A 46,566-nucleotide genomic window follows, 5' to 3' on the forward strand; every position below is an offset into this window, starting at 1 on the left:
CGAGGCACTTCGATGCGCAGCGGCCCGTCCTCGGTGATCACGGTCTTGCCGCTCTTGCCGTTGCGCTGGTTGGTCGCGGACTCGGGCTTGGACGCGCCGCTCGCGTAGCCCAGGTGATGACCCAGCTCGGCACCCAGCGCTCGCTCGATCAGCGCCTTCTTGAACGCCATCGACGCAGCGTTCACCTGCTCACCGGTCATCGGCCCGCTCACAAACTGCTCAAGCAGTTCCTTGGGAATCGTCGGCAATGCCGCCGACTTCGCCGCAATCGCGGCGTTCTTCATCCTCGTCTTGCTTATCGGCATAGATGCTCCTGGGGGGTCATGCTATGCCTTGAACACGAAATTAATGACAGGCTCTGGATCGCGCGCAAGCGCAGCGATCAGCCGCTGCTGTCGCCAGCCAGCTCCTGCAGCCGCGACGGATCGATGATGCTGACTTGGCGCTGCCGGACGTCCAGCACGCCGCGCTCGTGCAGCCGCGAGAAGCTGCGGCTGACCGTTTCCAGCTTCAGGCCGAGATAGGTCCCTATCTCTTCGCGCGTCATGCGCAGGACCAGCGATGCGGCCGAGTAGCCGCGGTTGCCGAGCCGCCGTGCCAAGTTCAGCAGGAAGGCGGCCAAGCGCCGGTCGGCATGCACGTTGGACAGCAGCAGCATCACCGCGTGGTGACGCACGATCTCGCGGCTCAGGATGCGGTGGAACTCGCTCTGCAGTTCTGGGAACTGCTGTGCCAGACGCTCCAGAGCCGGGTAGGGGACGACGCACACCTGCGAGTCCTCCAGCGCCAGCGCGTCGCAGGCGTGCACGCCGTCGCCGATGCCATCCAGCCCGAGCAGCTCGCCGGACATCTGGAAGCCGGTGATTTGGTCGCGTCCGTCCGGCGACGACACCCGGGTCTTGAAGAAGCCGCTTCGCACCGCGTACAGCGACTCGAAGCGGCCGCCCTGGCGGAACAGCGCCTCGCCGCGGCACAGTGAGAGCCGGGTCGCAACCAGCGTGTCGGGTTGCCACGACGGCGGCGCGTTGGACGGCGGGGTCAGGCACAGGTCGCGCAACACGCAGTGCGCGCAAGCCGTTGATGGCGCGGTGGGAAGTGCAGCAGCAGGTGGACGGTCCATGGCAAGGCAGGCGGCGAGGGTGCGCCATTGTTCGGCCCGACCCCCGCCACCGCCTTGCGATGGATCAACGGCGGCGGGCCGCTAGCCGCAACTGCCCAGGTGGCCGCAGGCGGTGCAGAACAGGCAGCCGTCGCGGTGGATCAGCGCGGCATTGCCGCATTCGGGGCAGGGCGCGCCGTGCCGGGCGGTCGGCGCCGCCGCGCTGGCCGCAGCCGCTGGCACTTGAAGGATGCCCATGCGGTGGACCGGATGGCCGTCCTCGTCCAGCACGCCGAGCTGCGTGTAGCGGTGCAGGATCAGCCGAGCCATGTACGCCACCGTCGACGGCCAAGTCTGCTGTCGCTGCCGGTCCGGCGCGGTGCCGGGCACGAAGGCCATGAAGTGCCCGAGCGGCTCGGCATAGTTCAGGAGCTTGCGCAGCTTCATGCCGATCCAGGCCGGGTCGAGCACCCGCATGTCCAGCGACAGCAGGCGGGCCAGCCCGTCCATCGCCCGCGGGTAGTTGCCCGACAGCCCCACGCTGCAGGGCCGGGTGGTCGTCGCGCCGTGCCCCTCGGGCACCACCACCTCCTTCAGCGTCATCGTGAACTGCTCGTCGCTCGCCGGGTTATGGATGTCGACCGACCAGGCCAGCGTGCCGTTCGGACCCGTCTGCGGTTCGCCTGCGCTGAATAGCGAGTCCATCACCGGCGTCGCCGCCGCGCCGTCCGTCGCCGACCACAGGCCGAGCTGTTCGCAGCGCCAGCGGATCACCGCGGCGGTGGCCGCGACGACGCCGGGGAAGCGGCGCGGCGCGCCGTCCGGCGGGAACGGCATGTCGAACGCGCGTTCTTCCTGCACGGTGGCCAATTGATCGAGCTTCAGGCGCACCCAGGCTGCATCGCGCGCCCGCAGGTCCATCGACAGCGTCTTGGCGAGCGCGCCCAGCCCGCGCGGTTGCTCAGCTCCGTTGACCCAGACCTCGAACGGCGCCAGGCGGGCGGACGCCTCGTCCACCGGCAGGTCGCCGACGAACAGCGCGAACTCGCCGTGCGGGTGGCGCACCATGTAGCACCAGGCCTGGTTGCCCGCTGGCAGCGGCGGCCGCCCCGGCCAACGCAACGACGCGAGCACGGCCGGGCGGGTGCGCTCGAGCGCCAGGCGCCGGTTCACCGCGTCGACCTCGACCGGCAGCGGCGGCGCCTCGACGCTCAGCACCGAACCGAGCACCGCGTTCGGGCGGTAGGTGGCCAGCCCCTTCAGGCCGGCCCGCCAGGCCTGCAGGTACAAGTCCTGGAAGTCGGCGTAGGGGTAGTCCGCCGGCACGTTCACCGTCTTCGAGATCGACGTGTCGATGCACGGTGCCACGGCGGCCACCATCTGCGCATGTGCCGAGGCCGAGATGTCCAGCGCGGTGACGAAGGCCGGCGTCAGCGGTGCATCGTCGCCCTTCAGATGGCGGTACAGCCGCCAGGCGTGGTCCTGCACGGCATGCGCGACGACGCTGCCGTCGGCCATCCGCTTCTTGCGCGTATAGGTCCACGAGAAGGCCGGTTCGATGCCGTTGCTGGCGTTGTCCGCGAAGGCCAGGCTGATGGTACCGGTCGGTGCGATCGACAGCAGGTGCGAGTTGCGTAGGCCCCCGGCGCGGATGCGTTCCTTCAGCGCCGCCGGCAGGCGTGACGCGAAACTTCCGCCGCCGAGGAACAGGTCGCCATTGAAGAGCGGGAACGGCCCGCGCTCCGCGGCCAGGTCGCAGGAGGCCGAGTAGGCCGCGTCGCGCATCACCTCGGCGATGCGGCGCGCGGCCGCGCGCGCGTCTGCGCTGTCGTAGCGCAGGTTCAGCATCACCAGCGCGTCGCCCAGGCCGGTGAAGCCGAGGCCGATGCGGCGCTTGCCTGCGGCCTCGTCGGCCTGCTGCGGCAGCGGCCAGTGGCTCAGGTCGAGCACGTTGTCGAGCATGCGCACCGCGACGCGGGCCTGCTCGGCGAAGCCGGCCTCGTCGAAGCGCGCGGCGGCGCTGAACGGATCGGCAATGAAGCGCGTCAGGTCGATCGAGCCGAGGCAGCAGCAGCCATACGGCGGCAGCGGCTGTTCAGCGCACGGGTTGGTGGCGGCAATGTGTTCGCAGTAGGCCAGGTTGTTGTCGGCGTTCATGCGGTCGAGGAACAGCACGCCGGGCTCGGCATGGTCGTAGGTCGACTGCATGACCTGCTCCCACAGCGCGCGCGCCGGCAGGCTGCGGTAGACCCACAGCCCGTCGCCGCGCAGGTGGGCGCCTTCGCGCAGCCGCTGCGGGCCCGGCTCGGCGCGGTGCACCAGGTCGATCGCGGCGTCGCGCTGCACCGCCTCCATGAACGCATCGGTCAGGCCGACAGAGAGGTTGAAGTTGCTGAGGTCGCCCTTGTCCTTCGCGTGGATGAACTCCTCGATGTCCGGGTGGTCGCAGCGCAGCACGCCCATCTGCGCACCCCGCCGCGCGCCGGCCGATTCGACCGTCTCGCAGGAGCGGTCGAACACCCGCAGGTATGACACCGGCCCAGAGGCGCTGGAGCGCGTGCTGGCGACCCACGCGCCACGCGGGCGGATGCGAGAGAAGTCGTAGCCGACGCCGCCGCCGCGGCGCATCGTTTCGGCCGCCTCGGTGAGCGCGGTGTAGATGCCTGGGTGGCCCTCGTCGTCGGTCGCGATCGAATCCCCGACCGGCTGCACGAAGCAGTTGATCAGCGTGGCCGCCATCTCGGTGCCGGCGGCCGAGTTGATGCGGCCGGCGGGCACGAAGCCATGGCGTTGCGCATCGAGAAAGCGCTGTTCCCAGTGCAGCCTCGCCTCCGGCGCCTCCGCCTGCGCCAGCGCGCGTGCGACGCGCCGGCGCACGTCGTCGATGCTGCGCTCGTCGCCCTTGGCGTACTTCTCGAGCAGGATTTCTTCGCTGATCGGCTGGGGCGGCAGCAGGTGGAGGGCGGTGTCGGCGGCGAGCGTGTCGGTGGTCATGGGCGGTCTGGTGATGAAGTCGTGCATGACGGTAGCGGCGTGTTCCGGGTAAGGCTTTGACCCGCGTCAGCGAGCGGTCGAACTCCGGCCAGCAGCAGCCAGGCGCCGCAGCGCACGGACCAGGTCGTCATGGCCGCCGCCCACAGGGCGGCAGCGACCGGTAGCAGGGTCGTGCCGGCCACCGGCCACAGCGATACAGCCACGCGCGCGACGGCGGCGGCCTGCAGCAGCAGGAACAGGCCGAGCGTCACGCTGTCCGCCGCCAGCGACCGACCGCCGTGGGTGGCGGTGATGCGCGTGACCATCGCGATCAGCAGACTGCCGGCGTGCCCCATGGCCAGCGCATGCAGCGCGGCCCGTGCGGTGCTCGCGGGCAGGCCGGGCAGGTGGGCGGCGGCACCGAGTGCCAGCGCGACGGCCAGCCAGGTGAAGCCGGTGAGCAGCATCGCCACCAACCGGCTGGGCAGGCCATGCCGCCGCCACCAGCGCCAGGCGGTGACGGCCAGCCAGGCCGCGACCACCGCTTCGGCGACGGCGACGCTGTCGGCCAGCCACGGCGCCGCCGGCCGCCACGCAGCGACGAGGGCATCGCCGCACCAGGTGACCACCGCGGCGGTGGCCAGCCAGCCGCCCGGCCTGCGAGGAAAGAACGGCAGCATCCGGTGCGATGCGGCGGTGAGCACCGGCAGCACGAAGCCGCCCAGCGCGAGCGGCGGGGCCGCGTCCAGCGCGGCGGCATGGCCGGTCGCCAGCGCGACGGCGGCGAGCGCCATCGCGGCGGCGCCGACGCTGCACGCGGCCACGATCGCGGCGGCATGCGCCTTGTCGGCCGCCCGGCTGGCGCACAGCAGCGACGCGAGGCGCAGGCACAGGCTCGACCAGCCCGCGGCGACCGAGGCCATCCCGGCGGCCGCGAAGGTCGCCTCCAGCGGCATGCCGGCCAGCACGACGACCCAGCCGGCCACCATCGCGGCGACCGGCGCGAGCAGCCGCCGCGCCGGGAGCGCCGGCACCTGCAGCCAGCGCGGACCGGCTGTGAACAGGAAGCCGGCGATGTAGAGCGGCAGGAAGCCGAGCGTCATCAGCAGCCCGTGGGCATGGCGCGGGGCCACCGCCCAGTGCGACGCGATGCCCGGCGGCCCCGCCAGCAGCGCCAGCCACCCGAGCGAGGCGACCGCCAGCAGCAGGCCTGCGGCCGCGAAGCATAGCCGGTGCGGAGCGTCCAGCAGGCGCCGCACCGCGGTGCTCAATCGGTTGTGGCGGGGACTGCGGGTGCGATCGCGGGGGTGACAGCGGCGGGTGCGGGCGTCAGCAGCCGCTCCATCAGATCGTGCACGCTGCGGATCTCGCTGCCGAACGGCAGCCGTCCGACGCCGCGGAAGAACAGGCCCTTGCGCACGTCGCCGCGTAGCGCGGCGGCGAGCTGCGTGTCGATGCAGAACTGGCCCCAGTCGGCCAGCCCGTCGCGCAGGCCGCACTGGGCCAGGCAGTCGAAGGCCAGCGTGCAGCGCGGCTTGACCTGCGCGTTCTCCTTCAGCCGCGGCTCGGCCTTCAGGTAGTTGCGCAGCCACGGCGTCGCAACCGCGCGGGCCGGCAGGCCGGCCACGCTGGTGAACTCGACCAGGTCCTCGTCGCGTGCCTCGGCCAGCACGCGCTTGAAGCCCGCATGGGCATCGCCTTCGGTCGTGACGGCGAACGGCGTGCCCAGCTGCACCGCGGCCGCGCCGAGCGACTGCAGTCGCGCGATGTCGGCGAAGCTGCGCACGCCGCCGGCCGCGATCAGCGGGATCTCCTTCTCGACGCCGTGCTCGCGCAGAAACCCCAGCACCTGCGGGATCACGTTGTCGAAGTCGAAGCGCGGGTCGTGCAGGTCGCTGATGCGCGCCGCGCCGAGGTGCCCGCCGGCCAGGCCCGGGTGCTCCAGCACGATGGCGTCGGGCAGGCGCTGCTTGCGCTCCCACTTGCGCAGCAGCAGCTGCACGCCGCGGGCGTCCGACAGGATCGGCACCAGCAGCGTGCGGGGATGCTCGCGCGCCAGCTCCGGCAAGTCCAGCGGCAGGCCGGCTCCGACGACCACTGCGTCGATGCCGCACTGCAGCGCGCAGGTCACCGAGGCCGCGTACTGGCCGACGGCGCGCATCACGTTGATCGCGAGCAGCCCGCGTCCGTTCGCGCGTGCGCGCGCCGCGTGGATCTCGCGGTCCAGCGCCACCAGGTTGGCTTCGTTGATGGCCGCTTTCGCCGCGGCGGTCGCCCACGCGGTGCCGATCGGCAGGTTGTGCGTGCGCTCCATCAGGTCCGGGTGCAGGCGCCGCAGGTCGACCGACGAGATCGTGCCGAGCGCGCCCAGGCTCGCCACCGTGCCCGCCAGGCGATGCGCGGAGATGCCCACGCCCATGCCGCCCTGGACAATCGGCAGCAGCGAGCGGCCGCCAAGGCGCAGCGGCGCAAGGCCACAGCGTGCGAGGGAGTCTTGCAGTGTGTCGGCGGGGGCGATGGAAGGGTGCATGGCGATCGGGAGGGTGAGGGGTCGACGATAGCCAGCGCCGGTGAAGCGGGGCTTGATGGGTGTCAAGGACGGGGCACTGGCGCGCGTGGCTTGACGGAGCTCAAGTCGTGCAGGCGGTGGCGGTGTTCCGCCTGGGCGGCGTCTGAACCAGGGCCTGTTGACACTACGCGAGCGACAGTACCCCGAGCGGGCTCTTGGTGATCGCGACCGACACGATGTAGCCGAAGCACAGCAGCGCCGCGATCCACGCGGCGGCGCGCCAACGCCACGGCAACCCCGGGCGCAGCGCGACGACGCCCAGCCCGATGTAGAGCACGAGGCCGGCCACCTTGGCGGCCAGCCAGGGCGCCGAGCCGGGGTGGATGCGCAGCATCCACGCGAGCGTCAACGCCGACAGCAGCAGCACCGAATCGATTAGGTGCGGCAGCGAGCGCGCGGGGCGGCCGCGCACCCAGCCGGCGCCGGCCAGCGCGGCGATGCCCCGCACGAAGAAGCCGGCGAACGACAGCGCCACGGCGCCCTGGTGGATCAGCTTGACGGTGGAGTAGTCCATGGGGTCAACCGGCACGGCCATCGAGCCGTGCGCGAACGAGGAACGGCGCGTAGTGAAACACGAACAGCCCGAACCCCGCCGACCACAGCGCGGCCGAGGCCAGCACTGCCGCCAGCGTCCACGCCGGCCAGGCCCACGGCAGCAACACGCGCAGCAGCGCGGCGCCCAGCACCAGCAGGTAGCAGGCGACGTCGATGCGGTCGGCGCGCAGCGGCCGGCCGGTGTGGCCGCGGCTGGTGCGGGTCATCATGCCGATCACCAGGCCGCCGAGGGCGCCGGCGGTCAGCGCATGGGTCGCGAGCGACGGGCTGGTCCAGCCGAGCGCGGAGCAGGCGCGCAGCGCCAGGTGCAGCGGTATCCACGCATACGCGGCGTGCAGCACCCACACCAGCGGGATGCGCAGCGTCTTCCACGGCCGCCACAGCGCCCAGCGCAGCGCATGGGCCAGCGCGCCGAGAAGCGCGACCCCCACCAGCACGAGCGGCGGCAGCGGCAGCAGGTCGACCACCAGCAGCGCCAGCACCGCGCCCAGCGCGACGCGCTCGACGCGTGGCTCGCGCTGCGCGCCGGCACCCGGCACGCCGTTGTTGGTGAACATCGGCACCACCCGGCCGGCCATCACCGCCATGATGAACAGCATCGAGTCGAGTGCGACCTGCAGGCTGCCGAGCGCCGGCCGGTCCAGCAGGCCGAGCTGCGACAGGTGCATCGAGAAGTTCGCCGCGCCCAGCAGCAGGAGCAGGCCGACGAAGAAGTAGTTGCGCCGGTTGCGCGCGGCATGGAACGGAACGGCCAACGCGATGGCCGCGGCCGGCGCGAACGCGCTGTCCACCAGCGCGGCGGTCCAGCCGAACGGCGTCAGCACCAGCACGCGCCCAGCCACCCACAGCAGGGCCAGCGCGGCCAGGCCGCCGCCGGTCGGGGTCGGCCGGTCCGCCCAGTTGCGGCCGGCGGTGAACAGGAAGCCCACCACCACCGCCAGCGCGAAGCCGAACAGCATCTCGTGCGCATGCCACACCGGCCCCGACAGGTAGGGGCGCGGCAACCAGCCGGCGAACTGCAGCGCCCATAGTCCGATCGACAGCGACGCGAAGCCGCCGGCCAGCAGGTAGAACGGCCGGAAGCCGAGCGCCCAAAGCGCGAAGCTGCGCGGGTCGACGCGGGCGGTGCGGGGATCTTCGAGGGGAATCAGCGGCATCGTGGCCTCCGATGCAAGGGGCGGTGCCAGGCCAGTGCCGAACCGGCCAGGGTCACCATGAACAGCGCGAGCGCGGCGGCATTCAGGGCCGTGCCGACGCTGCGCCAGGAAGGATCGACCAGGCTGCCCGGCAGGCGCAGCAGCAACGAGCCGTGCAACAGGGCCAGCGGCAGGTAGAACCACGGGCCGAAGCGCAGTTTCACCCGCGCGACCGCCGGCAGGATCACCGGCGCGTGACCCATCACCATGCTGAAGATGAACCCCAGCCCGAGTGCATGCAGCGCCCAGTCGCGGCCCGGGCAACCCCAGGCGACGCCGATCCATGCCACGCCGGCCACCGCGAGCCACACGTAGCCGGCCAGCAGACTCACCGCCATGTAGCGGGCCAAGCCATGTGCATGCCAGGTGCGGCGGGCGATGTCGAAGCGCAGCAGCCACAGCGCCAATGCGACCAGCGTGCCGCCGTACAGCACACCGGCTTCGAACGGCCGGCGGCCGGTCAGGGCCGCCGCGGCCAGCAGGCTCATCAGCAGGGCCACCAGCACGGCCTGCGCTGCCGGGCGGTGGCGCATCAGCCGGGCCATCTCGAGGCGCTCGGCCGCGACGGTCAGCACGATGAAGGCGAACCACCACGGCAGCGTCGCCTCGGTGGGCTGGCCGAGCGCGAACAACAGGTTGCCGACCAGCCACGCCACGGCCGCGGGCAGCAGCAGCGCCGAATGCACGGCCCACTGGCGTGCCGACACCGCGGTGCTGGCGCCGACGAACACCGCGGCCGCGGCCACGCCCAGCCAGCCGCCCACGGTGTCCAGCCCGGCCAGCAGCGCGAGGCTGCCCAGCCCCGAGGCCCACGGCGCGAGGAAGGCCCAGCCTTGCTTCAGCGCGACCGCACGCTCGACCGCGATCGTGGTGCCGAGCAGGCCCGACAGCATCAGCGCGGCATGCTGGCCGAGCGCCAGCGCCCCGAGGCCTTCCGGCAGCCAGGCCACCTGCAGCCAACCGGCGCGCAGCAGCCCGGCGGCCACCGCGGCCACCAGCGACACCGCGACCAGCAGCGCCAGGCCCAGCCGGGCGAGACCCGAAGCCCGCGCGTTCACGGCTGCAGGAAGCGGCGGGCCCGCTCGCTCATCCGGTCCGGTGTCCATGCCGGTTCCCAGCACACCTCGACCGCGATCGCATAGCCGGGCGGCAGCACGCGGTCGAGTTCGTTCTCGACGTCTTCGACGATCAGGTCGATCACCGGGCAGGCCGGCGACGTCATCGTCATCCGCACCCGCGCGCCGGCGTCGTCCACCTGCAGCCGGTAGACCAGGCCCAGGTCGGTGATCGACAGCGCGAGCTCGGGGTCTACGACCCGCGCCAGCGCAGCCTGCAACGGCTCGCGCAGCGCCTCGGGGCCGTCGAAGTCGATGGGGGCGGCGTTCATGCGAACCTCGCCTGCAGCGAGGCGGGCGGCGACCGCACGAACAACACCTCGGCGAGCGCCGGCGCGTTGCGGACCAGGTCGGCCAGGGTGCTGCGGTCGAGCGCGGCGTAGAAGGCCTCAAGCGCGTCGTGCAGCACGCCCCGCAGCGCGCAGACCCGCGCGATGCGGCAGGCGTCGGGCTGTTGGCCGAAACAGTCGCCGGGGCGGGTCTGGGCCTCGGTCGCCCGCACCACCGTGCCGACGACGATCTCGGCGGCCGGCCGACCCAACGCGATGCCGCCGCCGCGTCCTCGCACGGTGCTCAGCCAGCCGTGCTGGCCGAGGAACCAGACCACCTTGGTCAGGTGGTGGGCGGAGATGCCGAACGAGCCGGCGATCTCGCGGATCGTGACCTGCCGGCCCGGCTTCGCTGCGAGGTAGATCAGCACGCGCAGGCTGTAGTCGGTGAAGCCGCTGAGCCTCATGGCCGCACCGCCCGCGGGGACGGCGCTGCCGCCGCGTCGGCGGCCGGGCGGCGCAGCAGCCGCCACGCATACACCGCCAGCAGCAGCGCGCCGCCGGCGAACACCACGTCGCCGGGCACGCGCAGCCACACCAGAGTTTCCATCACCTTCGAATGCACGACGGCCGGCGAGCGCGCGAACCACATGCCCTGGTCGACGCTGGCCCAGGCCTGCCAGATGCCGGCCGGCAGCAGCGATAGGAACACCATCATTGCGAGGCCCGCATTCATGCCCCACCACGCCGGTGCCAGCAGGCGGTCGGCATGCAGGTGCCGCGCATACAGCCCGCGCAGGCAAAATAGCATCAGCCCGATGCCGAGCATGCCGTAGACGCCGAACAGCGCCGCATGCCCGTGGGCGGCCGTCATGTTCAGGCCCTGCACGTAGTACAGCGAGGCCGGGGGGTTGATCGCGAAGCCGAGCACGCCGGCGCCGACCGTGTTCCAGAACCCGACCGCGACGAAGCACATGATCGGCCAGCGGTAGGCCGCCAGCCACGGCGCGCGCTGCGAACGGCGCCAAGTCTGCAGGGCCTCCAGACCGAGCATCGCGAGCGGCACGACTTCGAGCGCGGAGAACACCGCGCCGACGGCGATCACCGAGGTCGGCGTGCCGGTGAAGTACAGGTGGTGCAGCGTGCCCAGGATGCCGCCGAACAGGAACACGATGGTCTCGGCGACGATCGCTCGGTTGGCGCTCGCGGCGCAGACCAGGCCCAGCCGCGTGAAGATCAGCGCGACCACCGCGGTGGCGAAGACCTCGAAGAAGCCTTCGACCCACAGGTGCACCAGCCACCAGCGCCAGTACTCGACCATCGAGTAGTGGGTGTGCTGGCCCCACATCAGCGAACTGGAATAGAAACCGCCGATGCAGGCCGCCGACAGGAACACCATCGCGATCAGGCCACGGGTCTCCGACGGCTTCTTCAGCGCCGGCCACAGCGCGCGGCCGAGCAGCAGCAGCCAGAACAGCAGGCCGACGAACAGCAGCAGCTGCCACACGCGGCCCATGCTGGTGAATTCGAGACCCTGGTTGCCGATCCAGAAGCTGAAGTCCACGCCGCGGTGCTGCAGCGTGCCGAGCCAGCCGGTGGCGGTGGAGCCGACCACGATGGTGATCAGCGCCCAGAACAGCACGTCGACGCCGAGCTTCTGGAAGCGCGGTTCGGCGCCGGACAGCAGCGGGGCGATGTACAGGCCGGTGGCCAGCCAGGCGGTGGCGATCCAGAAGATGCCGACCTGCGTGTGCACGGTGCGGCTCACGACATACGGCAGCACCTCCGCCAGCGGAAGGCCGAAGAACGCATCGCCCTCGACCGCGTAGTGGGCTGTGATAGCGCCCATGCCGATCTGCAGCAGCAGCAGGCCCACCACCGCGAAGAAGTACTTGCGGGTCGCCTTCATCGACGGGGTGGCCACCACTTGCAGGAAGGGGTCGGCGGCCGGAGGGAGCGGATCGGCCTCGCGCTCGCGGCTACCGTGGAACCAGACCATCGCGGCGATGCCGGCGATCAGCAGCACGATGCTCGCCATCGACCACATGGCCGCGGTGCCGGTCAGCGTGTTGCCCACCAGCGGCTCGTGCGGCCAGTTGCTGGTGTACGACAGGGCGGTCTCGCCGGGGCGGTCAGTGGCCGCGGCCCACGAGCTCCAGAAGAAGAAGGCCGTCAGCGCCTGGCGGTCGGCGGCGTCGGGAACGCTGCCGGCGCGCATCGCGTACTGGTTGCGCAGCCCGGCCAGTGCCGGGTCGCTGCCGAACAGGCTGTCGTAGTGGCTCGCGACGCGCCGGATCGCCAGCGCGCGGTCGTTCGACACCTTCAGCACACCGCTCGTCTCGTCGTAGCCGTTGTGCCGCATCTCCTCGCGCAAGGTGACGGCGATCGCGGCGCGGTCCGCGCTCGACAGCGTCGGTTGAGCCTGCGCGTGCTGGTCGAGGCGAAGCGCCTGCAGCGCCGACGCCTCGCGGTGCAGCCAGTCGGCCGACCAGTCGGGCGCCACGTAGGCGCCATGGCCCCAGACCGTGCCTTGCTGCTGGCCGCCCGAGGCGAGCCAGACCTGCTGGCCGGCCTGGATCTGCGCGCCGGTGAACAGCGTGCGGCCGTCGGCGTCGACCACCGATGCGGGAATGGGGGGGGCCGCCAGGTGGATCTGGTAGCCGAGGAAGCCGAGCGCGCCGAAGGACAGCACGAAGATCAGTGCCAGCCAGCGCCACAGGCGATGCGAGGGGTTCATGGAATGCTCCTTGGGGAAACCTGGGGAGGGATCAGGCCGCGCCGCCGCAGCCGCCGCAGCAGCCGCCGGCGGCATGGCGGTCCGGCAGGGCCTGCCGGGTGATGCGCACGCGCCAGAGGTCGGGGCCCGCCTGCACGTACTCCCAGCTGAAGGCGCCGGGCATCTCGGCGTGGAACTGGTGCTGCAGCGGCTGCGGGTCGTGATCGTTCACCAGCTGCATCGACCTGCCGACCGGCAGCTTCCTGAAGGTCGAGAAGATCAGCGCGTGGCGTTCGTGCCGCGGGATCGGGCGGACGTCGATGACGGCAAGGGACGGGACGGAAACCTGGGACGAGGACATGCGGGAATCTCCTGGCGTGGATGCGTTGCATCAATAGATGCATTGCAGATGCATCTATCGTAGGAGGACGACCTCGGCAAGGTCTTGACGCAAGTCAATGCTGCATTGACGACGCGGCCGCCGTCGCCTTCCTTGACCGAACACAAACCCCCGCCGGCGACGCGCCCCTACTGTCATGCCGTCCCGATGGAGGGACGCATCCGTACCGGATCACAGCATGACCAACATCCTCAAGACAGCGACGGCCGCCGCACTGCTGGCCTGCACCCTGGGCCTCGCGCACGCCGCGGGCACGGCGCAGAAAGCGGTGCCGAAAACCGGCGACTTCGGCCCGCCCCAGGGCGCGCCCATCCACGCGGTGCTGACCAGCCCGCCGAACGTGCCGCCGCCGATCCATCGCAGCACGCCCGCCAAGGTCATCGTCGAGCTCGAGGTGATAGAGAAGGAGATGCAGATCTCCGAAGGCGTGTCGTACACGTTCTGGACCTTCGGCGGCACCGTGCCAGGCAGCTTCATCCGCGTGCGCCAGGGCGACACGGTGGAGTTCCACCTGAAGAACCACCCGGGCAGCAAGATGCCGCACAACATCGACCTGCACGGCGTCACCGGCCCCGGCGGCGGAGCCGCGTCGAGCTTTACCGCGCCGGGCCATGCGTCGCAGTTCACGTTCAAGGCGCTCAACGAAGGCATCTACGTCTACCACTGCGCGACCGCGCCGGTCGGCATGCACGTGGCCAACGGCATGTACGGCCTGATCCTGGTCGAGCCGCCGCAGGGGATGCCACCGGTGGACCACGAGTACTACGTGATGCAGGGCGACTTCTACACCGGCGGCAAGTACCGCGAGAAGGGACTGCAGCCGTTCGACATGGAGAAGGCCATCGACGAGCGGCCGACCTACGTGCTGTTCAACGGTGCCGAAGGCGCGCTGACCGGCGACAAGGCAATCACCGCGAAGACCGGCGAGACGGTGCGGCTGTTCGTCGGCAACGGCGGGCCGAACCTGGTGTCCAGCTTCCATGTCATCGGCGCCATCTTCGACGAGGTGCGCTACGAGGGCGGCAGCAACGTGCAGAAGAACGTGCAGACCACGCTGATCCCGGCCGGCGGCGCGGCGGTGGTGAAGTTCACGACCCGCGTGCCCGGCAGTTACGTGCTGGTCGATCATTCGATCTTCCGCGCGTTCAACAAGGGTGCGCTGGCGATCCTGAAGGTCAGCGGGCCGGAGGACAAGTCGCTGTACTCCGGAAAGGAACTCGACTCGGTGTACCTGGGCGATCGCTCGCAGCCGAACATGAACGCGGTCGCCACCGCGACGCGGGCAGCCGCCGCCGGCACCTTGACGCTGCAGGACCAGGTGCGTGCCGGCGAGTCGCTGTTTGCCGGGACCTGCTCGGTGTGCCACCAGGCGAACGGTGCCGGCCTGCCGGGCGTGTTTCCGCCGCTGGCACGGTCCGACTACCTCGCGTCCGACCCGGCGCGCGCGATCGGCATTGTGCTGCACGGGCTGACCGGCAAGCTGAAGGTGAATGGCGGCGACTACGACTCGGTGATGCCGTCGATGGTGCAGCTCAACGACGACGAGGTCGCCAACATCCTCACCTACGTACTCAACAGCTGGGACAACCCGGGCGGGCGCATCCTGACCGACGACGTGAAGCGGGTGCGCGCCGCCAAGCCGGTGGCGGCGACGGTCGCCGAGCACTGACGTGGGCACGACGGCCTGGATCGCCGCCTGCGCCTGCTGCATCGCGCTGCCGTGCGCGGCGCAGACGGCGGCGTATGTCGACATTCCTGCCGGCACGCTCGCGAGCGTGCTGGCACGCGATGCACAGCAGCAGCAGCAAGCCATCGCCGCCTTCGCGATGCGCGCGACGCCGGTGACGGTGGGCGAGTTGCAGCGCTTCGTCGTCGCGCAGCCGCAGTGGCAGCGCGGGCGCGTAGCCACGGTCTTCGCCGATGCCGACTACCTGAGCGGCTGGCGCGACCCGGTCACGCCCGGCGACGGCTTGCGAGCCGACCAGCCGGCCACCGGGCTCAGCTGGTTCGCCGCCCAGGCCTTCTGCGAGGGCGAGGGCGGCAGCCTGCCCAGCTGGCCCGAGTGGGAGTACGTGGCGGCGGCCGACGAGACCCGTGTCGATGCGCGCGCCGACCCCGCGTGGCGCGCGCGCATCCTGGCGTGGTATTCGCGGCCGGCGACGCAGGCGCTGCCGGCCGTCGGCGGCCCGCCCAATACGTATGGCGTGCGCGACCTGCACGGCTTGGTGTGGGAGTGGGTGGACGACTTCAACGCGCTGCTGGTGAACCCCGACAGCCGCTCCGCCGACGACCCCGACAAGCTGCAATTCTGCGGCGCCGGCGCCATCGACCTGCAGCAGCGGGAGAACTACGCGGTGCTGATGCGCGTGGCCCTGCTGTCATCCCTCGACGCCTCGAACAGCACGCGCAGCCTCGGCTTTCGCTGCGTGCGTCCGCAGGCCCCCGTTCTGAAGGAGAAATACTGATGTTGAGAAGAACCTTGCTGGCCACGCTGCTGGCCTGTGCCGCCTCGGCGGGCGCCGCACCTCGTTGGCCGGGTGATTCCGTCTACCAGCTCGACCTGCCGCTGACTGACCAGGACGGCCGGGACATCGCGCTCGATGGCGGCCAGGGCCACCCGATGCTGGTCACAATGTTCTACACCTCGTGCCAGTTCGTCTGCCCGATGCTGGTCGACGCGCTGCGCGACACGCAGGCGGCACTGGCCCCGGCTGAGCGCGAACGCATCGGCGTGCTGATGGTGAGCTTCGACCCGGAACGCGACACCGTGCAAGTGCTCCGGCGCACGGCCGACGAACGGGGACTCGATCGCGCGCACTGGACGCTGGCCCGCACCGATGCGGCAGGCGCGCGCAAGCTGGCCGCGCTGCTGGGCATCCGTTTTCGCGCGCTGCCCGACGGCGACTACAACCACACCAGCCTGCTGGTGCTGCTGGATGCGCGCGGACGCGTCGCGGGGCGCACCACGCGTCTGGGCAACGCCGATCCGGCCTTCGTGCGGCGGATCCAGGCGCAATTGCGCTGGGACGGGCGCTGAGGCGTGCACTGAAGCCTGGCGCTCAGCGTGCGGTGGTGGCGCCGGCTTCGGCCTGCGCCGCCTGCTCCGCCTTCGGCACCTGCTGCCCCGGCGTGTCGGTCGGTGCCTCGCCAGGCGGGATGTGCGGCAGCCGGTGCGCGATGCCCTTGTGGCAATCGATGCAGGTCTTGTCCTTGTTGGCCAGGTGGGTCGAGTGCATGGCCTGAGCGCGCACGCTCTGGCGCGTGAAGTCCATCGAGTCGTAGTTGTGGCAGTTACGGCATTCCAGCGAATCATTGGCCTTGAAACGGGCCCATTCGTGGCGTGCCAGCTCCAGCCGCTTGGCCTGAAATTTCTCCGGCGTGTCGATGGTGCCGAACACTTTGCCCCAGACCTCCTTCGACGCCTGCATCTTGCGGGCGATCTTGTGGGTCCACTCGTGCGGCACGTGGCAGTTCGAGCACACCGCGCGCACGCCGGAGCGGTTGGTGTAGTGGATGGTGCTCTTCAGCTCGGCGAACACGTTGTCGCGCATCTCGTGGCAGCCGGTGCAGAAGGCCTCAGTGTTGGTGGCCTCCATCGCGGTGTTGAAGGCGCCCCAGAACGTCACGCCGGCGATGAAGCCGGCCAGCAGCAGGACGCCCAGGCTGTAGTGCACGCTCGGGCGGGCGAGGATGGTCCAAAAGCGGATCAGCAGGTAGCGCACGTCGGGCCTCCGGTCAGCGTTGGGGGGAGGAGGCGGCGGCCTTGCGCAGCACCGTGTCTACGTCCTCGAATGTGTTTGTCACCAGCGCACGCACCGGCTCCTGCGCCACGTGGCACTGCTGGCAGAAATAGCGGCGCGTTGAGATCTGCGCCAGCACCTTGCCGTTGCGGTCGATGTAGTGCGTGACGCTCACCGGCACCGCCTGGCTGAATTCGCTGCGAGCGCGGGCGTGGCAGTCCAGGCACTTGTTGAAGTTGCGGTCGACCTGGTAGCCGTCGACCCGATGCGGGATGATCGGCGGCTGCATGTCGTAGTTGCGCATGCGGCGCTGATCATCGTTGACCGCATTGGCCAGCCGCGGCGGCACCGCGTTGTCGAGGATCGGGATCGGGCCGCGCATCGCGTCCTGCAGCAGCGGCGGGGCCGCGGCGGCCGCCGCGCACGCCAGCGCGCAAGCCAGGGCGCATGACCGCGCCAGCATTCGAAGTGCATTCATAGGTTCTCCCTGCGCCTCACACTGCGGCGACCTTCGCGATGCGCACTGCGCACTTCTTGAAATCGGTCTGGAATGAGATCGGGTCGGTGGCGTCCAGCGTGACCTTGTTGATCAGCTGGCTGGCATCGAACCACGGCACGAACACCAGCCCGCGCGGCGGCTTGTTGCGCCCGCGCGTCTCGACCCGCGTGCGCATCGCGCCGCGGCGCGATGCGACCTCGATCTCGTCGCCGCGCCGCACGCCCAGCGCCTTCGCGTCGTCCGGGTGCATGTAGCAGACGGCGTTCGGCACCGCGCGGTGCAGCTCGGGCACTCGGCGCGTCATCGAGCCCGAGTGCCAGTGCTCCAGCACGCGGCCGGTCGACAGCCAGAACGGGAAGTCCTTGTCGGGCACCTCCGGGGGCGGCTCGTACGGCAACGCGTAGATCACCGCCTTGCCGTCCGCGTTGCCGTAGAACTGCCAGTCGCTGCCCGGCTTCACGTAGGGGTCCGAGCCTTCCTTGTAGCGCCAGCGCGTCTCCTTGCCGTCGACCACCGGCCAGCGCAGCCCGCGCACCTGGTGGTAGCGGTCGAATGGCGCCAGGTCGTGGCCGTGGCCCCGACCGAAGGTCGCGTACTCCTCGAAAAGTCCCTTCTGCGGATAGAATCCGAAGGCCTTCGCCTCGTCGTTCGCGTAGCCGGCCTCCACCTGCGACGCCGGGAATGCATTCACCTGGCCGTTCTCGAACAGCACCTGGAACAATGTCTTGCCGCGGTACTCAGGCTTCTTCGCGATCAGCTCGGCCGGCCAGACTTCCTCGATCTTGAAGCGCTTGGAGAACTCCATCAGCTGCCACAGGTCGGACTTCGCTTCACCCGGTGCGCTGACGAGCTGGTGCCAGAAGTGCGTGCGGCGCTCGGCATTGCCGTAGGCGCCTTCCTTCTCGACCCACATGGCCGCCGGCAGGATCAGGTCGGCCGCCAGGCCGGTGACGGTCGGGTAGGCATCGGACACGACGATGAAGTTGTCCGGGTTGCGGTAGCCTGGAAAGCCTTCCTGCGTCAGGTTCGCGCCCGCCTGCATGTTGTTGTTGACCATCACCCAGTAGGCGTTGAGCTTGCCGTCCTTGAGCATGCGGTTCTGCAGCACGGCGTGGTACCCCGGCACGTCGGGGATCGTGCCGTCGGGCAGCTTCCAGATTTCTTCGGCGTGCGCGCGGTGCTTCGGGTTGGTGACCACCATGTCGGCCGGCAACCGGTTCGCGAAGGTTCCCACCTCGCGCGCGGTGCCGCAGGCCGACGGCTGGCCGGTCAGCGAGAACGGGCTGTTGCCCGGCGTCGCGATCTTGCCGGTGAGCAGGTGGATGTTGTAGACCATGTTGTTGGCCCAGACCCCGCGGGTGTGCTGGTTGAAGCCCATGGTCCAGAACGACATCACCTTCACCTTCGGATCGGCGTACAGCTCGGCCAGCGCCTGCAGCCGGTTCTTCGGCACGCCGCTCAACGTCGAGGTGTAGTCCAAGTCATAGGTCGCGACGAACTTCGCGAACTCGTCGAAGCTCATCGGCTTCGAGCCGCCGGCGGCGCCCGCGTTCTTCGCGGCCTTCTGCAGCGGGTGCTCGGGCCGCAGGCCGTAGCCGATGTCGGCGTTGCCCAGCCTGAAGGTGGTGTGCTTCTCGACGAACGAGCGGTTCACGCGGCCGGTCGAGATGATGTGGTGCGCGATGAAGTTGAGGATCGCCAGGTCGGTCTGCGGCGTGAAGGTGAGCTCGAGGTCGGCCAACTCGTACGAGCGATGCTCGAAGGTCGACAGCACCGCCACCTTGACGTCCGTGCCGCTCAGGCGCCGGTCGGTCACGCGCGTCCACAGGATGGGGTGCATCTCGGCCATGTTCGAGCCCCACAGCACGAACGCGTCGGCGGCCTCGATGTCGTCGTAGCAGCCCATCGGCTCGTCGGCGCCGAAGGTGCGCATGAAGCCCACCGCCGCCGATGCCATGCAGTGGCGCGCGTTCGGGTCGAGGTTGTTGCTGCGGAAGCCGGCCTTCATCAGCTTCAGCGCTGCATAGCCTTCCCAGACCGTCCACTGGCCGGAGCCGAACATGCCGACGGCGGTGGGGCCCTTGTCCTTCAGCACACGCTTGAACTGCGAGGCCATCTCGTCGAAGGCCCGGTCCCACGAGACGTGCTGGAACTCGCCGTCCTTCGCGTACTTGCCGTCCTTCATGCGCATCAGCGGGCGCGTCAGGCGGTCCTCGCCGTACATGATCTTGGACAGGAAGTAGCCCTTGACACAGTTCAGGCCCTTGTTGACCTCGGCCTCGATGTCGCCGTGCGTCGCGACGACGCGGTTGTCCTTGACCGCGACGGTGACGCCGCAGCCGGTGCCGCAGAAGCGGCACGGGGCCTTGGACCATTTCAGCTCAGCGTTGTTCGTCGGGGTGGCCGTCAGGCCGGGCAATGGCAGGCCGGCGACCGCAGCGGCGCTAGCCGCCGCCGTCTGCCGGATGAAGTCCCTGCGGGCGATCGGCATCGGAAATCTCCTCATTCATCGAATCCAAGGTGTCGGCATGCTGGTAGACCAGCGCTGCCGACAGGACGCCGTCGGTGCGCTGGATCTGCTGCACCAGCGCGACCATCTGCGCGGCGCCGTCGGCTTCCAGCGTGACGACCAGCTTGCCGTTGTCGCCCACTGCGTGGACGATGGCACCGGGCAGGGCCGACAGCGTGACGGCCAACAGGGCGGCGCGGCTCGGTGTCGAGTAGACGACGAGGCTTGCAATATGAAGTTCTGCGGTGTGCATCTCAGCTACCGGGCGGGCCGGCGAACATTTGGTAGATCCACACGATGAAGCCGTAGCCCCCGACGATGCCGACAGCGAGAACCGGAGCGATGACCACGAGCGAGAGCAGCAGCACGGTGCGCTCCTGCCTCTTACTCGGAGCGGCCGGCAAATCAGGCATGCTGTTCCCCCTCCGGCCAGTAGATTCCTGACCGTTTCTGACCATGTGTGTACTGGCGCGGGCTCGACGTGTCAATGGCATGAGCGCGAGAGTAGGGCGTAACGCTCGCTGTGGTATTGATGAATGTCAACGCAGCCTCTAACCCGGCGATCGACCTCGGCTGGCTGGCCGAGTTCTGCGTGTTGGAGTGGCCGCTCGGTGCTCGGCTTCGCGCTTCTGCATGTCCGGTACAGCGTTGCGATTAACGCATCACGAGCACTGGCGTCGTCGCGTGCGCGAGCAACCGCGTGACGGTCGACCCAGCCACCAACTGCGCGATGGACCCGCGTCCATGAGACCCGACCATCACGATGTCAAAGCCATCTTCGGCTGCGCGCCGTGCTAGCAACGTTCCGGGATCACCGATCGAGTGCGAGCGGGCAGCATGTCCGGGCAGGCGATTTAGCGCTTGGCTGAGTACGGAAAATATCGCGCGACTCGCGTCGGCGTAACGCACTTCAACCTGCTCGCGAGTGAGAAGTGCAGCCAGTCCATTGGGCAGTGGCGCCAGTACGTGGAGCGCGGTGTACTCGTGCGACGATTCCAGCCACGTCGCCTGCGCAGCCAGGCATTCAAACATGTGACGGGTGCAGGGGCTGTCGTCGACGCCGAGCAGGATCTTCATCGATTGTTTCCAGTTGACCCGTGGTTGTTCGACAATAGCTACACAGCAAAAGACCGTTGTTGACTAAGCGCAATTTTTCGTGAAGTTCAGTGCTGCGACAGGCAGCCTTCGATCTCCGCCAGCAGCACCGCAGGCTCCAGCGGGCGCAGCAGGTAGCGGAACGCGCCGAGCTGCAGGCCGAGCGTGCGCGAGGCCTCGTTCCAGTGCGTCGACGACAGGAAGATGAACGGGATGTCGCGCAGCAGCGGGTCGGCCTTCACCGCGCGGATGAAATCGAAGCCGCTGCCTTCGGACATCCCCACGTCCGACAGGATCAGCGCCGGCAGGTGCGCGCGTGCGAGCCGCAGCGCCTGCGCCGGCGTGTCGGCCGTGACGACCGTGTAGCCGTGCGGCTGCAGCAGGTCGCGCTTGAACTGCAGGTTGACCTGCGAATCGTCGAGCACGAGCACGGTGGCGCCACCCGCCGGCACCCGGGCAGGCGTCGCCGGTGGCGGCTGCGGCGCCCCGGTGGCCCGCATCGCGGCGGGCAACGCGGCGTTGACGGCCTGGATGAAGCTCAAGGGCTCGAGCGGTTTGGAGATGTAGCCGTCGAAGCCGTACGCGAGCACGCGCTCGCGGTCGCCCACCATCGCGAACGCCGTCACCGCGACCAGCGGGATGTCGCGCAGCACCGGATCGGCTTTGGCCTCGCGCGCGAACGCCGGGCCGTCGAGCACCGGCATCTGGACGTCGCACAGGATCAGGTCGGGGCGTTCGCGGCGGGCGATCTCCAGCCCGACCGCACCGTCGGCGGCCTTCATCGTCTCGAAGCCGAACGCCCGCAGCAGGTAGTCCATCAGCTCGCGGTTGATCGCGTTGTCTTCGACGATCAGGATGCGTGCACTCATGGGATCGGCAGGGGCAGCGTGAAACAGCTGCCGCGCCCGGGCTCGCTGTCGAGTTCGATGCGTCCGCCCAGCAGCTCGGCGAGCTTGCGGCTCAGGTACAGCCCGAGCCCGGTGCCCTCGATGCGGCTGCGCGCCGTCGCGCTGCCCACGCGCGCGAAGGCCTGGAACAGGCGCGCCTGCTCATCGGCGCTCATTCCCGGCCCGGTGTCGCTGACCGACAGCGCCACGCCGACGCCGGCCAGTGCCGCCATCTCGACCGTCACCGTGCCGCTCTCGGTGAACTTGACGGCATTGCTGACCAGGTTGATCAGGATCTGCTGCAGCGCGCGCTGGTCGGTGTCCACCGACACGTCGTGCGCCGGCAGCCGCGCCAGCAGCCGCAGGCCCTTGGCCTCGGCCGTCGGGCGCAGCGTGGCGGCGACTTCCTCCACCAGCGCGCGGCACGCGACCGGCCTGAACTGCATCTGCACGTTGCCCGAATCGATCTTCGCGAGGTCGAGCAGGTCGTTGATCAGCGACAGCAGGTGCTTGGCACTGGACTGCACCATCGTCAGCTGCTTTTCCTGGTCGCCGGTCAGCGGCCCGGGCAGCTTCATCAGCAGCAGTCCGGTGAAGCCGATCACCGCGTTCAGCGGCGTGCGCAGCTCGTGGCTCATGGTCGCGAGGAACTTGTCCTTGGCCTGGTTCGCGCGCTCCAGCTCGACGTTCTTGTCCTGCAGCGCATGCTCGACGCGGCGGCGCTCGGAGATGTCGCGGATCGAGCCGCTCACCAGCGTGCCTTCTTCGGTCTCCAGCGGGCTCAGGCTGATCTCGACCGGAAACTCCGAGCCGTCGCGCCGGCGCCCCTGCAGCTCGAGCCCGGCGCCCATCGGCCGCACGTTCGGGTCGGCGAAGAACTGCTGCCGGTGGCCCGGGTGCAGTGCACGGAAGCGCTCCGGCACCAGGATCTCGATCGGCTGGCCCAGCAGCTCGACGCGCGGGTAGCCGAACAGCCGCTCGGTCTGCGTGTTCACCAGCACGATCTGGCCGCTGCGGTCGACGATCACGATCGCGTCGGGCGCCGATTCGAGCAGGCCGCGGAACTTCTGCTCGGCCTTGCGGCGGTACGTCATGTCGCGGATCGCGCTCATGCCCATGCGGCCCGCCTCGGTCTCCAGCGGGCTCAGGCTGATCTCGACCGGGAATTCCTCGCCGTTCTGGCGCAGCCCGTACAGCTCGAGCCCGAGACCCATCTCGCGCGTGCGCGACTGCGCCAGGTAGCGCGCCAGGTGGGCGGCATGCGCGCCGCGGTAGCGTTGCGGCATCAGCTCCTCGAGCGGCCGGCCTGCCAGCTCGTCGCGCCGGTAGCCGAAGACCGCCTCGGCCTGCCCGTTGACGAACACGATGCGGCCGATGTCGTTGACGATCACGATCGCGTCCGGCGTCGATTCGAGCAGTCCGCGGTAGCGGGTGTCGATCAGGTGGGCATCGCGCGCCACCTTCATGTGCGTCACGTCGGCCATGCTGTACACGCGCGCCGGGCCGCCGGGGCTGGCCGGGTTCGCGGGCAGCGTGCGCACCGACGCGAGCACGTAGATCAGCGAGCCGTCCTTGCAGCGGCGCACCACCTCGCAGCTGCGGGTGTCATCGTGCAACGGCTCGGTCATGCCGACGGGCAGCAGCAGGTCGGGCAGCTGCCGTCCGAGCGTTTCATCGCGGGAGTAGCCGAACAGGGCCTCGGCGGCAGGGTTCCACCAGGTGACGCTGCCGCCGGTGTCCGTGGCGACCAGCGCATCCGGCGAGTCGTGGGCCAGCCGTGCCGCCAGCAACTGCGTCGGTGTCATGTCGGAACCCTCCCTGCACCGGGGCCAGGCGCGAGGCCGGATGCAGTGCGTTGTTTCAGGTGTGCGGGCATTCAACTCCCTGCGGCCGCAATGCGCAAGCAGGCCCTTCCATCGATTGACGGATTGACTTGGCGCCGGATCGGGGGTTGCCACCGCCTGTGCCGAGTCACTCGCTTGACACGGATCAAGCTGCCGCGCCCGGCCATGCGCCACGCTCGGGCTTCCTCGCCGGCCGGGACATCGCCATGCAACACGCCGCCATCCGCGTCATCCTCGAAGAACACAGCGCCATGTCGGCGATGCTGCGCTCGATCAGCCTGCTGCTGGCCGATCACCGGCGCCGCGGCAGCCTGCCGGATTTCGGGGTGCTGCGCGCGATGCTGTTCTACGTCGACGAATTTCCCGAGCGGCTGCACCACGCGAAGGAAAGCGAGCTGCTGTTCCCGCTGCTGCGTCGGCGCACCACCGAGGGCGACGAGGTGCTGGACCGGCTCGACCGCGAGCATGCCGACGGCGAGCGCGCGATCCGCGAACTGGAGCACGAGCTGCTCGGCTTCGAGATGATGGCCGACACCGGGCAGCTGTGCCTGCGGCGCGACCGCTTCGAGCAGGCGATGCAGCGCTACATCGACTTCTACCTCGCGCACATCGCGGCCGAGGAAACCGAGGTGCTGCCGCTGGCGCAGCGCGTGCTGACGGCCGAGGACTGGGCCGGGCTCGACAGCGCGTTCTGCGACAACAGAGACCCGCTGACCGGCCACGAACCGGACGACAACTACCGCCATGTGTTCAAGAAGATCCTGTGGGCGCTGCCGCCGCCGCTCGGCATCGGGTCGGCAGTGGCCCACACCGGCCGGCCGCCGGGCGGGCGCTGACGGCGTGAGTCGCCTGTTGCGGGCCGTCGTGCTGTTCGGCCTGGGCGGCCTGGGCGGCTGCGCCGGCGGACTGCCGCCGGCGTCCCCCGCGCCGGTCGCGGGCTTCGCGGTGGCGGTGAACCGCGGCAGTGCGTTCGCCGTCGGCGTCTACGGGATCGGCGCCGATGCCGACACCGACGCCGACGCCGACGAGGCATCGCTGCCGCGCGGCGACGAACTCGCGCCATGGAGCACGGCCGAGCTGCCGGCGCGCATCGGCGCCGGCTTCTTCATCGACGACAGCGGCGCGGTCGTGACGGCGGCGCACGTCGTCGCCGGTGCGCACCAGGTGCTGGTGAAGCTGCCCGACCAGCGGGTGCGGCCGGCGCGGGTGCGCGCCGTCGACCGCGACATGGACATCGCGCTGCTCGCGTTGGATGTGCCGCCCGACACCGCGCCGGTGTTCGGCCGCTCGGCCGCGCTGCGTGCCGGCGACTGGGTGCTGGCGGTCGGCGAGCCCTACGGCCTGAACCGCTCGGTGGTCGCCGGCATCGTCGGCGGGCGGGCCCGGCATTTCGCGGAGGATGGCGAGGTGCTGTTCATCCAGAGCGACCTGACGCTGAACCCCGGCAACTCCGGCGGGCCGCTGCTCGACGTGCGCGGCGCGATCGTCGGCATGAGCCTGCGCACCGTGGTCGGTCCGTACGGCACGTCGGGCGTCAGCCTGTTCATGCCGATCGAGGTGGTGCAGCAGGTCGTGGCCGAGCTGCGCAGCGAGGGCGCGGCGCGGCGCCCTCGGCTGGGCGCGGGCTTCGAGGACGTGTCGCCGCTGGCCGCCTGGCACGCCGGCCGCGCCGATGCGCGCGGCGCCTTCATCAATTCGGTCGCGCCCGACAGCGTCGCGGCCGGGCTTGGCCTGCGCGTGGGCGACATCGTGGTCGGCATGAACGGCAGGGCGCTCGGCGACAGCGGCGATTTCGTGCGGGCGCTGCTGTCTTGGCGATCGCTGCCGGGCACGCGGCTGACGGTGTTCCGCGCCGGCGGCTACCTCGAACTGCGCGCTGCCCCGCGCTGACGGCGCGCCGCACGGTCCGCCGCGTATAGTGCGGCGGGGCGCCCGGAGGGGCCGCCACCGATCGCGCAGCAAGGGGACATTTCGTGACATCGCAGGGGGTTCCGCACCACATCGCCGTGCTCGACGACGAGGTCGACATCACCCAGCTGCTCGCCAACTACCTCGGCGGGCAGGGGTTCCGGGTGTCGCAGGTGCACCAGGGCCGCGCGCTCGACGCCTTGATGAGCGCCGATCCACCGGCGCTGGTGCTGCTCGACCTGGGACTGCCGGGCGACGACGGCTTCGCCATCGCCCGCCGGCTGCGCGAACACCACCAGTGCGGGCTGATCATCATCACCGGCCGCGGCGATGCGGTCGACAAGGTCGTCGGGCTGGAGATCGGTGCCGACGACTACGTGACCAAGCCGTTCGACCTGCGCGAGCTGCTCGCACGGATCAAGTCGGTGCTGCGCCGCGTGGCCGCGCCGCCGGTCGCCCCGCCTGCCGCGGCCGCGCCGCCCGCCGTCGCGGCCGTGCCCGAGCGGCTGCGCTTTCTCGACTGGGAGCTCGACCTCGCCGCGCGCCGCCTGGTCCACCGCGGCGGCGTCGAGGTGGTGCTGACCAGCGGCGAGTTCGACCTGCTGAGCGTGTTCGTGCGCCACCCGGGGCGGGTGCTGTCGCGCGATTTCCTGCTCGAGAGCACGCGCGGCCGCGAGGCGGCGCCGTTCGACCGCACGATCGACGTGCAGGTGGGGCGCTTGCGCAAGAAGCTCGAGGCCGATCCGGACAGCCCGCAGCTGATCAAGTCGGTGCGCAGCGCCGGCTACCTGCTCGCGGTGCCCGTGGTGAGTGCCTGAGTGCTTCGGCGCCTGGACGAAGGACCCCGATGCCGCACCGCCTGCCGCCGCCGCCGCCCGAAGAAGGGCGGCTGTTCCGCTCGATGTTCGCGGCCTACCCCGATGCGCTGCTGCTGGTCGATGCACAGGGCCTGATCGTGCGGGCCAACCCGGCCGCCGCCACGCTGCTCGGCTACGACCTCGCGGAGCTGGTCGGCCTGCCGGTCGATGCGCTGGTGCCCGACAGCATCCGCCCGCGCCATGCGGCCTACCGCGGCGCCTACGGCATGAGCCCGAAGCCGCGGCCGATGGGCACGCAGCTCGAGCTGACCGCGCGCCGCAAAGACGGCAGCGAGGTGATGGTCGAGATCGCGCTCAGCCCGCTGCAGGACGACGGCCTGCCGTACGTGGTCGCGGCGATCCGCGGCATTGCCGGCTACCCGCGCGTGCAGCAGGCGTTGCAGCAAGCCCGCTACAGCGAGTACATCGCGAAGCTGGCGCGGCTGGCGGTCGACACCCGCGACCCGCAGGCGCTGCTCAGCCAGGTGCCGCGGATCGCCGCCGAAGGCATGCAGGCCGAGATGGCCGTGGTCTGGCTGCTGGAGCCGAACCGGCTCGAGTTCCGGCTCGCCGCCGGCGTCGGCCTGGACGGCGACGAGGTCGAGGGACGGCGCCAGCCCAACCGCCCCGACACGCCGGCCGGCTTCGTCGTGGCCGAAGGCAAGCCGGTGCTGGTGTCGAACTACGCCCGCGAGACCCGCTTCAAGGTGCCGCCCGACTACCTGCAGCGCGGGCTGGTCAGCGGGTTGGCGGTGCCCTTGTCCGACCGCGGCAGCATCGTCGGCACGCTGGCGGTGCGCAGCCGCGAGGCGCGCCGCTTCGGCGACGATGAACTGCGCTTCCTCGATTCGCTGTCCAGCCTGCTGGCCACCAGCCTGCAGCGCGCGCAGACCGAGGAGCAGCTGAGCCATGCGCAGCGCATGGAGAGCGTCGGCCAGCTGACCGGCGGCATTGCGCACGACTTCAACAACCTGCTCACGGTGATCCAGGGCAACCTGCAGGTGCTCGAGTTCGAGCCGCAGGTGGCCGACGAGCCGCGCCTGCAGCAGATGCTGGGCGCCGCCACGCGCGCGGCCAAGCGGGGCGCCGAACTGACCGGCAAGCTGCTCGCGTTCTCGCGCCGCCAGCGCCTGGTGCCCACGCGCGTGGAGCCGCCGCTGCTGCTGCGCTCGCTGGCCGACATGCTGCACCGCACGCTCGACGAGCGGGTGCAGATCGTCGTCGACGCCGAGGCCTGCCCCGGCTGCCGGGCCGACCCGGGGCAGCTGGAATCGGCCTTGCTCAACATCGCGATCAATGCGCGCGACGCGATGCCCGAGGGCGGCACGCTGTCGTTCGCATGCCGGCCGTGCCGGCGCGTGCCGACGGAGCTGGCGGCCGAGCTCGGGGAGGCTGCGGGGGCCGAGGACGGGTTCGTCGAGATCAGCGTCTCGGACACCGGCCACGGCATGTCCGAGGCGGTGCGCGACCGCGCGTTCGAGCCGTTCTTCACCACCAAGGAGGCCGGCCGCGGCACCGGGCTCGGGCTGAGCACGGTGTACGGCTTCGCGAAGCAGTCGAACGGCGCGGTCGTCATCGATTCGGCGCCCGGTGCCGGCACGCGCGTCACGTTGTACCTGCCGCGCTTCGACGCGCCGGGCCGTGCCGAGGCGCGCCTGCAGGCGCCGGCGGTGCTGGTGCCGGGCCTGCGCGTGATGGTGGTGGAAGACGATCCGGAAGTGCTGGCGGTGTGCCGCAGCTTCCTGCTCGCGCTGAAGTGCGAGGTGGCCGCCCATTCGAGCGCCGAGGCGGCGCTGGCCGCGCTGGAGCGGGCCGAGCCGGTCGACCTGCTGCTCAGCGACGTGATCCTCGGTGCCGGCATGCGCGGCACCGAACTCGCGCGGCGCGCCAGCGCGCTGCGGCCGGCACTGGCGGTGCTGCTGATGTCGGGCTACTCGTCGGAAGCGATGGTTGGCGACAGCAGCGCCGGCCTGCCGTGGGAGCTGCTGCGCAAGCCCTATTCGCGCGAGGAACTCTCCAAGGCCATGGTCCGGGCGATCACTGCAGCACCCGCGACTGCGGCGTCATCGCCGCCTGGATGAACGACGCGAGCGCCTCGGTGCTGGCGATGCACAGGTCGCGCCGGCCCTTCTCGGTGAAGCGGATCACGTATTGGAGGTCGCCTGTCAATGCAGCGCGACCGAGGGAGATCACTGCGTAACAGCGGCTGAACCGCCGGTGTCCGGCGTGCATCAGCCGCGGCAATGGCGTGTTCCGGCAGCGGCGAGTGCGCGACGCCTTGACGGGCATCAAGGCCGGCGGGGCCGGCGCCACTAGGCTGGCGCCACGCCCGATCCAGGGCATTGCAGGAGCCAGTCATGTCCTCTGTCGTTTCCCCACCGTCACCGCGCGACGGCATTGGTGCTGTGCCGCACGCCGGGCCGTGGCCCCCGCTGCGCCAGCGCTTGTCGGTGGGCGCGCTGACGAGCCTGGTGATCGGCTCGATGATCGGCTCGGGCGTGTTCTCGCTGCCGCAGAACATGGCCGCGGGCGCGGGCGCCGGTGCGATCCTGATCGGCTGGGGCATCACCGCGCTTGGCATGCTGTCGCTCGCAATGATGTTCCTGCAGCTGGCGCGGGCCGAGCCCGACGTGGTCGGCGGCGTCTATGGGTATGCGCGCGCCGGGTTCGGCGATTTCATCGGCTTCCAGTCGGCGTGGGGCTACTGGCTGTCGGCGCTGATCGGCAATGCCGGCTACCTGATCGTGATCGTCGCGGCGGTGTCGAACCTGCTGCCGGCAGCCGGGCTGGGCGCCGGCAATACCGGGGCCGGCGTGGCGGTGGCATCGGTGCTGCTGTGGGCTTATCACGCGCTGGCGCTGCGCGGCGTGCGCACCGCGGCGGCGGTCAACATGCTGGTGACCTTGTCGAAGCTGGTGCCGCTGCTGATGTTCGTCGGGCTGGTGGCGGTGGCGTTCCAGGCCCCGACCTTCTCGCTGTCGATGTGGGGCGACGCGAAGCTCGGGCCGGTGTTCGACCAGGTGCGCTCGACGATGCTGGTCACCGTGTGGGCCTTCATCGGCATCGAAGGCGCGTCGGTGTTCTCGGCGCGGGCGCGCGAGGCCCGCGACGTCGGCCGCGCGACGATGCTCGGCTTCGGCGCGACGCTGGTGCTGTACATGGCGATCACGCTGCTGTCGCTCGGCGTGGTGCCGCAGGCCGAACTCGCGCAGATGGCCAACCCGTCGATGGCCGGCGTGCTGCAGAAGGTGGTCGGCCCGTGGGGTGCCGTGCTGGTGAACCTGGGGCTGCTGGTGTCGGTGGGCGGCGCGATGCTCGCGTGGACGCTGCTGGCGGCCGAGGTGCCGTACAGCGCCGCGAAGGAGCAGGTGTTCCCGGCCGGCGTCGCCCGCGAGAACCTGCGGCAGGCGCCCGCCGCCGCGCTGTGGTGGAGCAACGGCATCGTGCAGGCGGTGCTGCTGCTGTCGCTGCTGGCGGGCAATGCCTACCTGGTGCTGATCAAGCTCGCGACCTCGACCATCCTGCTGCCCTACCTGCTGTGCGCGCTGTTCGCGCTGCGGCGCGGCGCGGCGTCGCGGGGGTTGGCGCTGACCGGCGCGCTCGCGACGGTCTACAGTGCCTGGCTCGTCTACGCGGCCGGCCCGGTGTACCTGCTGTTGACGGCCCTGGTCTACGTGCCGGGGCTCGCGGTGCATGCGCTGGCGCGGCGCCGCCGCGGGCTGCCGGTGTATGCCGGGGGCGACGAGCAGGTGGCGGCGGTACTGCTGCTCGCGGCCGCTTTCGTGACCCTCTGGCTGATCGCCGGCGGGACGCTGGACCTGCAGAAGATCTGAGCCGCCGTGGACAAAGCCATGAACTGGGGTGTGCATTCGGAAATCGGGAGGCTGCGTAGCGTGCTGGTGTGCCGGCCGGGGCTGGCGCAGCAGCGGCTGACGCCGGACAACTGCCGCGGGCTGTTGTTCGACGACGTGATGTGGGTGGAGCGTGCGCAGCGCGACTTCGCGCAGTTCGTGTCCGAGATGACGCGGCGCGGCATCGAGGTGCTCGAGCTGCACGACCTGCTGGCCGAGACGCTGGCCCAGCCCGAAGCACGGCGCTGGGTGTTGCGGCACCGGGTGATGCCGGACAGCGTCGGGCTCGGCATGCTGGACGACCTGCAGGCGGCGCTGGCCGAGCTGCCGCCGGCGCGGCTGGCCGAGCTGCTGATCGGCGGCATGACGAAGGCGGAGCTGCCGTTCCGCCCGAACGGCCTGCTGGGTCCGTACCTGGAGATGCACGACTTCGTGCTGCCGCCGTTGCCGAATTGCCTGTTCACGCGCGACGCCAGCAGCTGGCTGTACGGCGGCGTGGTGCTGAACCCGATGTTCTGGCCGGTGCGCCGCGGCGAGACCCTGCTGAAGGCGGCGGTGTACCGCTTCCATCCGCGGTTCGTGAACGGCGGCTTCGAGACCTGGTGGGGCGAGGACGTGCGCGACCATGGCCTGGCGACGCTGGAGGGCGGCGACCTGATGCCGCTCGGGCGAGGCGTGCTGCTGGCCGGCATGGGCGAGCGCAGCAGCCCGCAGGCGGTGGTGCAGCTGGCGCACCGGCTGTTCGAGAGCGGCGCGGCGCGGCGCGTGATCGCGGCGCAGATGCCAAGGGCGCGCGCGTCCATGCACCTGGACACGGTGTTCACGCCATGTTCGCACGAGGTGGTGACGTATTTCCCGGAGGTCGTGGACCACATCGTGTGCCACGAGCTGGAGCCCGGGCCGCGCGGCGGGCCGCCGCGCATCCGCACGCTGTCGGGCCAGCACCTGCTGGACGTGGTGAGTGCGGCGCTGGAGGTGCCGGCGCTGAACGCGATCGCGACCGGCGGCGACGATTTCGAGAGCGCGCGCGAGCAGTGGGACGACGGCAACAACGTGCTGGCGCTGCAGCCGGGCGTGGTGGTCGGTTACGACCGCAACACGCAGACGAACCGCCGGCTGCGCGCGGCCGGCATCGAGGTGATCGAGATCCCGGGTGGCGAGCTGGGCCGCGGGCGGGGTGGGGCGCACTGCATGAGCTGTCCGTTGAGCCGCGATGCGGTGGTGTATTGAACGAACGAAGGGAAGAGCGATGGCCTACAACCTGAAGAACCGCAACCTGCTATCACTGGACGAGCTGAACGCGCGCGACATCCAGCACCTGCTGGAGATGTCGCACGAGCTCAAGCGGGCGAAGGCGGCGGGCACCGAGCAGCCGACGCTGCGCGGTCGCAACATCGCGCTGATCTTCGAGAAATCGTCGACGCGCACGCGCTGCGCGTTCGAGGTCGCGGCGCACGACCAGGGGGCGCACGTCTCGTTCATCGGTCCGGGTGATTCGCAGCTGGGCGAGAAGGAGAGCGTGAAGGACACGGCGCGGGTGCTGGGCCGGCTGTACGACGCGATCGAGTACCGGGGCTTTGCGCAGCAGACGGTGCAGACACTGGCCGCGCATGCCGGCGTGCCCGTCTACAACGGCCTGACGAACGAGTTCCACCCGACTCAGATCCTGGCCGACCTGATGACGATGCAGGAGCAGTGCGACAAGCCGTTGCGCGAGATGAAGCTGGCCTACCTGGGGGACGCGCGCTACAACATGGGCGACTCGCTGCTGCAGGGCGCGGCGCTGATGGGCATGGACCTGCGGATCGCGGCGCCGCAGGCCTTGTGGCCGGCACCGGAGATCGTCGCGCAGTGCGAGGCGCAGGCGCGGGTGAGCGGCGCGAAGCTGAAGCTGACCGAGGCGCCGCTGCAGGCGGTGGAGGGCGTCGACTTCATCTACACCGACGTGTGGGTGTCGATGGGCGAGCCGGAGGCGGCATGGGCCGAGCGGATCGCGTTGCTGAGGCCCTACCAGGTGAATGCGCGGCTGATGGCGGCGGCGGGGAACCCGGCGGTCAAGTTCATGCACTGCCTGCCGGCGTATCACAACCGCGAGACGCGCCGCGGGGAGGACATTTTCAAGCGTTTCGGGCTCGACGGGATGGAGGTGACCGAGGAGGTGTTCGAATCGCCGGCGTCCATCGTGTGGGACCAGGCGGAGAACCGGATGCACACGATCAAGGCGCTGCTCGTGGCGACCTTGGGATGAGTGGCATGAGAATCGTCGCGGCCCTCGGTGGCAACGCGCTGATCCGGCGCGGCCAGCCGATGTCGGTGCAGGTGCAGCGGGACAACCTCGTCGCCGCCGCCAAGGCACTCGCCCCGCTGGCCCTCGAGAACGAACTCGTGATCACCCATGGCAACGGCCCCCAGATCGGCTGGCTTGCGCTGCAGGCCGCCGCCTGGCAGGACACCCGCGCCGGCGCCGAGACCACGCCGCTCGACGTGCTCGGCGCCGAGAGCGACGGCATGGTCGGCTACCTCGTCGAACAGGCGCTCGCCCGCGAACTGGGAGGCCACCCGATCGCGACGCTGCTCACGCAGGTGCGCGTCGATGCCGCCGACCCCGCCTTCGCCGCGCCGACCAAGCCCGTCGGCCCCGGCTATCGGCAGGCCGAAGTGCAGTTGCTCGCGGAACGCGGCTGGCAGTTCGCGCGCGACGGCGACCAGTGGCGGCGCGTCGTGCCGTCGCCGCGCCCGCAGCAGATCGTCGAGCTGCCGGCCATCCGCCACCTGCTCACCGCCGGCGTCGTGGTGATCTGCGCCGGCGGCGGCGGCATCCCGGTTGTCGGGCGAGACGGCTTGCTGCGCGGCGTCGATGCCGTCATCGACAAGGACGCCGCCAGCGCCTTGCTCGCCCGCGAGCTGCAGGCCGACCTGCTGCTGCTGCTCACCGACGTCGACGGCATCCGCACCGGCTTCGGTACGCCCGCCGAACACCGCCTCGCATCGGCCTCGCCGCGTTCGCTGCGCAAGCTCACGCTGCCGGCCGGCTCGATGGGTGCGAAGGCGCTCGCCGCCGCCGAGTTCGTCGAGACGACCGGGCGCCGCGCCGCGATCGGCCGCCTCGACGACGTGGCCGCGCTGCTCGCCGGAACCAGCGGCACCCAGGTCACGAGAGATGAATCCGACTTGAGTTGAATCAAGCCATGGCGGCGGCATGGGCGTACCGTCGAGGCATGTCGCAACGCCTCGCCACCGTGAACCCGATCCGCACGATCCTGATGCTGGCGGACAGCTCGCCGCGTACCGCGACCCGGCTCACGATCGCGCGGGAGCTGGCCGAACGCCACGATGCCGAAGTCACCGCGCTGTTCGCCGCCACGCCGCTGCACGCCGAAACAGACGGGCGCTTCGGGGCCGTGGCAGGCGCCGTCGCCGCGATCGACGAACCCGACCTGCGCGCGCAGGCCCGCAACCGCCTGCTGCACGACATCACCGGTGGCGAGGAGCTCTCGCGCGTGCGCTGGGCCGAGGTCGTGCGCGAACCGGTGCTGCAGGCCGTCGTCCAGCACGCGCTGTGCACCGACCTGCTGGTGCTCGGCCAGCGCGACCCGTCGACGCCGCAGCACGACCTGCCGCCGGGTTTCATCGAATCGCTGTTGATCGAAAGCGGCAAGCCGGCGCTGATCGTGCCCGACGCCGGCATCGCGAGCTCGGCGCCCGAGTGCATGCTGGTCGCGTGGAAGCCCTCGCGCGAGGCGGCACGCGCCGTCACCGCCGCGCTGCCGTTCCTCGTGCAGGCCCGCGAGGTCCACGTGGCCAGCTGGTCGCGCAATGCGGTCGTCGGCGCCGCCGGCGGACTCGACATCGTCGGCCACCTGAAGGCCCACGGCATCACGCCGGTGCTGCACCAGCGCGGCCACGAGCCGCGCTCCATCGGCGATGAACTGTCGGCGCTGGCCGCCCAGGTCGGTGCCCAGTGGGTGGTGATGGGCTGCTACGGCCACGGCCGGCTGCGCGAGCAGGTGCTGGGCGGGGCCACCCGCTCGCTGATGCACACCGCCCGGTGGCCGCTGCTGATGGTTCACTGAACTTGCATTCACCACGACGAAGGAGAAAGACCATGAAGATCCTGCTGGCTGTCGACGGCAGCGCCTGCACGAAGCAGATGCTGGCCTACCTGGCCGCCCACGACGAGTTCCTCGGCGGCGCCCACGAGTACACCGTGCTCACCGTCACGATGCCGGTGCCGGCCCATGCGAAGGGGTTCTTCGACCGCGAGACGGTCGAGAACTACTACCGTGCCGAGGCCGACGACGTGCTGAAGCCGGTGCGGGCGTTCATCGCCCAGCAGGCCTGGCGCGCCAGCTTCGTCGACAAGGTCGGCCATGCGCCGACCGTCATCAGCGAGATGGCCGACGGCGGCCGCTTCGACCTGGTAGTGATGGGCTCGCACGGCCACTCGGCGCTCGGCTCGATTGTGCTCGGCTCGGTGACGAACCGGGTGCTGAACCAGTGCAAGACGCCGGTGCTCGTCATCCGCTGACCGGCCGTCCCTGCAGCGGCAGCACCAGGCGCAGCGCGTCGCTGTCGCCGCCGTGCCGCTCGAAGCCCAGGCGCTGCATGAAGGCGCGCATCCCCGCGTTGTCGTGCAGCACCAGCCCCACCAGCCGCTGCGTGCCCTGCACGGCCTGGTAGGCGATCAGCTTGTCCATCAGCAGGCGGCCGAGGCCGCGGCCCTGCAGGTCGCTGCGCACGACGACCGCGAACTCGGCCTCGAGGTTGTCCGGGTCGACCGCGGCGCGTGCCACCGCGAGCGTCTCGCTGCCGCCGTCGGCCCCCGGGCGCACCGCGATGAACGCCATCTCGCGCGCATAGTCGATCTGCGTCAGCCGCGCGAGCTCGCTGTGCGCCAGCTCGCGCCGCGCGTTGAAGAAGCGGAAACGCAGGTCGTCGGGGCTCAGCTGCTCGACGAAGCGGCGGTGCGCCGGCTCGTCTTCCGGGCGCACCGGCCGCAGCACCAGCGTCTCGCCGTGCCATGCGATCGTCTCGACCAGGGCATCCGGGTACGGCCGGATCGCGAACCGCTCCGCACCGGCGACCGGCACCCGGCTCAGCCGGATGCGGGCATCCAGCGCCAGCACGCCGTCGTGGTCGGCCCACAGCGGGTTGATGTCGAGCTCGGCCAGCTCCGGCAGGTAGGCCACCATCTGCGACACCGCGACCAGCGCGTCGCATACCGCGTCGAGCCGCGCGGCAGGGTGGTCGCGGTAGCCAGTGTCTCCAGCGTGTTTGGCAGCCTGCACAGCACGGCCAGGTCGGGCGTGGCCGGGAGCTGGTCGGGGCAAGTGAAGACCAGTTGCCCGTCCAGCGTGCGCAGCCCCAAGTTGAGGGCGTGCAGCGGGCCGCGGAAGCCGGCGCGAAGGTTGCGCCAGACCGTCGCGCAGACGCTGGCGGGGCGGTCGGAAGCCCCCGCGACGGCGATCGATCGGGGTTCCAGCAAATGGTCGAGGTGGCGGACGCTCATCGTTCAGTGTTACATCAGCAGCGGCACGGTCGCGCTGCCGATCATCTGGCGCGTCACGCCACCGAGCACGCGCTCGGTCCGGCGATCAGCGATGCGGCCGGTTCGGCCTCGTCGATCACTGTCTCGATCGAGCGTACCCGGGCGCCGCCGCAGGCATCGCGGAAGCGGTCTGCGGCGCGCTCGGCCTCGTCGCGCAGGCTGTCCCACGCGAGCGGGCCAGGACGCCGAGCGTCCCGCCCGGCACACCGGGCAGGTCGAGCAGGCCGGTGGGCGCGAGCCCGGCGAGGTGGCAGTTCAGGCGCTGCGCCAGCCGGATGGCGGCCCGCGTTCGGGCGTCGGAGCCTGCGCTCTGGTCGAGGTGGAGGAGGATGCTGCGGTAGCTCATGGTGATGCTGCTCCGGGTGGTGGTGCCTGTCCTCAATCCAGGCCGCCGCGCCGCGGCTGGCTTGACGCAACGCAAGACCGCTTCGACTGGCGGCGGAGACAGTGCGCTCACTTGTCCAGGGACCACCGATGAACCTTGCCGACGTTCCGATCACCGCACCCGCGGGCCTGAGCGATGCCGAAGCGGCCGCGCGGCTGCAGCGCGACGGCCCGAACCGTTTGCCACCGCCGCAGCACCGCAGCGCCGGCGCGGTGCTGCGCGAAGTGCTGACGCAGCCGATGGTGTTGCTGCTGCTCGCCTGTGCGCTGCTGTACGGCCTGCTCGGCAATGCGCTCGACGCGCTGGTGCTCGGCGGCTCGCTGGTGCTGGTGGCCTCGATCTCGGTGGTGCAGGCGCTGCGCACGCAGGCGGTGCTGGAGGCGCTGCAGGAGCTGGCCAGCCCGCGCAGCACCGTCGTGCGCGGCGGCGTCGCGCGCCGCATCGCGAGTCACGAGCTGGTGCGCGGCGACCGCCTGATCGTGCAGGAGGGCGACCGCCTCGCGTGCGACGCGCTGCTGCTCGAGACGCAGGGCCTGCGACTGGACGAGTCGATGCTCAGCGGCGAATCGATGCCGGTCGACAAGGGCGGCGACGGCCCGCATGCGCGGCAGCTGATGTCCGGCACGCTGGTGGTGCAGGGCGACGGCGTCGCGGTCGTCACGGGCACCGGCGTGCACACCGCGCTCGGGCGCATCGGCGGTTCGCTCCAGCAGTTGCAGCCTCCGCCGAGCCGGCTGCGCCGCCAGCTCGACCTGCTGGTGCGCCGTGTCGCGCTGACGGCGCTGGCGACTTGCTTGGTGGCGGCCACCGTGTTCGCGTGGCGCGACGGCTCATGGACCGCGGGGCTGCTGGTCGGGCTGACGCTCGCGATGGCGATCGTGCCGGAGGAGTTCGCGGTGGTCTGGACGGTCATGCTCGCGCTTGGTGCGTGGCGGCTCGCGCGCCGGCAGGTGCTGACGCGCCAGCCGCAGGCCATCGAGGCGCTCGGCACGGCCAGCGTGCTGTGCGTCGACAAGACCGGCACGCTCACCTGCAACCGCATGTCGATCGCCCAGACCAGCGGCGACGCCGTGCTGCGCTGGGCAGCGCTGGCCAGCGTCGGCGAAGGGCTGGAGCCGATGGACCGCGCGATCCTCGCGCTGCAGCCGCAGGACGGCGAGGCGCTGCTGTGGCGCGAGGGCGTGCAGCCGCAGCGGCCGTTCGTGCGGCATGGCTGGCGGCTGGCCGGTGGATCGGTCGAGGGGGGCTGCGTGGTGGCGATGAAGGGCGCGCCCGAGGCCGTGCTCGCGTGCTGCGACGACGATGTCGGGCGCGCCGCGTTCGTGCGCCGCGCGGCGGACTGGGCGGCGCGGGGGCTGCGCGTGATCGCGGTCGCGCATGCGCCGTGGCGCGACGGCGCGCCGCGGCCCGCGGACGGTTTCGTGGCCGACGGGCTGATCGCCTTCGAAGACCCGCTGCGCGAGGACGTGCCGGCTGCGCTCGCGCGGTGCCGCGAAGCCGGCGTGCGCGTCGTTATGATCACCGGCGATGCGCCGGCGACCGCATCGGCGATCGCGCGGCAGGCCGGCTTAGAGCGCTGGGACGGCGACGCGGTGTGCACCGGCGCCGCGCTGGCCGCGATGGACGACCGGGCTTTCGATGCGGCGGTCGGGCGCATCGCGGTGTATGCCCGCGTCAGCCCGGACCAGAAGCTGCGCATCGTGCAGGCGTTGCAGCGCCGCGGCGAGGTGGTCGCGATGACCGGCGACGGCGTCAACGACGGGCCGGCGCTGCGCGCGGCGGATGTCGGCGTCGCGATGGGGCAGCGCGGCACCGATGTCGCCCGCGAAGCCGCGGCGCTGGTGCTGCTGGACGATCGCTTCGCGTCGCTGGTGGATGCGGTGTGCGCCGGCCGGCGCATCTTCGCGAACCTGCAGCGCGCGGTCGGCTACCTGCTCGCGGTGCACCTGCCGATCGTCGGCCTGTCGCTGCTGCCGGTGCTCGGCGGTCCGGTGCTGCTGCTGCCGGTGCACGTGGTGCTGCTGGAGCTGATCATCGATCCGGCGTGCTCGCTGGTCTTCGAGGCCGAGCCGGCGGCCCGCGACGCGATGAAGCTGCCGCCGCGGCCGGCCGGCGCCGCGCTGTTCAGCCGCGGCGCGTTGCAGCGCGCGCTCGGGGTGGGCGCGGTGGCACTGGGTGCGGTCGTCATGGTGCAGGTGGCCGGCCGCTGGGCCGCGCTGCCGGACGAGGGCCTGCGCCTGGCGGGCCTGGCGACGCTGGTGGTGGGCAACCTCGCGATGCTGCAGTGGTTCCGCGGCGGACGCGGTGCGCTGGCGGTGCGCAACGGCAGCTTCGACCTGCTGGTGCTGGGCGTCGCCGCGACCTTCGCGCTGCTGCTGCTGGTGCCGCCGCTGGCACGGCTGTTCGGCCTGCCGGTGCTGCCGGCGGCCGTGGTGCTGCCGTTGCTGGCGATGCCGGCGGTGGTGTCGGGCTGGCGGCTGGCGCGGGGCAGGCGCCGCGCGCTCAGCGGGGCCTGAACGCTTCGAGCTGGCGCCGCAGCGCGTCGATCTCGTCGAGCAGCTGCAGCACCAGCGCCGTGCCGCCGGGGCCGAGTTCGAGGTCTCGCGACAGGCGCAGCGCCTTGCGCGCGCGGGCCAGCTCGCTGCCGCTGAAGCGCCAGTGCTCCGGCGCCTCGCCCTGCGGCGACAGCACGCCTTCGTCGACCATCGCGACCAGCCGCTCGGGCTCGGTGCCGCAGACCTGTACCAACTGGGTCAGCGTGAACTGGTGAGTCTCGTCGATGACGACCGCGTCGACGCGGATGGATTGCGCGTGTGCCATGTCAGCCCTCCAGTGCGCTGCGCGCGTCGAATCCGGCAAACGCGCGGCCGAGCGCCGCATAGGCGTCGCGCTGCGCGTCGTTCGTCGCGGCCGGCGCGCGCACCGCCAGCAGCACGTACAGGTCGCCCGGCGGCGTGCCCGGCAGGCCCTTGCCCTTCAGGCGCAGCCGCCGCCCCGCGGCCGAGCCGGGCGGCACCGTCAGCTCGATGCGGCCGTCCGGCGTCGGCACCGTGACGCTCGCGCCGAGCGCGGCCTCCCACGGCGCGACCGGCAGTTCGAGGGTGACGTCGCGCCCGTCGACGCTGAAATGCGCATGCGGCGCGATCTCGATCTCGAGGTACAGGTCGCCGGCCGGCCCGCCGCCGAGGCCCGGCGCGCCCTGGCCGGCCAGGCGCAGCTGCTGGCCGCTGCGCACGCCGCGCGGGATGTTGACCTCCAGCTGCCGCTCCCGAAAGACGATGCGGCCGCTGTCGTCGGGGACCGGCGTGCGCAGCGACAGAGTGCGGCGTGCACCGCGGTAGGCATCGGCGAGATCGATCACGACCTTGGCATGGTGGTCACTGCCGCCGGCACGGGCCGTGCCGCGCGCCGCGCGGTGGTGGCGGCCGAACAGCGATTCGAAGAACTCGCTGTAGTCCGCCGCATCGCCCGGGCCGGCATCGCGGCCGCTGAACTCGAAGCCGCTGTCCCAGCCGGGCGGCGGATCGAAGCGCTCGCCGCTGCGGTGCCGCCGGCCGATCTCGTCGTAGGCGGCGCGCTTCTCGGGGTCCTGCAGCGCCTCGTAGGCCTCGGCCACGTCCTTGAAGCGGGCCTCGGCGTCGGGTTCCTTGCTGACGTCGGGGTGGTACTTGCGGGCGAGCTTGCGGTAGGCGCGCTTGATCTCGTCCTGCGTGGCGGTGCGCTCGACACCGAGTGCGGCGTAGTAGTCCTTGTACTCCATGGGGTGAGCCGTCAATCCTCGGAAGAAGGGATGGGGCGCAGTCTGCGCCACGCGAGCTTCAAGACCCTGATGAGCGAGTCAGACAACCCGTACCTTCACGCGCACGCCATCGGCCACCGCCGGTGGCGGATAGACGATCACCCGCGCCCCCGCAGGCAAGCCCTCGCGAACCCAGGCCTCGGCGGCATTGCGCGCCCCGAGAGCCACCGGCACCAGCCGCGCCCGGCTGCCCTCCACGATGAACACGCCCATGCGCGAGCCGTCGCTGCCGGGCGACGACGGCAGCGGGAACACCGCGCTCACCGGCACCTTCGTCACGCCATCCTTCGCCATCGTCAGGATCCGCACCGTCACCCGGTAGCCGTCGCCCAGCGCCGACCACTCCGCCGGCGGGCTCGCGAGGTCCACCAGCACCCGCACCCGCTGCTCCTCGACACCCAGCGCCGACACCTTCGTGAACGCCCCCGGCTCGACCAGCCGCACCCGACCGCGCAAGGCCGTCTCGCCACCCCAGTGCTCGATCGCCACCGGCGCGCCGGTGCGCACCTGCAGCGCGTCGGTGGTCAACAGCTCGGCCACCACCTCCAGCCCGGCCACGTCGCCCAGCTCCACCAGCGGCGCCCCGAGCGCCACCGTCGCCTCGCTCGCCTGCACCACGCGCAGCACCCGCGCCGACACCGGCGAGCGCACCGCGAACGCACGCGGTGCGCCGGCCGGTGCGTTGCGCACCGCGCCCAGCGCGGCACGCGCCTGTTCCACCTCGTGGCCGGCCGCGCTGCGGTCGCTCGACGCCGCGTCCAGCTCCTTCTGCGCCGCGAGCGCCGCCAGCCGGTCGCTCTCCAGCCGCGTCGCAGACACGAAGCCCTGCTTCGCCAGCTGCTCGCTGCGCTGCGCATCGTTGCGTGCCTGCAGCAAGGCCACCCGCGCGCCTTCCCTGCGCGCACCCGCGCGCTGCAGCTGCGCCTCGGTCACCTCCAGCCGCGCCTGCTGCTCGCGCCGCGTGCGCTCGTCCAGCATCGGCGACAGCACCGGCGTCAGCAGCGCCACCACCGCGCCGGCCGCGACAGTGTCGCCCTCGCGCAGCCCGATGCGTGCCAGCTGCCCCGCCAGCGGTGCCGACACCACGTAGCGGTCGCGCAGCCGCGTCTTCGCGTCCTCCTCGACCGTCGCCTCGAAGCGCCCGGTGACCGCGGCGGCCACCTCCACCTCGACCGGCCGCGGCATGAAGGCCCACGCCAGCACGGCCACCGCCCCGAGCGTCGCGGCACCGCCGGCCAGCCAGGCCGGGCGCAGGGAAGGGAGTTTCAACGTCTTCATCATTCGATCCCTTGTCTCAATCTCTCGTCTTCAACGCAGACACCATGTCGAGCCGGTCGATGCGCCGGCGCACCACCAGCGCGCTGGCGGCACCCGCCACCAGCACGCACAGCGCGGCCCCCGCATAGGTGCGGGCACGGATCACCACCGGAAAGAAGAACTGGTCGGATTTCAGCAGCTCGACCACGCCGTGCGTGATCGCCCAGCCCATCAGCATCCCGATCGGCAGAGCGACGGCGATGACGATCGCGAGCTCGCCCAGCAGCAGCCCCGACACCTCGGCGCGCGTGAAGCCCAGCACCCGCAGGCTCGCGAGCTCCCAGGCCCGCTCCGACAGCGCGATGCGCGCGTTGTTGTAGACCACGCCGACCGCGATGATGCTGGCGAACAGCGTCAGGATCGTGCTCATGATGCGCACGTTGCGCGCGCTGATCTGCTGCAGGTTGCGCAGCATCGTCGCCTTGCTCCACGCGCCGGCCACCGTCGGCAGCGCCTTCGTCGCTTCCAGCGCCGCATCCTCGCTGCCGCGCTCGATCGACAGCAGGAAGCCCGTCGACAGGTCGCCGTCGCCGAGCGCCCGGTTCAGCGACGGCCGGTCCATGTAGGCGTTCATTCCCATCATCTCGCGCACCGTCGCGCCCACCACCAGCTCGAGCGTGCGCTCGCGGCCCTCCAGCACCTCCACCCGCACCCGGTCGCCCACGCGCAAGCCGAGCTTGTCGGCCAGGCGGTCGGTCAGCACCAGCCCACGGCCGTCGAGCACCGTCTCGCGGCCGTCCGCATCGATCACGCGGTACAGCTGCCCGCGCGGCGCATAGCCGCGGATCAGGCTGCGCTCGCGGCGGTGGCCGTTGACGAAGTTGACCTCGACGAAGCGCGTCGTCTCGACGTCGCGCACGCCGGGCAGGCGCATCAGCTCGCGGCGCGCCCCGTCGCCCACCGCCTCGGCCGCCCACACGGTGACGTCGGTGCGCATGCTCAGGTTGAACTGGCTGTCGACGATCACGTCGATCGCGTCGCGAAAGAAATTGCCCAGCACGACGATCGCCACCGCCGCGGCGACGCCCGCCACAGACAGGCCGCTGCGCAGCGGCCGGCGCTCGATGTTGCGCACGATCATGCGCAGCGCCGGGTTCATGCCGCGCACGCCCATGCGCTCGAGCAGCGTGCGCCGGTAGTGGCCGGGCGCCGGCGGGCGCATTGCCTCGGCCGGCGCCAGCCGCACGGTCGCGGCGATCGCGTTCAGCGTGCCGGCCACCGCGGTCAGCACCGTGATGCCGATGCTCACCACCAGCAGCCAGGGCGCGATGGTGTGCCCGAAGCTCGGGAAGCGGAACAGCTCGGCGTACAGCCCGGTCAGCAGCGTGCCCAGCACCTTGCCCATCAGCACGCCCAGCAGCAGCCCCACCAGCACGATCACCAGCACGAGCTTCAGGTAGTGCAGGCCGATCGCGCGGTTCGGGTAGCCAAGCGCCTTCAGCGCCGCCACCTGCTCGCGCTGCGTCGACACCAGCCGCGTCACCACGACGTTCAGCAGGAAGGCGGCCACCCCGAGGAAGATCGCCGGCAGGATGGTGCCGAGCACGCGCTGCTCCTTGATCTCGTTGTCGAGCATCAGGTGCGAGGGCTGCTCCGAGCGGCCGTTGGCCTGGCGGCCGCCGTATGGCGAGAGCCGGCGCGATAGCCCGTCGATCACCGCCTCCTCGGACGCGCCCGGCGCGAGCCGCACCGCGACGCGGTTGAACGCGCCGCGCATGTCGTAGGCGGCGGCCAGCGTCTCGCGCTCGACCCAGAAGATGCCGAAGCCGCGCGTGTCGGGCATGCCCCACAGCCCCGCGAAGATGTACTCCGGCGACAGCGCCGTGCCCACCATCACCAGCGTGCGCCGGCGGCCGTTGAGCTGCACCCGCAGCTCGGCGCCGGGCACGAGCCCGCGCGAACGCGCGAAGCCCTCGGAGACCAGCGCCTCGATGCGCTCGTCGCCGGCCGCGGTGGCCGCCGGCGCGCGCCCGCTACTGACGAGCACGCGGTTCATGGCGTCGCTGCCGCGCCGCGGCAGGCCGATCAGCTGCCCGAGCACCGGGTCGGCCGAGCCGGGCACCTCGACGCGGGCCATCTCCTCCAGCGTGGTCTGCAGCTGCGCGACGCCCTCGATGCGGCCGAGCGCCTCGGCGGCCGCATCGGGCGCGCGCTTGACGGCGGCGAACACGTCGGCGAAGCGGCCCTGCGCATAGAAGCGGTCGCGCGCCAGCGCCAGCGAATCGACCGCCGACAGGCTGGTGATGAAGCCGCCGATGCCGCTGCCCACCACCAGCGCGATCGTCAGCGCCTGGCTCCACATCAGGCGCAGGTCGCGCAGCAGCTTGCGGTCGAGGGCCTTCACCGGGTCACCATGCGAGTTCCGACGGCTGCAGCTTGTGCGCGTTGGCTTCCACCCGCAGGATGCGGCCGTCGCCCAGCGTGACGACGCGGTCGGCCATGCCGGCGATGGCCGCGTTGTGCGTGATCACGATGGCGGTGGTGCCGAGCTCGGCGTTGATGCGCGCGATGACCTCCAGCACCAGCTTGCCGGTCTGGTAGTCGAGCGCGCCGGTCGGCTCGTCGCACAGCAGCACGTCGGGGCGCTTGACGATCGCGCGCGCGATCGCCACGCGCTGCTGCTCGCCGCCCGACAGCTGGGCCGGGAAGTGATCGCGCCGCGGCGTGAGCCCGACGCGGTCGATCGCGTCGTCCACCGGCATCGGATCGCGCGCGATGTCGGTGACGAGCGCGACGTTCTCGCGCACCGTCAGGCTCGGGATCAGGTTGTAGAACTGGAACACGAAGCCGACGTGCTCGCGCCGGTAGCGGGTCAGCGCCGCATCGTCGGCGGCGCTCAGCTCCTCGTCGCCGAACCACAGCCGGCCGGTACTCGCGACGTCGAGCCCGCCGAGGATGTTCAGCAGCGTCGACTTGCCGCTGCCCGACGGCCCGAGCAGCACGACGAACTCGCCGCGCTGCACCTGCAGGTCGACCGCCCGCAGCGCCTCGACCCGGACCTCGCCGCTGCCGTAGGTCTTGGTGATCTGTTCCGCGCGGAACACCACCGGCGCGATCTCGGGGGGCTGGCCGAAGGCATGGGCGGCTGTCATCAGGGCGATGGTGTTTCTCCTGGAGGAAGGCCGCACGATAGGCAGCACCCCACGGCCTGCGCTTGACGTGGCGCAAGCCGCAGCGCGACGACGCACCGAAGAATGGGACCGATCCAATGAACATCGCAAGGGAGACTGCATGGACCTGCCCATCCGGCCGGCACGCGGCGTGGGGTGCACGCGACGCCGCTTCGTCTGGCTGGTGCCTGCGGGCGCTGCGCTGCTGGCCTCGGCCCACGGCAAGCCGAAACCGGCCGCGCCGCCGGATCCGTCGACCTTCGCGCACCTGGACGAGCGCGATCCGCATGCGAAGGCCGTCGGCTACGTCGAGGACGCGGCACGCGTCGACCGCAAGGCCTATCCGAAGTTCACCGCCGGCAGCACCTGCGACAACTGCGCGCTGTACCGCGTGCCGGCGCAGCCGTGGTCGGAGTGCACCTTGTTCCCGCGCAAGCTGGTGGCGGCCCGGGGCTGGTGCGACGCCTACGTGCGGCGTGCCGTGCCCTGATGCCCTGACCTCAGGACACCCCGACAATCACCCGATGACCTTCACCGATCCGAGCCTGTCCCATGTCCGCACGCTGACCGAACTGTTCGACGCCCGCGTCCAGCGCAGCCCCGAGGGCATCGCGTACCGCCGCTTCGACGCGGCGGCGAGCCGGTGGGCCGCACTCAGCTGGCGCGAGGCCGACGCGGCCGTGCGGCGCTGGACGCTCGCGCTGGCCGCGCTGCGGCTGCCGGCCGGCGCCCGCGTCGGGCTGTTGCTGCCGAACGGCGTCGAGGCGGTGTGGGCCGACCTCTCGACGATGGCCGCCGGCCGCGTGCCGGTGCCGATGCACGCGCTCGACAACCCCGCGAGCATCGCCTACATCCTCGGCGACTGCGAGGCGGCGGTGCTGATGGTGCAGGAGACCGCGCAGTGGGACGCGATCCTCGCCACCGGCGCCGCGCTGCCGGCGCTGCGCTGCGTGATCGTCGTGGGGCCGGCTGCGCTGCCGGCCGCGGCGCCGGCGCCCGGCGCGGTCGCGGTGATGGCGGTGGCCGACTGGCTGGCCGCAGGCGCGCAGGCGGCAGGCACGCCGGCCACGCCGCCGCAAGCCGGCGACCTGGCCGCGGTCGTCTACACCTCCGGCACCACCGGCAAGCCCAAGGGCGTGATGCTGACGCATGCCAACGTGATGGCGGTGCTGGCGCACGTCGCGCCGGGGCCGGACGACGTCTTCCTGTCGTTCCTGCCGCTGTCGCACACCTTCGAGCGCACGGCGGGCTACTACCTGCCGATCGCCGCCGGCAGCAGCGTCGCGCATGCGCGTTCGGTCGCGCTGCTGGCCGAAGACCTGCGCAGCGTGCGCCCGACCGTGCTGATCTCGGTGCCGCGCATCTACGAGCGGGTGCGGGCGCAGCTCGATGCACGGCTGGCCGGCTCGCGCGCGAAGCGCTGGCTGTTCGATGCGGCGCAGGGCGTCGGCTGGCGGCGCTTCTGCCGCCGGCAGGGGCTGCCCGCGCCGGCCAGCCCGTGGGCCGCCGCCGAGCTGCTGGTCGCGCCGCTGCTCGACGCGCTGGCCGGCCGCCCGCTGCGCGCGAGCTTCGGCGGCCGGCTGCGGGTGGCGGTGAGCGGCGGTGCGCCGCTCGCGCCGGCGCTGGCGCGCTGCTTCCTCGGGCTGGGCGTGCCGGTGCTGCAGGGCTACGGCATGACCGAGACCTCGCCGGTGGTGGCGGCGAACACGCTGGCGCACAACGACCCGGCCACCGTCGGCACCGCGCTGCAGGGCGTCGAGCTGCGCGTGGGCGAGAACCGCGAGCTGCAGGTGCGCGGCCCGAACGTGATGAAAGGCTACTGGAAGCGCCCGGAGGACAGCGCCCGCGCGTTCACCGACGACGGCTGGCTGCGCACCGGCGACCAGGCCTCGATCGACGAGGGCGGGCGGGTGCGCATCCTCGGGCGCATCAAGGAGATCATCGTCACGTCGACCGGCGAGAAGATCGCGCCGGCCGACCTGGAGCTCGCGATCGCCGCCGATCCGCTGTTCAGCCAGGTCTTCGTGCTCGGCGAGAACCGGCCGTTCATCGCCGCGGTGGCGGTGCTCGATCGCACGCAGTGGCAGGCGTTCGCGCAGTCGCTGGGCGTCGACCCGGCGCAGCCCGAGAGCCTGAACCTGCCGGCGGTGCAGCAGGCCGCGCTGCGGCGCATCGCGCAACAGGCCGCCGCGTTCCCGCGCTACGGCGTGCCGCGCGCGGCGTGGCTGAGCCTGGAGCCGTGGACGGTCGAGAACACCTTGATGACGCCGACGCTGAAGCTCAAGCGGCACAACCTGATGGCGCGCTTCGAGCAGGAGATCGAAG

At 71.3% G+C, this 46,566-nt stretch carries 44 protein-coding genes and 1 pseudogene; 16 read left to right on the forward strand and 29 right to left on the reverse strand.

The window, feature by feature from the left end; genetic code table 11:
* The 12 genes from BUE42_RS28900 to BUE42_RS28955 all read right to left on the reverse strand — a co-directional run.
* A partial coding sequence (locus tag BUE42_RS28900) for a transposase (protein ID WP_200799059.1) occupies window positions 1-284 on the reverse strand: 284 nt, incomplete at its 3' end.
* Between the two features lie 98 nt (window positions 285-382).
* The gene (locus BUE42_RS28905; protein WP_073468745.1) at window positions 383-1,120 is read right to left on the reverse strand and encodes a helix-turn-helix domain-containing protein; all 738 of its coding nucleotides are present in this window, start codon (window positions 1,118-1,120) and stop codon (window positions 383-385) included.
* An 81-nt stretch (window positions 1,121-1,201) separates the two neighbouring features.
* Window positions 1,202-4,093 carry an adenosylcobalamin-dependent ribonucleoside-diphosphate reductase gene (locus BUE42_RS28910; protein WP_073468746.1) on the reverse strand — a complete coding sequence of 964 codons (2,892 nt, stop codon included), beginning with the start codon at window positions 4,091-4,093 and terminating at the stop codon, window positions 1,202-1,204.
* Window positions 4,090-5,343, reverse strand: a complete 1,254-nt coding sequence (locus tag BUE42_RS28915; protein ID WP_073468747.1) for an NnrS family protein — start codon at window positions 5,341-5,343, stop codon at window positions 4,090-4,092. The genes BUE42_RS28910 and BUE42_RS28915 overlap by 4 nt, the downstream gene beginning before the upstream one ends.
* Entirely contained in the window at window positions 5,340-6,602 is a 1,263-nt protein-coding gene (locus BUE42_RS28920) for an NAD(P)H-dependent flavin oxidoreductase (RefSeq protein WP_073468748.1), read from the reverse strand. Before BUE42_RS28920 ends, BUE42_RS28915 begins: the two co-directional genes overlap by 4 nt.
* A 163-nt stretch (window positions 6,603-6,765) precedes the next feature.
* Entirely contained in the window at window positions 6,766-7,155 is a 390-nt protein-coding gene (locus tag BUE42_RS28925) for a SirB2 family protein (protein WP_073468784.1), read from the reverse strand.
* 4 nt (window positions 7,156-7,159) lie between these two features.
* The gene (locus BUE42_RS28930) at window positions 7,160-8,353 is read right to left on the reverse strand and encodes an NnrS family protein (protein WP_073468749.1); all 1,194 of its coding nucleotides are present in this window, start codon (window positions 8,351-8,353) and stop codon (window positions 7,160-7,162) included.
* Entirely contained in the window at window positions 8,344-9,450 is a 1,107-nt protein-coding gene (locus BUE42_RS28935) for a hypothetical protein (protein ID WP_073468750.1), read from the reverse strand. The genes BUE42_RS28930 and BUE42_RS28935 overlap by 10 nt, the downstream gene beginning before the upstream one ends.
* Window positions 9,447-9,779: a metal-sulfur cluster assembly factor gene (locus tag BUE42_RS28940; protein WP_073468751.1), complete on the reverse strand. Its 333-nt coding sequence runs from the start codon at window positions 9,777-9,779 to the stop codon at window positions 9,447-9,449. The genes BUE42_RS28935 and BUE42_RS28940 overlap by 4 nt, the downstream gene beginning before the upstream one ends.
* Entirely contained in the window at window positions 9,776-10,243 is a 468-nt protein-coding gene (locus tag BUE42_RS28945) for an Rrf2 family transcriptional regulator (protein ID WP_073468783.1), read from the reverse strand. The genes BUE42_RS28940 and BUE42_RS28945 overlap by 4 nt, the downstream gene beginning before the upstream one ends.
* Window positions 10,240-12,513 carry a nitric-oxide reductase large subunit gene (locus BUE42_RS28950; protein WP_073468752.1) on the reverse strand — a complete coding sequence of 758 codons (2,274 nt, stop codon included), beginning with the start codon at window positions 12,511-12,513 and terminating at the stop codon, window positions 10,240-10,242. The genes BUE42_RS28945 and BUE42_RS28950 overlap by 4 nt, the downstream gene beginning before the upstream one ends.
* Before the next feature lie 31 nt (window positions 12,514-12,544).
* On the reverse strand, window positions 12,545-12,853 hold the full coding sequence (locus BUE42_RS28955) for a DUF2249 domain-containing protein (protein ID WP_073468753.1): 309 nt from the start codon (window positions 12,851-12,853) through the stop codon (window positions 12,545-12,547).
* A 217-nt stretch (window positions 12,854-13,070) separates the two neighbouring features.
* Here BUE42_RS28955 and nirK point away from each other — a divergent pair, with 217 nt between their 5' ends.
* Genes nirK through BUE42_RS28970 form a run of 3 tightly spaced genes read left to right on the forward strand, consistent with a single transcriptional unit; the run spans window position 13,071 to window position 15,929 of the window.
* Window positions 13,071-14,561: a copper-containing nitrite reductase gene (nirK, locus tag BUE42_RS28960; protein WP_073468754.1), complete on the forward strand. Its 1,491-nt coding sequence runs from the start codon at window positions 13,071-13,073 to the stop codon at window positions 14,559-14,561.
* Window position 14,562: 1 nt separating this feature from the next.
* Entirely contained in the window at window positions 14,563-15,357 is a 795-nt protein-coding gene (locus BUE42_RS28965; RefSeq protein ID WP_073468755.1) for a formylglycine-generating enzyme family protein, read from the forward strand.
* Window positions 15,357-15,929, forward strand: coding sequence for an SCO family protein (locus tag BUE42_RS28970; protein ID WP_073468756.1), 573 nt, complete (start codon window positions 15,357-15,359; stop codon window positions 15,927-15,929). Before BUE42_RS28965 ends, BUE42_RS28970 begins: the two co-directional genes overlap by 1 nt.
* A gap of 22 nt (window positions 15,930-15,951) precedes the next feature.
* Here the strand turns inward: BUE42_RS28970 and BUE42_RS28975 are convergent, their stop codons facing one another.
* The 8 genes from BUE42_RS28975 to BUE42_RS29010 form a co-directional block, all read right to left on the reverse strand.
* Window positions 15,952-16,614: a NapC/NirT family cytochrome c gene (locus BUE42_RS28975; RefSeq protein ID WP_073468757.1), complete on the reverse strand. Its 663-nt coding sequence runs from the start codon at window positions 16,612-16,614 to the stop codon at window positions 15,952-15,954.
* Window positions 16,615-16,627: 13 nt separating this feature from the next.
* Window positions 16,628-17,095: a nitrate reductase cytochrome c-type subunit gene (locus BUE42_RS28980; RefSeq protein WP_083614721.1), complete on the reverse strand. Its 468-nt coding sequence runs from the start codon at window positions 17,093-17,095 to the stop codon at window positions 16,628-16,630.
* 31 nt (window positions 17,096-17,126) lie between these two features.
* Window positions 17,127-19,622, reverse strand: a complete 2,496-nt coding sequence (gene napA, locus BUE42_RS28985) for a periplasmic nitrate reductase subunit alpha (RefSeq protein WP_073468758.1) — start codon at window positions 19,620-19,622, stop codon at window positions 17,127-17,129.
* Window positions 19,576-19,893 (reverse strand): chaperone NapD, encoded by a 318-nt coding sequence (locus BUE42_RS28990; protein ID WP_073468759.1) that lies wholly within the window; start codon window positions 19,891-19,893, stop codon window positions 19,576-19,578. The genes napA and BUE42_RS28990 overlap by 47 nt, the downstream gene beginning before the upstream one ends.
* A 1-nt stretch (window position 19,894) precedes the next feature.
* Entirely contained in the window at window positions 19,895-20,008 is a 114-nt protein-coding gene (locus BUE42_RS28995; RefSeq protein ID WP_369823021.1) for a periplasmic nitrate reductase, NapE protein, read from the reverse strand.
* Window positions 20,009-20,294: 286 nt separating this feature from the next.
* On the reverse strand, window positions 20,295-20,717 hold the full coding sequence (locus BUE42_RS29000) for a universal stress protein (RefSeq protein ID WP_073468761.1): 423 nt from the start codon (window positions 20,715-20,717) through the stop codon (window positions 20,295-20,297).
* An 86-nt stretch (window positions 20,718-20,803) separates the two neighbouring features.
* Window positions 20,804-21,604: a response regulator gene (locus BUE42_RS29005; protein WP_073468762.1), complete on the reverse strand. Its 801-nt coding sequence runs from the start codon at window positions 21,602-21,604 to the stop codon at window positions 20,804-20,806.
* Window positions 21,601-23,427, reverse strand: coding sequence for a PAS domain S-box protein (locus tag BUE42_RS29010; RefSeq protein WP_073468763.1), 1,827 nt, complete (start codon window positions 23,425-23,427; stop codon window positions 21,601-21,603). Before BUE42_RS29010 ends, BUE42_RS29005 begins: the two co-directional genes overlap by 4 nt.
* A gap of 245 nt (window positions 23,428-23,672) precedes the next feature.
* Here BUE42_RS29010 and BUE42_RS29015 point away from each other — a divergent pair, with 245 nt between their 5' ends.
* From BUE42_RS29015 to BUE42_RS29030, 4 genes are all read left to right on the forward strand, one after another.
* The gene (locus tag BUE42_RS29015; RefSeq protein ID WP_073468764.1) at window positions 23,673-24,302 is read left to right on the forward strand and encodes a hemerythrin domain-containing protein; all 630 of its coding nucleotides are present in this window, start codon (window positions 23,673-23,675) and stop codon (window positions 24,300-24,302) included.
* Between the two features lie 4 nt (window positions 24,303-24,306).
* On the forward strand, window positions 24,307-25,356 hold the full coding sequence (locus BUE42_RS29020) for a S1C family serine protease (protein WP_159445517.1): 1,050 nt from the start codon (window positions 24,307-24,309) through the stop codon (window positions 25,354-25,356).
* Between the two features lie 83 nt (window positions 25,357-25,439).
* Window positions 25,440-26,192, forward strand: a complete 753-nt coding sequence (locus tag BUE42_RS29025; RefSeq protein ID WP_073468766.1) for a winged helix-turn-helix domain-containing protein — start codon at window positions 25,440-25,442, stop codon at window positions 26,190-26,192.
* A gap of 29 nt (window positions 26,193-26,221) precedes the next feature.
* Window positions 26,222-28,312, forward strand: coding sequence for a PAS domain S-box protein (locus BUE42_RS29030; RefSeq protein WP_073468767.1), 2,091 nt, complete (start codon window positions 26,222-26,224; stop codon window positions 28,310-28,312).
* Here BUE42_RS29030 and BUE42_RS34145 read toward each other — a convergent pair.
* Window positions 28,269-28,400, reverse strand: a complete 132-nt coding sequence (locus BUE42_RS34145; protein ID WP_255376910.1) for a hypothetical protein — start codon at window positions 28,398-28,400, stop codon at window positions 28,269-28,271. The two genes, BUE42_RS29030 and BUE42_RS34145, sit on opposite strands and share 44 nt — an antisense overlap.
* A gap of 188 nt (window positions 28,401-28,588) precedes the next feature.
* On the opposite strand from BUE42_RS34145, the gene BUE42_RS29035 reads away from it, so the two are divergent.
* From BUE42_RS29035 to BUE42_RS29060, 6 genes are read left to right on the forward strand one after another with little or no spacing between them, the layout of a single operon-like run.
* Entirely contained in the window at window positions 28,589-30,064 is a 1,476-nt protein-coding gene (locus BUE42_RS29035; protein ID WP_073468768.1) for a basic amino acid/polyamine antiporter, read from the forward strand.
* 18 nt (window positions 30,065-30,082) lie between these two features.
* Entirely contained in the window at window positions 30,083-31,312 is a 1,230-nt protein-coding gene (locus BUE42_RS29040) for an arginine deiminase (RefSeq protein WP_073468769.1), read from the forward strand.
* A gap of 19 nt (window positions 31,313-31,331) precedes the next feature.
* Window positions 31,332-32,330: an ornithine carbamoyltransferase gene (gene argF, locus BUE42_RS29045; protein ID WP_073468770.1), complete on the forward strand. Its 999-nt coding sequence runs from the start codon at window positions 31,332-31,334 to the stop codon at window positions 32,328-32,330.
* 5 nt (window positions 32,331-32,335) lie between these two features.
* The gene (locus tag BUE42_RS29050; protein ID WP_073468771.1) at window positions 32,336-33,262 is read left to right on the forward strand and encodes a carbamate kinase; all 927 of its coding nucleotides are present in this window, start codon (window positions 32,336-32,338) and stop codon (window positions 33,260-33,262) included.
* A 38-nt stretch (window positions 33,263-33,300) separates the two neighbouring features.
* A complete protein-coding gene (locus tag BUE42_RS29055; protein ID WP_159445518.1) occupies window positions 33,301-34,155 on the forward strand; it encodes a universal stress protein in 855 nt (284 codons plus the stop codon).
* 32 nt (window positions 34,156-34,187) lie between these two features.
* Complete coding sequence (locus BUE42_RS29060; protein WP_073468772.1) at window positions 34,188-34,610, forward strand: universal stress protein; 423 nt, start codon at window positions 34,188-34,190, stop codon at window positions 34,608-34,610.
* On the opposite strand, the gene BUE42_RS29065 is transcribed toward BUE42_RS29060, so the two are convergent.
* From BUE42_RS29065 to BUE42_RS29075, 3 genes and pseudogenes are all read right to left on the reverse strand, one after another.
* Window positions 34,600-35,370, reverse strand: a complete 771-nt coding sequence (locus tag BUE42_RS29065) for a GNAT family N-acetyltransferase (RefSeq protein WP_073468773.1) — start codon at window positions 35,368-35,370, stop codon at window positions 34,600-34,602. The genes BUE42_RS29060 and BUE42_RS29065 overlap by 11 nt on opposite strands.
* A 26-nt stretch (window positions 35,371-35,396) precedes the next feature.
* A pseudogene (locus BUE42_RS34335) lies at window positions 35,397-35,591 on the reverse strand (CoA-binding protein); the annotation flags it as partial.
* Window positions 35,592-35,706: 115 nt separating this feature from the next.
* Complete coding sequence (locus BUE42_RS29075) at window positions 35,707-35,976, reverse strand: hypothetical protein (RefSeq protein WP_073468775.1); 270 nt, start codon at window positions 35,974-35,976, stop codon at window positions 35,707-35,709.
* 128 nt (window positions 35,977-36,104) lie between these two features.
* Here BUE42_RS29075 and BUE42_RS29080 point away from each other — a divergent pair, with 128 nt between their 5' ends.
* Window positions 36,105-38,531: a cation-translocating P-type ATPase gene (locus BUE42_RS29080; protein WP_073468776.1), complete on the forward strand. Its 2,427-nt coding sequence runs from the start codon at window positions 36,105-36,107 to the stop codon at window positions 38,529-38,531.
* Here the strand turns inward: BUE42_RS29080 and BUE42_RS29085 are convergent.
* From BUE42_RS29085 to BUE42_RS29105, 5 genes are all read right to left on the reverse strand, one after another.
* Window positions 38,518-38,835: a chaperone modulator CbpM gene (locus BUE42_RS29085; protein ID WP_073468777.1), complete on the reverse strand. Its 318-nt coding sequence runs from the start codon at window positions 38,833-38,835 to the stop codon at window positions 38,518-38,520. The two genes, BUE42_RS29080 and BUE42_RS29085, sit on opposite strands and share 14 nt — an antisense overlap.
* Before the next feature lies 1 nt (window position 38,836).
* Window positions 38,837-39,775: a DnaJ C-terminal domain-containing protein gene (locus BUE42_RS29090; RefSeq protein ID WP_073468778.1), complete on the reverse strand. Its 939-nt coding sequence runs from the start codon at window positions 39,773-39,775 to the stop codon at window positions 38,837-38,839.
* 78 nt (window positions 39,776-39,853) lie between these two features.
* Window positions 39,854-41,083: an efflux RND transporter periplasmic adaptor subunit gene (locus BUE42_RS29095; protein WP_235002688.1), complete on the reverse strand. Its 1,230-nt coding sequence runs from the start codon at window positions 41,081-41,083 to the stop codon at window positions 39,854-39,856.
* Window positions 41,084-41,108: 25 nt separating this feature from the next.
* A complete protein-coding gene (locus tag BUE42_RS29100; RefSeq protein ID WP_073468779.1) occupies window positions 41,109-43,475 on the reverse strand; it encodes an ABC transporter permease in 2,367 nt (788 codons plus the stop codon).
* A gap of 4 nt (window positions 43,476-43,479) precedes the next feature.
* On the reverse strand, window positions 43,480-44,223 hold the full coding sequence (locus BUE42_RS29105; RefSeq protein WP_073468780.1) for an ABC transporter ATP-binding protein: 744 nt from the start codon (window positions 44,221-44,223) through the stop codon (window positions 43,480-43,482).
* Window positions 44,224-44,362: 139 nt separating this feature from the next.
* Between BUE42_RS29105 and BUE42_RS29110 the strand changes: the two genes are divergently transcribed.
* Together BUE42_RS29110 and BUE42_RS29115 are read left to right on the forward strand one after the other, a co-directional pair.
* Window positions 44,363-44,731, forward strand: coding sequence for a high-potential iron-sulfur protein (locus tag BUE42_RS29110; protein WP_073468781.1), 369 nt, complete (start codon window positions 44,363-44,365; stop codon window positions 44,729-44,731).
* 34 nt (window positions 44,732-44,765) lie between these two features.
* The coding region (locus BUE42_RS29115) for an AMP-dependent synthetase/ligase (protein WP_073468782.1) at window positions 44,766-46,566 on the forward strand (1,801 nt) is incomplete at its 3' end.

This window comes from Rhizobacter sp. OV335, from assembly GCF_900142965.1.
Taxonomy (GTDB): Bacteria; Pseudomonadota; Gammaproteobacteria; order Burkholderiales; family Burkholderiaceae_C; genus Rhizobacter.

Excerpts from the sequence above, each read along its gene's own strand:
- BUE42_RS28955 (WP_073468753.1), bottom strand. The coding sequence starts at position 12,853 with ATGTCCTCGTCCCAGGTTTCCGTCCCGTCCCTTGCCGTCATCGACGTC.
- BUE42_RS29015 (WP_073468764.1), top strand. The coding sequence starts at position 23,673 with ATGCAACACGCCGCCATCCGCGTCATCCTCGAAGAACACAGCGCCATG.
- BUE42_RS29035 (WP_073468768.1), top strand. The coding sequence starts at position 28,589 with ATGTCCTCTGTCGTTTCCCCACCGTCACCGCGCGACGGCATTGGTGCT.
- BUE42_RS28930 (WP_073468749.1), bottom strand. The coding sequence starts at position 8,353 with ATGCCGCTGATTCCCCTCGAAGATCCCCGCACCGCCCGCGTCGACCCG.
- argF (WP_073468770.1), top strand. The coding sequence starts at position 31,332 with ATGGCCTACAACCTGAAGAACCGCAACCTGCTATCACTGGACGAGCTG.
- BUE42_RS28950 (WP_073468752.1), bottom strand. The coding sequence starts at position 12,513 with ATGAACCCCTCGCATCGCCTGTGGCGCTGGCTGGCACTGATCTTCGTG.
- BUE42_RS28980 (WP_083614721.1), bottom strand. The coding sequence starts at position 17,095 with ATGCTGGCGCGGTCATGCGCCCTGGCTTGCGCGCTGGCGTGCGCGGCG.
- BUE42_RS29060 (WP_073468772.1), top strand. The coding sequence starts at position 34,188 with ATGAAGATCCTGCTGGCTGTCGACGGCAGCGCCTGCACGAAGCAGATG.
- BUE42_RS28925 (WP_073468784.1), bottom strand. The coding sequence starts at position 7,155 with ATGGACTACTCCACCGTCAAGCTGATCCACCAGGGCGCCGTGGCGCTG.
- BUE42_RS28970 (WP_073468756.1), top strand. The coding sequence starts at position 15,357 with ATGTTGAGAAGAACCTTGCTGGCCACGCTGCTGGCCTGTGCCGCCTCG.
- BUE42_RS29055 (WP_159445518.1), top strand. The coding sequence starts at position 33,301 with ATGTCGCAACGCCTCGCCACCGTGAACCCGATCCGCACGATCCTGATG.
- BUE42_RS28940 (WP_073468751.1), bottom strand. The coding sequence starts at position 9,779 with ATGAACGCCGCCCCCATCGACTTCGACGGCCCCGAGGCGCTGCGCGAG.
- napA (WP_073468758.1), bottom strand. The coding sequence starts at position 19,622 with ATGCCGATCGCCCGCAGGGACTTCATCCGGCAGACGGCGGCGGCTAGC.
- nirK (WP_073468754.1), top strand. The coding sequence starts at position 13,071 with ATGACCAACATCCTCAAGACAGCGACGGCCGCCGCACTGCTGGCCTGC.
- BUE42_RS28920 (WP_073468748.1), bottom strand. The coding sequence starts at position 6,602 with ATGCACCCTTCCATCGCCCCCGCCGACACACTGCAAGACTCCCTCGCA.
- BUE42_RS29085 (WP_073468777.1), bottom strand. The coding sequence starts at position 38,835 with ATGGCACACGCGCAATCCATCCGCGTCGACGCGGTCGTCATCGACGAG.
- BUE42_RS29110 (WP_073468781.1), top strand. The coding sequence starts at position 44,363 with ATGGACCTGCCCATCCGGCCGGCACGCGGCGTGGGGTGCACGCGACGC.
- BUE42_RS28910 (WP_073468746.1), bottom strand. The coding sequence starts at position 4,093 with ATGACCACCGACACGCTCGCCGCCGACACCGCCCTCCACCTGCTGCCG.
- BUE42_RS29050 (WP_073468771.1), top strand. The coding sequence starts at position 32,336 with ATGAGAATCGTCGCGGCCCTCGGTGGCAACGCGCTGATCCGGCGCGGC.
- BUE42_RS29075 (WP_073468775.1), bottom strand. The coding sequence starts at position 35,976 with ATGAGCTACCGCAGCATCCTCCTCCACCTCGACCAGAGCGCAGGCTCC.
- BUE42_RS29105 (WP_073468780.1), bottom strand. The coding sequence starts at position 44,223 with ATGACAGCCGCCCATGCCTTCGGCCAGCCCCCCGAGATCGCGCCGGTG.
- BUE42_RS29030 (WP_073468767.1), top strand. The coding sequence starts at position 26,222 with ATGCCGCACCGCCTGCCGCCGCCGCCGCCCGAAGAAGGGCGGCTGTTC.
- BUE42_RS29005 (WP_073468762.1), bottom strand. The coding sequence starts at position 21,604 with ATGAGTGCACGCATCCTGATCGTCGAAGACAACGCGATCAACCGCGAG.
- BUE42_RS29080 (WP_073468776.1), top strand. The coding sequence starts at position 36,105 with ATGAACCTTGCCGACGTTCCGATCACCGCACCCGCGGGCCTGAGCGAT.
- BUE42_RS29000 (WP_073468761.1), bottom strand. The coding sequence starts at position 20,717 with ATGAAGATCCTGCTCGGCGTCGACGACAGCCCCTGCACCCGTCACATG.
- BUE42_RS29040 (WP_073468769.1), top strand. The coding sequence starts at position 30,083 with ATGAACTGGGGTGTGCATTCGGAAATCGGGAGGCTGCGTAGCGTGCTG.
- BUE42_RS28990 (WP_073468759.1), bottom strand. The coding sequence starts at position 19,893 with ATGCACACCGCAGAACTTCATATTGCAAGCCTCGTCGTCTACTCGACA.
- BUE42_RS28905 (WP_073468745.1), bottom strand. The coding sequence starts at position 1,120 with ATGGACCGTCCACCTGCTGCTGCACTTCCCACCGCGCCATCAACGGCT.
- BUE42_RS29010 (WP_073468763.1), bottom strand. The coding sequence starts at position 23,427 with ATGACACCGACGCAGTTGCTGGCGGCACGGCTGGCCCACGACTCGCCG.
- BUE42_RS28945 (WP_073468783.1), bottom strand. The coding sequence starts at position 10,243 with ATGAGGCTCAGCGGCTTCACCGACTACAGCCTGCGCGTGCTGATCTAC.
- BUE42_RS29090 (WP_073468778.1), bottom strand. The coding sequence starts at position 39,775 with ATGGAGTACAAGGACTACTACGCCGCACTCGGTGTCGAGCGCACCGCC.